The organism is Leptospira sp. B5-022, from assembly GCF_000347035.1.
GTDB lineage: Bacteria > Spirochaetota > Leptospiria > Leptospirales > Leptospiraceae > Leptospira_B > Leptospira_B cinconiae.
On sequence record NZ_ANIJ01000038.1, the window covers coordinates 1 to 57,671 of the forward strand.

Genomic DNA, 57,671 nt, shown 5'->3' on the forward strand with positions numbered 1-57,671 from the left:
CGAACGAAATATCTGCTGGTCTTGCTGTAAGACTCGTCTTCACCGAATCTGTCTCGTGAAAACGATACCGCTCTAGCTGTTTTACCCGCTACATCCTGCTCGTTCGCTGTGGAACTCCAATAGAAAGACTCTATCGTATCTGGGAATTTTAATAGCATGAAGTTACGGCTATTCGAACTTAAATATTTTAATTCCAAGAAACTAGCTACTCGCCAGTCCGTATGACCTCCCGTGGTATCAGTCGCGCACGAATCATACGCTTCCGAACTACCTGATATTCCGATCGGTGATACGTTCGTTAGCGTTTGAGGGATTCCAAGCGTATTACAAGAATGTAGATCTACGCTACAATACTGTAATTCCGTTGCTCCAAAAGAACTAGGATTGGCTAACGTTCCGCTACCTCCTCTACAACCGAAGTTCGTTGCATCTCCGCTGAATACCTGACCTTGGCTACAAGTCTTCCACATCAAACCGCTTGTGCTGTCCGTCGTCGTACCATCACCATTGTTCGTAAAACTTTGGAAAAAAATCGCCCCGGCTATCAGATCGTTATCTTCCTCTTCACTAAATCCGTAAGGACTACGATCCAAGTTTTCCTCACAACCAATCGCGAATATACAAAACGCGAATAAGGTAAATAATGATCTTATTATATAAAATACTCTTCTCATCTCTTCTTTCCTTAAAACGCGTGGTTAAAATTCACGAATAACTGTTTGTCTTCTTTTGAAACCGCATAATCGAACATGATAATCGTTGTCTGATTCCAAGCGATCCTAAGTCCAAGACCTCGGGAATATTTATAATCCTTGAGACCTGCCTTATGCTCGTCGTCCCAAACCCGTCCGAAGTCCACGAATGGAACTAAATTGAAGGCAAAATGTTGGCCGGCCACTGAGACCTGATAGAATTTCCATCTCACCTCGAGATTACCCCAACCCATTGCACGTCCCACAAAGCGGTCTTGTTTATAACCTCTTAATGTAGTACGTCCGCCCAATCCGGCGATCACACCTTCCGTTCCCCACATATTCCTATATTCGAAAAACGGAGCGTCGCCTTCAGTAATCGAAAATCCGGCCCGACCTGCAAGAACTAACTTATCGAAAACTTTAGGAAAGGGACTCCAGAAAAATTTCGCCTGAGTAAAATACTTAGAGTAATCGTAATTAGACCCGATCGTTTTTGCGGATTTTTCATACGTTGCCTCTAAGAATACACCTTGGTTCGGATCCGGTTCCAAATCCCGTGTATCATAGACGACTCCCAAACGAAGAGAGTTTACTACCCCTCCATTATATCCTAATATTTTTCCGGCAGTATTGTCCTCTGTGAGCTTAGTGGTGCCGTTGAATGCTTTTCCGGTGGAACTCATAGGAAAACCGTCGAGGATCGGGTCGTTCCCGTTTGTCAAAGTTCCGTCGAAAGTTTTCACAATATTTTGCGAAAATCTCATACCGGCTACTAAACGAACCGTTCCTCCGACGTATGATCTCTCTCCACTTAAGTTGGCAGTCGGAGAAATTATATTGTAACGGTTATATAATGAATCGGTAACTCTAAATCCATTTTGAGATGGAAATCCGTTATACACGGTTCCGTTAATATCCACCGGATCACCCGGCCCACCCGGTCTTGTATAAGCCAAATTCTTTTGTTGATCCGCAAAAGTTGCGTTGGTGTGAACCTGACCGCCGTCTTGATTTCGTTCTTGGTAACTCAAGGTTTGGAGAGAAGATTCTCCCATTCCGAAGTATAAAGTATTCGGGTTGGAATCATAAAACAAACCGCCTCTCAATCTCCATTGTGTTTCAAACACGTAAGGAGCATCGAAAGCGATTTCATGAAATTGCCTTTGTTTGGTAGTATCAAAATATTGAGCGTAAATCCTGAACTTATAAGGGGTGTATTCGAAAAAAGGATCCTCTTTTTTTCCATTATTAAAAAGGAATACGCGGATCCCATATCCTATTCCGGTATTCGGATCCGAATTTAAAAGAGGAAGTCCGGTGGGAAACCAACCCTCCTTCTTCTTTTCCAAATCTTTTATACAGAGCTGTCTTTTAGGACTGATATAGAATGGTAGATCCTTTCTCTCAGGAGGTTTTTCACAACCATCCAAGAGCCCTGGATCCGCGGAAATACTTTGTGTATAGACAAAGGCCAATATAGCGATCAAGCCAATGCGAACGAGGAAATGTTTCATCAGTAACCTGGATTTTTTATAGAATTCGCAAGTTATAATAGTGTCTAAGGCGATGTCAAATTTATTCCGGGAACCCTTTCTTTAGAACAAGGGTCGCGAACTCATAAACGAACCGGATTCTAAAATTATTATAGCAATTGTTCGAAATAAGAATTACTTTTTTAACAATGTTGAAATGTTTCCGTATCGGAAAAATTTTCAGCAGTAGATTTGGAATGAATTTTTTTATTCACCCAATCGGATCAACAACTGGTCTTGGGAAACAATATCTCCCGGCGCTGCGAGGACTTCTTGGACCTTAGCGTCTGTTCCTGCTTTCAAGGCATGCTCCATCTTCATTGCTTCCACTACCGCAAGAGTTTGTCCTTTTTGAACGGAATCTCCTGATTTCACTTCTACCTTGATGATCTTGCCCGGCATAGGACTTTTGATCTCTAAAGACGCCGCCTGAGCATCCGAAGTTTCTCTTCCTTTGATCACAAACTGGAATGTTTTTCCTTTTGTATGGATAAAAAGTTTTCCGCTTCTAAGTAATGCGACACTCCCATCCGGTAAAGAATAAGAACCGTCCTCTTCCCTAGTCCAAGAGTAATGAGTGAGAAGAGACTCCCATTTTTTTTCAGGACCGAAAAGTCTGGACGAAGAATCTCCCAGGTCCAAAACGTATTCTTTTTCTTTCCATTGGAGTCGGAACAAACGGTTCAAGATATTTCTCCCCAAACTCCGTTCGGCCCGACGGCCTCCCATACGGAGGAAGTTTTCACTGTACGGTTCGCCAAAAAGGAAGCTGTTCTCATAAGAGCTTCTTTTTCTTCCCCGGATTCTTCCCAATCTATTTTATGTTTTTCTAAAAAATGAGTATCTGTATTTCCCTTTACAAATTCCGAATGTTCCAAAATCGCTTTTAGATAATTCAGATTTGTGATCGGCCCGAATATAATCGTTTCCTCGAGTCCCGCGATCAGATTTTTTCGAGCTTCTTCTCTTGTTTTTCCGATCCCGATCACCTTAGAGAGCATCGGATCGTAATAGAGAGATACTTCGGAGCCGGTGACTACTCCAGAATCGACTCGGACATTCTGGATTTCGGGGAATTTGGCGAGTTCTATTTTTCCGATAGAAGGTAGGAACTCATTCTCCGGATCTTCCGCATATAATCTGACTTCGATCGCATGTCCACTTTGAGAAGGAGATTTTCCTCCGGTAAACTTTTCGATACTTATACCTTCTGCAATTCGGATCTGCCATTCTACCAGATCGAAACCGGTTACGGATTCGGTAACCGGATGTTCGACCTGGAGTCTTGTATTCATTTCCAAAAAGTAGAATGCGCCGTCTTCTCCCAAAATGAATTCCACAGTTCCTGCACCCAAATAACCGATGGAAGAAGCAGCCTTAACTGCTACTTCGCATATTTTTTGTTTCAGCTCGGAAGACAAGTTCGGTGCGGGAGATTCCTCCACTACTTTCTGATGCCTTCTCTGAATGGAACACTCTCTCTCGAAAAGATGGATCACTTTTCCGGAAGAATCCCCGAAAACCTGGACCTCGATATGTCTAGGATTTATAATATACTTTTCTAAAAACACTCTAGGATCGCCGAAGGCGTTCCCGGCTTCCCGTTGGGCGGATTCTAAGGAAGGCAAAAATTCCTCTTTGGAAAAGACACGTTTCATCCCTTTTCCGCCGCCGCCTGCGCTGGCTTTGATCATGATCGGAAATCCGATCCTCTCCGCTTCTTTTAATAATACGGAATGTTCTTGGGAATCTCCTTCGTATCCTGGAACGACAGGAACTCCCGCCTTTTCCATGGCTGCACGAGAACGGATCTTATCTCCCATTAGGTCCACCGTTTCAGGCTTAGGTCCTAAAAAGGAAATTCCAGCCTTGGAAAGCTCTCTTGCAAATTCGGCCTTCTCGGACAGGAACCCGTAACCGGGATGTACTGCGTCCGCTCCGGTTTCACGGACTGCCTTTAGAATATTAGGAATTACTAAATAAGATTTGGAAGGTTCGGACTCTCCTAAATAATAGGAGAAGTCCGCTGCTTTTACGAAAGGCGCATCCTTGTCCGCATCCGAATACACGGCTACAGTCTCGATACCCAATTTTTTGCAGGTCTTCTGGATACGGAGTGAGATCTCTCCCCTGTTTGCGATGAGTAGTCTTTTGATCACTTGGATTTGGAAGAGACAGGTTCACGCAGGGTTCCGATCTCGGAATCCAATGCGATCTTTTCCTTGCTCATGGTTTCATATAGGAAATCCCTAAAACTCTCCCAAGTATCGTGGGTCCATGGTTCGTATCTTCCAATAAATTTGTAGCCGACTTTAGCATACATAGGTTCCGTTTGGTAGGCGGTGATCCCGGATTTTAGCACTAACACTACAGGGATCTTATTCTCATAAGCGAGTTTAATCATCCCTTTTTGCATAGGCTGGATGACCTCTGAATAAGAATTATGACCTTCCGGATACACTATATAAGAAGTAGTGGAAAGTCCTTTTAATAAATTACGAACGGAAACTGCGATCGTAGCGGCCTTGGATGTCTCAAAAACTTGAGATCCCATTGCCTTCATCCACCAATAAGCTACCAAAGTTTTTTTGATCACCTGGTTTGCAAGATACGGTTTGTTTACCACTAAACAATCATAAGGAAAATCTATTTCGTTTACGTGATTTAAGAAGATCATATGACCCTTGTCCGGGATCTCCATTTCATTCTTTATCATCAGATCCGTTTTGGTCATGCGGATCACGACCGGTCCCCAAGTTTTGGAACCTTTTAGAAAAGCCGCATATTGTTTTTCTCTCTTTCCGATAAGTGCATAAAAAATCCCGGCGATCATAGTGGGAAACGCTACCGTAAGTACCAATCTTAATGTAACGACATAGGTTCGTAATACCAGTTTGCGATACTTAGGGGAAAACCTGCCCAAACGGCTTTCCATAAACTTAAGTGGATTCATGCGAACTATGCTTTAGAACCTCTCCGAACATGGAAAGCAAATTCTTGAGAGACCTTTAGATGGAATATTAAGTTTTAGAAACCGTTGCCACCCAGAGCAGCAAAGACGCAAAGAGCTTTTTATAAGGAAAACAACTTCATCAAATCTCTCCCCTTTGCGACTCTAAGTCTAGAGCGAAAAAAACTTAGCCTCTCTTATAACTTACGATGTTCGCCTTAACTAGATAGCGTTTTCAGAAATAAAAAAGGCCTGTCCTCGTTTGGAAGCAGGCCTTTTTTCCGCTCAGAAGAATCGAAAAATCTTATTTATTAGGCTCGGTTGCAGCTTGTTTTCTTTTCTGAGTTCCCGGAGGTAGTTTGTCTCCCAGAAGTTTTTTACGAGTCTCAGCATCCCAACGAAGATACAACTTATTGTCGACCTCGTCGTCGTAAATTCTGCCCAAAATATCAACAGCGTCTCTGCGATAATCATCAGGAATTCTTTTGTCGAATACAGGGCTCATTTTATTATCTGCACGAACCAGAGGGTTTGTAGAAAAATCGTAAGTGACTCCTTCTACCGAAACAACTTGTCCAGGTGTAACCTCTCCGATCTCGTTGCGAGTCTCTTCGGACTTGGCATCGGATCTTTGCAGATAATAGTTATCGTAAGGATACTTAAGTTTGAAAATATTCATCGCATTCGCTCTTGCGTCCCTGCAAAGATTGATCGCTCCCAAATACATTTCGATACGATGTTTTCTATGCTCAGGCTGAAGTTTCTGGTGTTTCTCCAGATGTTTTTCTATCTTAAGTGCGTTATTCCTAGCTTCCTTGGCTTCTCCCAAGAACTGATAACCTAACTCCATATTTTTTTCGATGGTGTATTTATTCACCACATAATGGAATTCTCTCGGATTGTACATTCTGCGGGTAAAAGGAGCTTCTCTATTCTCCTTAATATCCGCACGGATATAACTGTTTTTTCCGTATTCCACGGAAATATCTACAAGTGCTCTATCCGTAGGATTGTTCGGATTTTTCTTTTCGATCGCGGTTTTTAGGATCTCTTCCGTTCTTTCCACATAACTTTGCGAAAGTTCTTCCAAGAGAAGTTCCATTCCAAGTTGGGACTCCAAAAATCTACGATACGAATTTACGAAATTCCCTTCGAAAAAATACAGAAGACCTTCTTGGTATAATCTTTTTAGTTCTTTATACTTCGCGAGTCTTTCCCCGTCTGCTTGGGTTTGACCGGTTCCGGAAGCTTTTACTTCTCCCGGATAATTTCTTACGACAGGCTCTATCTCTCTTAAATAAGTTAAGAGCTCTATCCGCTTCTTATACGATTTCATAGAAACGGCTTCGCCGTGTAATAGAACTGGGGCGACTAACATCGCGATCATGAAAACGAGAAGTTTTTTCATTGGCGGACCTTTTCCTTAGCTTCTCCCTGCGGAGATCGGGTTCAACCCGAAAATCGTGCTTTTCTTCTTAGTCTATCGGTTAGAATACGGTGAGAATTGATGCTTCCGGCTCGATTTTTCCGGAAATTCTTCGTATGACAGCAACTGCATTAGCCCAAGGCAAAAAAATCTCGTTTCGGAACAAGGAAGATACGGTCTGCCCTATTTGTAGCGAGGTACACCAAAGGGAAAGTATGTTCCAAGGGGGGGGAAGGCTGATCGCAGGCAAACTTACCCAGGAATTACGTCGCTTATACGAAAAAAACAAAAAATTCGGCAGGGTTTCCCCGAATGATTACGTCCTAAACGTTTGCCCCCGTTGTCTTTATACGGCATTTCCCAAGGACTGGTCCGGCCTAGATGCGGACGAACTCGCTAAACTGCGAGAATCCGCAGAGGTTCGACGCAAAAACATAGAGTCCATTATGGGACCTACGGATTTCTACCAAGAAAGAAATCTGATCCTGGGCGCTGCTTCTTATCTTTTAGCGATAGAATGTTATCAATCCAGAAAAGTGACGGTAGCTCCTACACCAAAAAAAGCAGTCTGCGCTGTTCGCGGGGCCTGGTACTTCGATGATGTGAATACGGAATTTCCCGGTATGGGTTACGACAAGATCCGGGACCTTCTCTACCAAAAAGCGGCAGGCTGGTACACGGAAACGATGGAGATCATGCAGTCCGGTTCCGAACCTGTGGATGCCGCTTCTTATCTACTCGGACCGGATACCGACAAAAACTGGGGATTTGACGGAGTCATTTATCTCTCCGCCTATCTTACTATGAAGTTCAAGGACGAACTCGCATCGGATGCTGCTTCCAAACTGAACCTTCTCATTCGAGCCAAAAGAACTCTTTCTAGATTGTACGGTTCAGGTAAGGCGTCCAAGTCCAAACCATCCGTCATCATCGATATGGCCAAAGAACTCTATGATGAGTACAATAAGATCATAGATGAAATGGGCGGAGAAAAATAAGAGACGTTCCTCTTTTCTTCCTCCTATTTGTTTCATTCTGCTTCCTCTCCTAACTATGACTGAAGATCCTAGAAACTATGCTTTGCTGATCGAATTCGACGGTGGATGTTTTTTTGGATACCAAAGCCAGAAACAATCTCCCACAGTTCAGGAAGAAATAGAAAAAGCGTTGGAAGTTCTGTTGAAAAAACAAACCCGGATCTGGGGAGCAGGAAGAACGGATACAGGTGTTCATGCAAGGGGCATGGTCGTAAATTTTAAGACGGATTCCCCCATTCCCAATCTGTCGAAGTTCCTACTCGGAATGAATGCACTCACCGACCGGGGTCTGGCAATCCATGAAATAGCGGAAGTTCCCCTGAATTTCAACTCTCAGTTTTCCTGCACGGCGAGAGAATACGAATATCTTTTGGTGAATGCAAGGTTTCCTAGACCTATTTGGAAAAACAGGGCATTTTGGTATCAACATCGGATTGACGTTTCGCGCTTAAGAGAAGAACTGGAACTACTAAAGGGAGAGCATGACTTCAGAAGTTTGGCAAAAGCCACTTCCATGCGGAACCGTAGGACCACAACTCGGGTCATTTATGATGCGAGCCTTTTGGAAAGTGAAGAAGAGCCCGGACTTCTTCGTTTACGAATCAAGGCAAACGGTTTCCTCCATAATATGGTCCGGATCCTGACCGGAACACTTTTTGAAATAGCGATAGAGAAGCGCAAAGAGACGAATATATTGAAAATACTTTCTTCCAAAGATCGAACCATCGCAGGGATCACCCTACCTCCTTACGGATTGTATTTTCTAAAAGCGTACTACGATTCTTTTACTCAAATTGATCGTATGTACCAAAACAGGAAAGAATACGGCGGAGTTCCCAGATGAAAAAACTCCTTCCGATTGCATTTTTCCTTTTTCCCTGGGTACAAACATTTTCTTATCCGGACCAATTAGATAACAAAGCTGTAAAATATCTGGGCGGAAATCCCGTTTCTCCTCCTATGGATTTTAATAAGATCGGGAACAGTTTTAAAAATGGTGAATTGATCCTAGCCCAAGCAGGAGGGAATCTTCCATCTTCAGGACTTACACGCTCGGACAAAAAAGACAACACGGACGACGAGGAATTAGAAGAAGAACTTCCTACATTCTATGATAATAGAAAACCGGAGATCGGCGCTTGGGTAGGAGCTTCTAACCCGTTCCCCGGTTCCGAAGCTCAGAGATATTTGGATACAACTTTAGGTGGTGGATTTTTTTACAGAGTTCCTTGGCCTTGGATCTTTTATGTGGAAGTAGGAGCTTCTTATTCCAACTATTTGTCCAGATCCGAAAGAGCTCTTACGACGATCCCGGTATATAGCGCCCTTTGTTATAAACTTCCGTTCGAACTTCCGATTACTTTTATGGTCAAGGCGGGATTCGGAGAAACCTACGTGGTTGCCAGACCGGCTAATACTTCCCGCTGGAATGATACATTATTCGCCGGATTTGAGGCAAGTTTCGTAGCAGGAAAAAAAATCCGGATCGGGATCCGACTGGATTATAATAAAATTTTCGAATCGGATTTGAATTCTCCGGCGGAAACTAAATATCCTTACGTAGGTCCAACTGTAGATCCTAGGTTGAATAACCCGTATTATTACAATAAAGTGGATACAGAATTTTTCCATTTCGGTTTAATGGTGAGCGTATTCTTATGATTTCCAAAACGAATCGTTTTCTATTTCTATCTTCCTTTTTGTTCGCACTCGTTTCGGATTGTAAGGTAGGAGATTGGGAAGGAAACGCCACAGATAATCCCGTAATCAGCACTCTTTTTAATAGTAGAATGTTACTTCTACTCAAAGGTACGTATGCAACCGACAGTCCTTTGGATTTTACCGAGTATAATAACGGTACTGGTGATGTATACATGGATCCGTCCGGTGATCCTACCTTCAATTTAAGCGCTCTTCCTAAAATGGCAAATCTACCTATTTATATCGATATAGGTGAGATCCGAATTTCTTCCAAATACCAGGACGGTCTAAATAATCTTTCTCAGATCAGAACAGCTGTCGCTGCAAAAGCTTTCTGGGACAATGTCGCCCCAAACAGAGAAGTATATTGTACACAACCATATACCTTAAACGCAAACACTTGTCGATCGTTGAACGGTGAATTTAAAATGATCCAATTCTTAAACGGAGAAGGAGCGGAATATCCGTCGAACGATCCAACTTCAGGAACGTCTCTCGGATTCCCAAGCCAGTATTATTACACCGGAACGTATATTCGTTCTTTAGTGACAGGTTGGGGAAATTCTCCGGGTGTAGACCTGACCAAAGTTACCTTTTTTGACAACTACGGTGTTTATGGATTTAATATAGTTCCAAGGCTTGCGTATGCGGCAGGAACTACCGACAAATCAGGATATCCTTTAGTGTTTCCGCTTCTTTATTCCGTTCAAGCGGGAGAGGCGGATATGGATTTTAAACCCGGATTCGAGCCTTACATCTTTGAAGTTAGAATGAACCTGAAAGAAAACTTAATGGTACATTCCATTAAGGCGGCGGATGGAAGTACTGCTGCAACATTGATCTCTATTAGCGATTGGAAAACGAGACATTCAGGTCAATCGGATATAGGCGGGGGGATACTTTCCAGATCCAGAACGATCTATCCAAGCGGCGCTTCTTCACTTGCAATCACCGGCGGATCCGGAAATCTGACACATTATTTTGCCGTTTTTAGGGAAAATGAAACGGATATTCTCACAAAACTTCCGTTAGCTGCAACACCTGCAAGAAGCGGAACGTCAAGGATCAAATACATCAACCCTGGAACTCATAAATTATATTGTCTTTCGGATACTTCCTACGTGGACGGGTTTCCCGATACCATCGTAGGAACTCCGCTTACGTTTTCCGTTCCTGAGAACGGAAACATGAGCACGATCTCTTTATCCTATTCTTGTCCGTGAGTTCGCACGGAGATCACAAAGGACACAAAGTTTAGAAGTTACGGATGTAGGAACTCCAACACCAGTAAACTCTTTGTGTTCTCCGTGTGCTCTGTGCGAAATGAATTAAGTTCTCCCGAGTATTTCTTCCTGTCTTCCCATAAGTCTGACAGAAAGTCTAGGCCCGATCTCCTGGACGATCCTGGAGGCAACATAGTTTCCCCATCTTGCCGCATTCTCGAGAGAAAATCCGTGAGTGAGTCCGTATAACACACCTGCCGCAAAACAATCCCCTGCCCCTGTGGTATCTAATAAGTTTTGAGCAGGAAATCCGCCTACGTGACTGATCGTTCCATTTACGGAAACGAACGCACCGTTAGCGCTGTCGGTCATCATAACATTCTTACAAAGTGAAGAGATAAATTTTAAGGCGTCTTCCTTGGATTCGGTGGCAGCTAATGCTTTTGCCTCCTCTGCATTACAAAAAATTAAATCACAATATTCTTTTGTAAGTTTTAAGAAGTCCTCTCTGGAGCGGTTCACACAAAACGGGTCGCTGAACGTAAATGCCACTTTTACTCCCGCTTTTTTGGATTCTTCCATAGCAAGAAGACAGGCTTCCTTGGTGGAAGGTCTGTCCCAAAGATACCCCTCCACATAACTATAAGAAGAAGCTTTCAGCCGTTCCAGGTCCAGGTCCTCTTTGGTCAATGTGGAAGAAATTCCCAAGTGAGTAAGCATTGTCCTTTCGGCATCGGGTGTGGTTAATATCACACAGGTTCCGGTATGCCCTTCTTTGGAAGGAGGAACTTCAAATAAGATCCCCGCTTTCTCCATATCTTGTTTATAAAATTCTCCGTAAGTGTCCTCGGTAACTTTTCCGGTGTAAGTTCCCGTACCGCCTGAATTGGCGAGTGCAATCATAGTATTTGCGGCACTTCCACCCGATCTTAATTCTTTTTTATGTCCGTCTAAAGCGGTAAGTACACCACCCTGGACTTCCGCATCCACTAGGGTCATAATCCCTTTGTTCCAGCCCATTTTCTGCAAAAAAGAATCTTCGGTTGGGATCAGAATATCCACAAGTGCGTTCCCTATCCCGAATACGTCGTAATGTTTCATTTTTTCTCCGATATAAAATATTAATAAAACGTCATATAGATTGGCGGGTCCACTCTATCAGCTCCCATCCATTCCAGGAGGTCTCGTAAACGGATTTACCTCCCACTTGGGAAAGAAGAAGCTCCAGGAACTCTTCCTTTCTTTCCGTGATCACACCGCTGAATAAAAAATGATCCGTATGAAGATTTGCGATTTTCTCCATGTTTGCCTTCAAGACTGCAAATGTGATATTTGCCATACATAGATCGAATTTTTCGGAAAGGATCTTAGGATGATCGAATCCACCTTCTTCGACTACTAAAACTTGATCCGATATGCCGTTTTCGTCCCGATTGAATGTGGAAGAACGTACTGCATTTGGATCTATATCCACGGCTATAATTTTGGAAACTTCCAATTTTGCCGCCGCCACGGATAAGATCCCGGAACCGGTGCCTATGTCTGCAACCCTCTTTCCTTTCAGATCGATGGAGCCTAACCTGGATAAAACCAAACGAGTGGTTTCATGATGCCCGGTTCCGAAAGCAAGTCCAGGGTTGATATACACCGGGACGGAATCTTTTTGCCCCAATATTTTGTTTTTTTCCCAGTCGTCTTTTTCCCAGGTGGGCACTACCCAGAAAACTCCGACAGAAAACGGTTTATAAAATTCCTTATAAGCTTCTTCGTATTCTTTCGTTTCTATCCATCTGGATTCGGCAAAAGAATTCTCCGGGGCAACCGTCTGCAAATAGATCCAGATCTTAGCTTCGGACTCGGCATCGTCTTCCGCTAAATACACTCTGATCGGAGTATTGTCGGAGATGATCTCTTCTCCGGGTTTTCTAGCCTCTTCCCTATCGAATAGGATCTCGTAATATCCCGCCACCTTCCATTCGTCCAAGTACGCGGAAAATTCTTCCGCAAAATCTTTCGGAATGGAAACTCTGATTTCTTTGTATTTCAACGGATTATCTCAGGAACCGATCGGGAGACGAGGTCTTGTCTTGGCTGTTCTTCATTCAATATTTTATGGATCTTTTCTTCTTTCATATACACTCTTCTGTCTTTTACGATCCAGACCCAGATTCCTACGAAGAGCGCTGTCGCCGCCCAATGTCCGAACCTTCCCACAGGGATCACAAAAAAGTCGAATAACCCATGTTGTACGACCGCAAGCAAAAATCCGGAGAGGATGTACCAATATTTTTCGGAAAATAATCTTTTGTTACTTTTGATCAAGCAGAGGGCAAAACAAAGATTTATAAGCAAATGTGCATTCGAAGATTTTAATGTTCTAATAATGAAAGTATGGATCCGATCGTCTTCTTTTGCGGTGAGAATATAATGGTAATTTTCTATTCCGGCAAAACCTAATGCAACAAACCCGCCCACTAAAAATGTTTCCGGAAGGAATTCCTTCCTTTTCCAATCATATGCCAACGAGAGAGATAAGGTTACGATCAGAATGGATTTACATAATTCTTCCATCATTCCCGCTTTTACGAACGCTAAAAATGCGGTTTGAGAAAGTATGGATTTTGCCGTTTTTGCGTTTATCTCGGTTTCAGGCCAGATCCAAGCGCTGGCACGAAGCACCAACTCTGTGGAGATCCAACCCAAAAGTAATGCGAAGAATATTATAAAAAAGACACGTTTATTTCTACCGGTATCCGGCTGGGTATAAATGAGATAAAATCCCCAGGGGAAAATACTTCCGATCGCGTAAAGAATTACTTCTAAACTCATAATTCCTCCATATAACGACCGTCGAACATATTCACCAATTCCTGCTGTAAGGGAGTTGGCATAGCCTTCGCATCCAAAGGTCCGTTCCAAAAAAGTTCCGTGACCCTTATATAACCTTTTGTTCCGGGAGGAGGCATCATTGGAGATAAGTTTTCTATCAGTTCTAAAGTCCTTTGATCTTGTTCCGGATAAGGAGAACTTTGAACAAGTTCCACATCCACAACTTCCCCATCGGGAGTGATCGTATAAGCAACAACGCAGGAATAATTCCTAGGAGCACTTCTCCAGTAATCCATAAAGGATTCGAAAGTCCTCATCTTTGCGGAAATATAATTGGAGTAAGTAGGGGGAAGTTTTTTTCCTTTGATCCTCTTAACTTCTCCTTTTACCCTTCCCTCATCAGAAGGTTTTTCCTCCGGAATTTTTTCGCCTTGAGTGCTGTTCGGTGTTTCCGTTCCGGTGATGACCCCGCCATTTAACCCTTTTACCTCGTCCGGAAGATTCGGATCTATAAAATAGAATTCCGCATGATTCTCCGGCGTATAATGATCGGTAGGGCGAGACTTACTTTCTTTTTGGAAAGCGATCGTAGTCGGCATAAGTAGGATCAAACAGATCACGATTAAGTGAACTAAAACGCTTAATCCAAGATTGTTCTCAAAGCCGGGGCTGAGACCCAAGAGAGGGGTTTTAGAATAGAAAGACCTACGAAGTAACCAGCCGGAAAACACGTTAATCGAAATCAAAGCGACTAAGATCGCAGACCAGATCCAAATGGAAGATGCCACTTCAAAAAACTTTTTATCGGAAATCCCCGGTTTTAATCCTAAACTTGCTAAAAAGCGGATCCCCAATGCGGGTTCCCACCAAGAAAAGAAGAAAGTGGCAAATAACAATAACCCGAGCAAATATACGAATAGGATCGGAAATCCTTTCCACAAACGTCCCGTATAGATATGGCCCCATCCGGCTAAGATCATATCTCTTACTTTTGCGTTCGTACGTTTTCTAGCGGAAGCGGGCAGATCTCCTTCTTCTTTCGCGAATGAATCCTTTGTCTGCCTTACAAACCAGGCCCAAGGTCTACGAAATAAGAAAAAAGGCCTTTTGCCGGATAGAAGTTCCGCAAGTCCGATCGACGTAAAAAAGAAGATCCAAACGCTTTCGGAAAAAACGGCAAAGGTGGCCATCTTTGCCCGGAAAATATCGGAGTACGTTAGATAATGTGTAAATAGAATTAAACAGAATACGGTTAAAAATACTAGGACCGGATTTAAGATCAGAGGCCTTGGATCTTCCGGTTTTAATCTTTCTCTTAAATACTTTGCCTGTAAAAAGAATACTGCCAGACCGAAGAAGAACATTAGAGTCAGAACAGGGAAACCGAATGCGCTTGGATCTTCCGAATTGAGTAGAACGAATGCCGAAAAAATCTCTTCCGCTTTCGGAAAAATTAAGAACAAAAGTTCCAGAGAAAATAAAAACAGTCCCAAAACAACTTGTAGAAGAACGGAATGGAAAGCCGGCCGACGGACCCTATCCTCTTTCGGAAATAAGAAGATAACTCCCAAGGGAAAAAAGATCCCGAATCCTATCATGGAGATAGGAGAGGTCCAAGAGAGAAAATTGATCCCCCAAAAGACTAGTTTTTCCTTCTGCGAAATTTCCTTTTTCATTCCGAATGTCCTTGTCCATTGGACCCTAGCTTGTTCCGGAAGCAAACAAGAATTGAAGGAATTCCTACGAATTTAATACTTTATCACGAATCCTATTCGAGAATCCTTGGACCTATGGAGAAAAAAGAAACCCTAGATTCCTCTCTCAAGGATATCGTATCCGTTTGTAAAAGAAGAGGATTTGTTTATCCCGGATCCGAAATTTACGGAGGACTTTCCAATACCTTCGACTATGGCCCTTACGGTGCCGAACTTCTCCATAACTTAAAAAGACTCTGGTGGAAATATTTTGTCCACTTAAGAGAAGACGTTGTAGGATTGGATTCTTCCATCCTTCTGAACCCGAAAGTTTGGGAAGCGTCCGGACACGTTTCCAATTTTAACGATCCGCTCATCGATTGTAAAAATTGTAAGACCAGGATCAGAGCCGACAAATTTTTGGAAGACCAAAAAGGAGAAGGCGCCGCCACAGGATTGACCTTAGAAAAAATGAACGAGGTTATCAAGGCGGGAAATTTTGCCTGTCCAAACTGCGGCAACAGAGGAACTTTCACGGAAGCCAGGGATTTCAACCTGATGTTCAAAACTTCTCATGGAGCTTCCGCAGAAGATTCACAGGATATTTATCTTCGCCCGGAAACCGCTCAAGGTATATTTATCAATTTCAAAAACGTTATCGCCACGACCAGGAACAAGATCCCATTCGGTATCGCGCAGATCGGTAAATCTTTCCGTAACGAGATCATGGCAAGACAGTTCGTATTTCGAACCAGGGAGTTCGAACAAATGGAGATGGAATTCTTCTGCGAACCGGGAACACAAAAAGAATGGTTCTCTCACTGGGTTGACTATTGCCTTAAATTTTTAACCGATCATGTGGGCCTTAAAAAGGAAAACTTGAAAGTCAGAGAACATGAAAAGGAAGAACTTTCCTTTTACAGCGAAGCCACTTCCGATATAGAATACAAATACGGATTCGGATGGGGTGAACTTTGGGGGATCGCATCCAGAACGGACTATGACCTTTCCCAACATGAAAAATTTTCCGGAGAAGATCTGAAATACCAGGACCAGGCCGCCAACAAAAAGTATGTGCCTTATGTAGTAGAGCCTGCACTCGGCTTAAACCGTTTATTCTTGGCGGTCGTTTCTGACGCGTATGCGGAAGAAAAACTGCCGGACGGCGAAACAAGAACAGTTCTTCGTTTTGCTCCTCAGGTAGCCCCGGTGAAGATCGGGATTTTTCCCCTCATGAAAAAAGACGGACTTCCCGAACTTGCGAAATCGATCTATACAAACCTATCTTCTTTAGGGAACTTAGAATACGATGAAGGCGGCGCTATCGGAAAAAGATACCGTAGACAAGACGAGATCGGAACCCCTTATTGTATCACGGTAGATTACGATTCTCTAAAGGACAAAACTGTCACCGTAAGGGAAAGAGACAGTATGTCTCAAGAAAGGATCTCGATCGATTCTTTGAAGTCTTACTTTGCGGATAAGATCCTTTAATCAGGGATTGTAGTTTCGGATATCGTCCCTACATTCTTGTCCTAATAACAAAGGAGTAGCAGGGCTGAAAGTTTCCACCTTGGTGTCGTCTAAAGCCCAGAACATTCCGCAAGTTTCGTTGATACAATGATTTCCATGCTCTTTATCTTGGTGGGAAGAATATAAAGGAATCCCTGCGTTCACAAGTCCAAGAGCATGTCCAAGCTCATGTGTCACCGTAATTTGCTCCGCCTTCTCAGCTTTGTCTGGCGAAACAATAGAATCAAATTGATCTATCATATCCTTAAATACAAAGATCACAGGAGGTCCAATCCCCAAAACTCCGGAAATCGTAACTGCGATCACACCGGGTGCATCCGCCAATTGCCCTCTTATATACATGATAAAAAAACTAGTGGATTGGAAATCGGAAGATCTTTTTCTGTATCTAGGAACGAGATCCAAAAGTTGGTTCACACTCCAGGTGGTTCTATTTTGGTTCGGTATCTCGCTCATTTCGGAAAGATCGGTAGGCACAGTGACTGCCACCGAATAACCTCTGTCCGCAAAAACATCCTGCATATTAGTATCAGTCACATTCCAAATATTAGAACCGCCGATCGTAAAATTCCCGGTAAAAGGTTGTGCATCCGTTTCATACGCAACTTCAAGATCAACGGATCTTACAGTGGAAAAATAAACGGAAGAACGATCGGGATCGCTGAGAATGAGATAATCCAAAGCGATATATCCCAAAACTGCCGGCGGTAATTCCGATTTGCCGTTTTCGCAATTGATGAATGAGAAGAAGGATAAAATTATAAGTGCTCGAGAGATCATTTTGCCTTCGTATTAATAACAACCGGAATCGTTTCTTTTTTTACTTATTTGAAAAAAGAAGAGAAAGTTCCCTTCGATTACAATAAAAAATACTCCACAAACTTCGGTCATTTGCAAAGTTTTATTTTAATGTCTGAAAAAGTTTTGGAGATAAGGTCCATTCTCCCCCAAAATAGGGAGGCTGCCATTGAATTGCTAAATCAATTTTTTAGAATGGTCAATAAACTCCCTTTAGACGGATTATTCAAGATCCGCCCTAGAGCGGCCGCTAAAATGGTGGATATTTATCTAAAACTCAGGGCTACAGACAAAGTATTATTCATCGGCGGGTTTTTAGGAGAAGAGCTAGTCTCCCTTCTCATTGCGAGAGTAGAAGAAAAACCGTATCTCATTGAGGAGAAAAATTTATTCATAGACTTGGCAGTTACCAAACAAGGCAAAAGAAAGTCCGGTTATATGAAACCTCTCGTCGAAGAAACGTTTCGTTACGCAAAAGAAAAAGGGATCTTAGCGGTAGAATTGAGAGCGATCTCAGAGAACAAGGGAGCTGTGGAATTCTGGAAGAAGATGGGATTCGATCCGTTTTATGTGAGATTTAGGAAATCAGTGAAGTGAAGACGCAGAGTTAAAAGAGACACAGCGTTATTCTCACGCAGAGCCACGATGCTGCGGAGATAAGATACGTAGCATGCGGCCTTGAATGTAGGAACTCCAACATAGAAAGCAAAGATCGCCCCCGCCCTGCATTGGGATTTGGGGGGAGTGGCTCGTGGGAGAGCCCATTCTCTTAATCACAAAATCCTAGTTCTGTCAATCAAATCGTCCTCTTTAAATCCATGTAGGAACTCCAACATCGCAAATAGCTCTCTCCCTCTGACTTCTCCGTGAACTCTCCGTGCGAACTTAAAATAAAAAAGGCGCTAGGCCCAGAGGATCCTCTGCAACTTAGCGCCTTTGCGTGAAAACGAAATTTCTTATTGGAACAAGCGAAGAAGTAATCCACCGTGTTGCACGAAAAATTCCGCAAACACTAAGCTTGTGATCGCCATCAACTTGATCAAAATATTGATAGAAGGACCGGAAGTATCCTTTAAAGGATCGCCTACGGTATCTCCCACAACAGCAGCCTTATGTTGGTCGGAACCTTTTCCACCCGCAGCTTTTTCGATGTATTTTTTAGCATTGTCCCAGCCACCACCGGAGTTTGCGGAAGATATTGCAAGAACCACACCTGCCACTAATGCACCGGCTAATACACCTGCTAAAGATTTAATTCCGAACAAGTAACCTACAACGATAGGAGTTAAAAGAACGAGAAGTCCGGGAAGGATCATTTCTCGAAGGGCCGCAGTCGTGGAAATATCCACGCATCTTTTGTAATCAGGCTTAGCTTTTCCTTCCATGATCCCAGGGATCTCGCGGAATTGTTTTCTAACTTCTTCCACCATGTCTACGGCAGCTTTACCAACCGATTTCATGGTCATAGCGGTGAAAACAAACGGAAGCATAGCTCCGAAAAGTAATCCGCCGAAAACTTCCGCGTTTAAGATATCCAAGCCGGAAGTTTTAGTTCTGGTAATGAACGCAGCAAATAGCGCAAGAGAAGTCAAAGCCGCAGAACCGATCGCAAAACCTTTACCGATAGCTGCAGTGGTATTACCGGCCGCATCTAATGTATCCGTACGATTACGAACTTCTTTTCCGAGTTCAGCCATCTCAGCGATCCCGCCAGCATTATCCGAAACCGGACCGTAAGCGTCGATAGTCAAACCGATTGCGATCGTAGAGATCATCCCGAGGGCGGCGATTGCAATCCCATACATTCCTGCCAAAATATTCGCAGTAACGATAGTAATAACGAGCAATACGACCGGAACAACGGAGCTTTGGTACCCTAAAGCTAGACCGTAAATAATATTTGTAGCAGCTCCAGTTTTGGAAGCCTCAACTACTTCTCTCACAGGCTTATAAGAATGAGAAGTGTAATACTCAGTGATAAGACCGATGAACATTCCGGAGAATAAACCTACAACCAATGAAATGAATACGTTCCATTTACCGATCGTTTTGCCGGCGATCTCGAAAGAATCCACCATGTATTTATCGGTTACAAAATACATGATCGCACCTACGAGTAATGTAGAGACCCAAAGTTGGATCTTTAGGACCTTCTCCACATTTCCCCCCTCTTTCACGGAAGCGATGAAGGAAGTCAAAAGAGAAGCCGGGATCCCGAACGCGGAGATCAAAAGCGGATATAAAAGAGCATCCGTATTGCCGGAAAGAGCGGTTGCAGTTGCACCGATTACAAGAGCGGCACAAGTAGCTTCAGCACAAGAACCGAAAAGATCTGCCCCCATACCGGCAACGTCACCCACATTATCCCCTACGTTATCGGCGATAGTCGCAGGGTTTCTAGGATCATCTTCAGGGATTCCCTTCTCCACCTTTCCTACCAAATCCGCTCCAACGTCTGCAGCCTTGGTATAAATTCCCCCACCCACTCTTCCGAAAAGAGCCACTGCGGAACCCCCAAGACCGAAACCGGCCAGAGCTTCCATAAGGTAAAGAGTTCCTACATTTTGGAATAAATGAGTATATAGCAGGAAAAGTCCGATCATGCCGGAAACGGCAAGACCAACCAGTCCGAATCCCATCACCGCACCGGAATCGAAAGCGACTCGGAAAGCCTTGGTCATGGAAGTTTTCGCCGCTTGTGCGGTACGAACGTTCCCGATGGTTGCAATCTTCATACCGATAAAGCCGGAAAGACAGGAGATTAGGGCCCCTGCAACGAAGGCGATCGCAGTAAACAACCCGTCGTTAAAATCCGGAGTTTCCGGATTGTCCAAAAGGAAGAAGATCAGAACTGCCATAAAGGCAATAAAGAGAGAAATGGTCTTGTATTCTCTCACGAGAAAGGCCATAGCGCCTTCGGAGATTGCGGAAGAAATTTCGATCAATTTCTTGGATTCGTTATCCTTTCCGCCCTCAGTTCCGATTTGGATCCTGGTGACCTTCAATGCGTATACTACGGCGGTCAAAATAGCCAGGAAGGCAAAAGCCAGAATAATGGTTACCGAATTCATTCAGGGAAACCTCTTGTTTTTTTTTAAAATTTCCGATGGTTTAAAAAGATGGGACCTGTGTTTGCCAAAGTTAATATGAGACGTACACTTTCCATTTGGTTCTTTCTAGTTATTTGCACTATAAAATCGGTCCTGGCCTTGAGTTCAACCTTTTCTTGGGAAGAGCTGATCCAGCAGGCAGGCGAAGAAGCGGCAAGAGGCAGATACCAACAAGCATTAGAAAAATTACAGATCGCCGACGAGACTGGAGAGCCTAGAGACTTCCGTTACTATTGGATTTTAGGAAAATCCCAAAAAGGAAAAGGAGAAGAATTAGAAGCGCTCAAAAGTTACGAAACAAGCCTAAGATTAAATCCGGACCAAACCAAATTATTGGAAGAAATGACCGAACTGTATGATTCGCTCAGATTCCCGGACAAAGCGCTAAACACCGCCAGGGTATTATTGTCCCGCGATCCGGAAAATAGGGAACTCAGATACAAAACATTACTCTGGTCTTCGAGAATCGGAGATATCGAATATTATAAAGCCGCTTTAAAAGAATTAGAATCAACCAACCCTTACCAAGCGGAAGAACAAGCTCTATTAGATGAGATCTCCGGTTTCCAGAAAGCGGGAAAGATAGACGACTCTATCGCAAGATGCAAAAGATTCCTACCCTACTTCCCCAGAAACAAAAGCCTACATAGACTTTGTATTTTATCTTATAAATCCAAAGATTCCAATCTATATGAAGAAGGACTACTGCAAAGAGCAAATATCTTCAGAGACGAGCCGATCTTTCATCATATTTTAAGTATGGAATATCTGGACCAGAGAAGATTCCTCGAATCCGCCGCGTTCGCAAGAAGAGCGCTCTTACTTTCTCTCAGAAAAAATATTTTCCCGGATAAGGACTATCTTCTTCCTTTACGAAGATATTATATACAAATAGGATCGGACTCGGGGATTTTAGGAACGGAATTATTAGAAGAGATCATCCGCACAAAAAAAAGTCCAAGCCTTGAAGAATGGAACGTACTTCTCAAACATTCTTCTTTCAGTTGGGAAGTATTGGCATTCGCCCTCCGATCCGTAGCGGAAACGGAACCTGAAGAATCGGCTCTCATCGTTTCCAAAGAATGGAAGGACATGTATAAAAATCTAAAGGCCCAAGAACTGGAGAAGGATCTTTCCAGATATGCGGGCCCTTATAGCCTGGACAAAACTTTCCAGTTTTATTTGGAAACGGGATATTCTTTAGCGGAAACGGAATAAGTTTGCAATAAATTCCTTGCTTCTCTGATCGGCATCTTTCCAATCGTTAACGTGTCGGGAAATCCGTATCAATTAGTATGAAAAATTTCCCCTTCATTGTACTTGTCTTTTTTTCTTTTTACGGGTGCATTATTAACTATACGGATATTCCCAAAAAAGAAAAGCCTTCCGACTCGATAATCTACTTTAGCGTAAAAGATCCGAAAGATTGGAATCCTCACGAAAGGAGAAAAGAATTCCTGAAAAGAGGGTGGAAGGAATTGGAGTCGGATCATTCTCCCAACAAAAATAAGGACCGTATCTATTTTTTAATCAGTAGATTTCCAGGTTTAAGCAGGGCCGAACCCGAGGTAAGAAAGGCGTTTATTGCAAAGGGTTGGAAAGAAATAGAGAATTATCCTCCTGAAAAAGGATATTATATAGATATGAAGTCCTACCAAAAAGATCCGTCTTTATCCGCAATGATCTTTTTGTATTTATCTTACGCAACTTTCACCATTTTTCCTTCTTATAGCGGAAAGGATGGGGCAAACATTACGTTTACCGTATATAAGGACAATGCGGTGTGGAAAACCTTTGAATATGAGATAACCAGAAAAGCATTCGTTTGGATACTTACCCTTCCGGTTCTCTGGTTAAATTATATCTACCCTAGCGAATCCGATGCCTACCAGGCCGTAATAGACAAATTCGAATCCGATCTGTATTCCTCTAAACTTTAAGCTAAAGTGCGGGAGCGTTGGGATCCAAAAGAAATTCTATCATCGCAAGTATTCTTTCCGTAGGCATAGGTCGAGTAAAATAATGATCGTTCCGAAAAGAAGGATATACTAAGCCCCCTGGATGGATAGAATCGGACAAAAGAATGATCCCGTCATTGGGGCCGTAATTCATTAAAAAATTATAATATGGACGGGCCCTTTCCGTAACATGACGGAACAGCGGAACTCCCACCAAATTGATCATCTTGACCCCGGGAGGAAGTTTCCAATCTCTATCCAAGGGAGCATCTTGCCCTTTTCGGATGGATAAAAATCCGTCCCAATCATAACCTTTAAAGAAAAAATAACTTCTTACTTCCAGCTTAACCCAAAAATCATTCAAGATCCCTTCTATCATTCTGGAACCTTTTAAGATCCCGCCTATACTATACCAACCCTTCACTTTTTTAAAATAGGGCTCATTCCCACATCTTTCTATGGCCATTCTAAAATCAGAGGAACCCTTACTAGGAGAGGCAATGATCACGGTTTCTTCCGGATTTGAAACTTCTAAGTATTCGCAGATGATCCTAGCGTTTTCACGCACATCGGAAACCTGTCCAATAGGGATCAGATCGGAACGTATTCCGACAGTTGCCACCATCTTACGAATCGAAGCGCCATCCGCTCCTACGCTGGGATTGTCCGCATAGAACATACCAGGAACCATTACTAGTACGATCTTTCTGGAAGAAAAGTCCGGACGTTTCCCTGAGAACTCTTTTTCCTTTTTGTCCAAATATTCCAAAAACCTTTTATTCCTGGAGTCGTTGATAATCCTATGATAAAAGATCGCGGCCCCCTTATCTATATCCTCAGTCTCTTCCGATACTTTTAAAAGGTTTTCCTCGGTCAATGTATCCAAGGAGTTTAGCTCGGGATATGCTTTCGAAGCCCAATCTAAGTACGCCTTTTCATCCTCGCAAAGATTTTTAACTCGATACGCAGGAGTATCACAGGAAACTTTTTTCATATCGGGAGGGACATCGGAAACCTTCAGATCCCCGTCCGCTCTTCCGCTACAAAAATTAGAAAAAACAAATATAAAGGCTAATAAGAATATTTTAGAATCGAATCGGAGCAAATATGTGTGTTTCATCTAAGAAAGAAATACGAAAGGAGAAAATTTAGGAAATAGAAAAAAGGCCGCGTAAAATGAAATTTTACACGACCTTTAGAAACCGTTTTTCCAAGACGATCCAATGGATCAAATCGGAAACAATTCGATAGTTTCGTTCATTTTAAATGAACTAAGAGATAATTAATCTCCGTAAGCTATCGTACAGTTGGAAACATAAAGTGATCCAAGAACGTTCGATCTGTTGAAATCGATGGATTTAACCACTTTGATCCCGCCTTTTTTGGCAGCAGCTTTAATACCTGCGTCCCCGGTTGCAATCAGCAATAAAACAGAAGATGCACATGCTTCTCCCGATTTTTCACCGATTCCGTCTTTTTGAGAGTTGTCTCTGTTGAAGATGGTCGCGTTGTCCGTTACGTTGGTGTAAAGGGATCCATAAACGATTGGAAGACAATTGCTTACAGACACTAATACTAACGCGGCAGCTAATAACATGATTTTTCTCATTGAATCTATCTCCGTTATACTATATTACTTTTTTGTTTATTTTCGCTTAGTTTTGCGTGTTGTTGGATCCGAAAATTTTTCGGCAAGAGACAAAAACATAGAAAAGAACGTCATACCTTCTTTCGAAAGGAAAAACTTTAGAGAGGATCATCTTTTTGAGAAGATTCGAGTCAAGATTTAAAAAAGGAAAAATTATAAAAAAACCACAGAGGTAGTATTCCGAACGAAAGGTAAGGATCAACCGAACAATTGTATCCAACGTTTCCAAGAATACGGACAGAAATTTCGAAAAATTTTTCCGTTTATCCGCGATTTTACGAGTAAAGAATCCGCGAAATAAAAAATTCTTTCCAAAGAGAAAACTTTTCCGTTATCGCGAAGGTGAATGTTTTGTTATGTTTAATTCTGGTTGACATCTCCTTTCGAAGGAATTTTATATTTTCCAACTAAAAAGGAAGGAGAGGTTCACTTATGAAAAAAGAACTTCTATCGATAGGATTAGTCGGTTTACTCTGCTTGTCCTCGGGAATTTCGGTCTCCGCCGCAGACTACGGTGTTGCAGGTTGCGGCCTTGGGTCTCTGGTTTTTAAAGAAAACAAAGGTGGTCACCAAATTTTAGCAGCCACTACAAATGGTACTTCAGGTAACCAAACTTTCGGAATTTCAACCGGAACTTTGGGTTGTGCAACAGACGGACTGGTTCAAAAGGAAAAAGTTCAAGAAGTATTCGTTTCCCTCAATTTTAATTCTTTGGAAGCTGAAATGGCACAAGGAAAAGGGGAAAAATTAGAAGCTCTTTCGGGACTTCTAGGTTGTTCCACAAACGGAACCGCACAATTGGGAGAATACACAAAATCCAATTTCGATGTATTGTATACTCAGGAAACCACACCTTCCTCTTTACTCAGCGCAGTAAAAGACGGGATCAGAAAAGACGCAGCACTCTCTAAAAGCTGCAAAATTTAAGGAGATAACTCATGAAAAGAATATTATCAGTATCTCTTTTTCTCGCTCTAGTAGCTTCCCCATTTTATGTGGCTTCCGCTAAACACGGTGCTGCAGGATGCGGCTTGGGATCCGTTGTTATTACGGAAAATAAAAAAGTTCACCAAGTAATCGCGGCAACCGTAAACGGAACCGTTTTAAACCAAAGTTTCGGGATTTCTACTGGAACTTTGAATTGCGAAACGAGCGGTTTCACTCAAAAACAAGTCGAACAACAGATCTTCGTTCACATGAACTTCCAATCTTTGGAGCAGGAATTTGCGAAAGGTTCCGGTGAAAAAATGGAAGCCTTCGCTTCTTTGATGGGTTGCTCCGATACGGGAACATTCGGAAAAGTAGGAAAAGAGAAATTCTCCGCACTTTTCGACCAAAATACTCCGGATTCCTTTTTGGAAAAAATGAGATTCGAAGTAGCAAACAACTCCGCTTTAGTCGGTAGTTGCAAAATCTGATCATACGCACCTTATATTCTAAGGTTCAATTCCCTTCTCCCCAAAGGAGAAGGGAATATTCTGAAAATCTAAAACTCTAAGTGCGAACTAGGCTCCGTTCTTTTTTTATACTACTCTTTTTATTCTCCCTCTTCGGAACTTTCAGCTCTGCTTATGCGACGGACACGAAAAAGATCCTAGAATACCAAAAATTAGCAGAGGTCAAAAAACTTTGGGAAGAAAGATATTGGATCCTTCTATTACATTATTCTAAGACAACTTTCGGCAACTGGGTAAGCGAAGCGGATTCTTCTTCTTTTTTTCTTTCCAAGGAGGGAAGAAACAATCCGAAAAGTGAGCTACTCTCCGCCATTGAAGCGTTTATGACGCCAGCCTCACCTCCGTCCGGAGAGGAAAATTGGATGCATCCATCGTGTAAATTTCCGGAAAGAAAAAGATGGATCCAAGAGAAACTTTCCATTCCGGATCAGGATTTTACAGAAGTAGATTGTTCCAGATTCGAAAAATGGTTCGCTACCTTGAACCCGAAAGGAGCAAAAATCATATTCGCTTCTTATTATATGAATGCCCCCGCTTCCATCTTCGGTCATACCCTTTTAAAATTGGATTCAGGAGATCCGAATCGGAAAGAAATTTTAGAATATTCCGTGAACTATGCCGCAAACGCGGACCCTGAGTCTACAAATGCGATCGTGTATTCTATTTTGGGTTTGTTCGGCGGATATCCCGGAACATTCTCCTTATTTCCTTACTATGTTAAAATTGCGGAATATAATGATATCGAAAGCAGGGATCTTTGGGAATACGAACTGGACCTAAAAGAGGAAGAAGTCAAAAGAATGACAAGGCATCTCTGGGAACTGGGAGCGGCCACATTCGATTATTATTTTCTGGATGAGAACTGTTCCTATCATCTATTTTCTTTGATAGAAGTAGCGAGACCAAGTCTTTACCTTCGGGACAAAGCACCTTTTGTGATCCCGGGAGATACCGTTAAAAAATACATTGAGCAGGCCGGTCTTGTTAAAGAGATCAAATATCGGCCTTCTCTACATAGTAAAATTATCCAAAAACTCAGGAAAATGAACGAAGAAGAAAGGGATCTTTATGAAAATGTAATGAAGAATGCCAATATTTCCCTTTTGACGAATAAGGAACCCGATCCTAAGATTAGGACTTCTTTTCTTTCGGATACGATCCTGGATTCTTTCCGTTATAAAAAAGCGGAAGGAAATTCTCCGAAAGAATGGGACCAAACTTACAAACAATTACTTTTGTTCAGGAGCAAACTCCCGACCGACTACGATGATTCCGGATATTCTCCCATTACCCAGAGCCCCCATATAGGTCACGGAAGTTCGGCATTGTATAATGAAGTTGGGACTTCCAATCTGGGAAATTTTTTAGGTTTCGGTTATAGGGCGGCAGTCCACGATCTATTGAATACGGACCAAGGTTATATCCCGAATTCTTCCGTGGATTATTTTTCTCTCAAGGCAAGGTATTATCAGGATTCAAAAAAACTACATCTGGAAGAATTTCATATCATCCGCATGTTATCCTTAACTCCTTATAATTCATTAGGTCGTTCCGTTTCTTATTTTGTGGATTCGGGTGCGGACTCTTCCGTTTATGAAAAAAACAGGAACAAAGAAGATAGAAAACTTCTGGAATGGCAGGCACTCCTCCGACCGGAAGATCTGTCGTATACGCTCTATCGGTTGGACGAGATCTCCCGATCCGAAAAATATGAAAGAGTCACAAACGCAAATTTAGAGACTACTTTCGGTTATAGTTTCCAGGACGAATTTTCGGAGGGGCCAAAACGGTTTTTATTCTCCGCACAAGCAGGTGCAAAAGTAAGGTATAATGGTAAGTACGATACGAATGCAATTGTGGCTCCTCAGATCGCGACTTATTGGATCGCCAATTTTGATATTTTTAAGGCGGTCTTGTCTTTGCATTATTATACTTTTTCCGTTTACGGGATCCCGGACGATTATAAGGCACAATTAGGGTTTCGTTATGCGATCCATGCCAATCATGAATTGAGATTAGAGGCAAAAGCCCAAAGGAATTATAATGAAGCTAGCTTCTCCTATGTGTATCAATTTTAATTATTTCTACTATTCCATTCTTATTCTATTTTTATCGGGCAGTTGTTCTTCTATGTTATTCTACCCTACCAGGGAAATGTATATCTCTCCAGAAAAAATGGGATTTCGGCCCGAAAAAATTTCTCTTCAGATGAAAGACGGCACAAATATCAAAGTTTGGATTTTCAAACCTTCTAGGGTAAAAGCGAAAGCGAGCATTCTCCAGTTCCATGGCAATGGAGACAATATGTCCAGCCACTATATCAGTCTTGTATGGCTTGTGGAAAAAGGTTACGAATTAGTGATCTGGGACTATAGAGGTTACGGAGATTCGGAAGGAGAAGCGGAAAAGGAATCTATATTAGAAGATTCTAAAGAAATTCTGAAATTCCAACAAAACAGGGCAAAAGAACTGGGCATTCCTTGGATTGTTTACGGACAAAGTATGGGTGGAGCGCTTGCAATACGAGCCGTCGGAGAAATACAAAACAAAGAGGGATTATTACTCGTAGTCGGCGACGGGACTTTCGCGTATTATTCTCATGTGGCTAAAACGGTGGCAGAGAGAGCGTTTTTCTTTCCGATAGGGCAATTGGTCGGGTTCTTCTTCTCGGATCATTTAAGTCCGGGAGAAGTAGCGGATCAAATTTCTCCGGTAAAACTATTGGTCGTGCATGGAACAGAGGACCAGATCGTTTCCTATCCGAACGGGATGGAACTTTTCCAAAAAGCGAAGGATCCAAAAATTTTCTGGGAGATCAAAGGAGGAGGACATCTAGATTGGATGGGAATGGGCAGATCCGACGGAGCAAAAAAATTCTTAAAATTCCTGGAAGAACTGGTCTCTCATTGGACTCCTTAGTTTTCGGAAGGGAACCAGTACATTCTTTTACCTTCCAATAAAGATCTAAGTGCCTCTTCCGGTTTGGGTTCTTGGATAAACAATTCCGGTAAAGAGAAGTTACCTGTATTATAAAGTTCTATAGATAAGAAGATTACTTTACCTTCCTTTGCGAAAAATACTTTTTCGAAGTCCCTACATTTTAACGTATAAAATCCGGGAGCAAGCTCCAAGACCTTATATTCGCCGGAATCCAATCCGAATTTTTGGAATAATACTCTATTCCCTTCTTTAAAAGATCCGGAATATCGATACAATTCGATACGAAAGGTGAATAAGGACTGAGCTTCTCTCTGCGGCCTAAGCACATATACCAAGGCTTGATCCTCTTTCGCTTTTTTCAGTTGATCGAATCTCTGAGAGCTTGTGCAAGACCCGAATCCTAAGACCAGGCAAATACAAAGTACGAAGGACCTAAAGTTGGCAACCCTCTGAAAAAATCTGGTAGCTCCTTGGGCTCTACGGTTAAAATTGACCCTAATTCGAGGATTTTTCATGAAAATTGAGTTCACACCCGAGCAGTACGAAACCTTACTAAAATCCATCGCGATCTCCAGTTGGATGATCAATGCTTTTAACGAAGGGGACGAGGAGTTAAATTCCTACGCCGAACTCGAGCAATACATACTTTCCTTTGCAAAAGATTTTGGGAAGCAGGAATTCGTGGACTACGATGCCGCTGACGATGTGTATTTCCCTACTCGCAAATTCGAAGACCAAACGGATATATTCGATATCATCTCCGATTACGATAACGAATTATTCTGGGACGAGCTTATTCACAGAATGGCCAGAAGGGATTTTCTTCAAGAGTATGGAGAAACAGGAGTCGCTTCTATGGCAATCGAAGAAAGGATCGAAAAAGAAGCTCCTTATATCAGCAAATACGAAGAGATATTTACCAACCAAGGCCTGGAGAATATAGACATTCGTCCTTAATCCATGTTTGATCAGGAACCTTTCGGAGTTTTAGAGATTGAAAACCTTCTTCCCAACCTAAGAGGTGAAGGTACATTAGGAAAAAGAAAAATAGAAATCCCTTATTCGCTTCCTGGAGACGTATATAACGTATACAAATTCGGAAAAAGAAAAGTATTCTATAAATGGGATCCTATTCATCTAGAGCCGAGGATCTCTGCTCCTCAATGTGCAAGTTTTGGAGAATGCGGAGGATGTTCCGGCCAACACCTGCCCTATTCGGAACAATTCAAATTAACAACCGAGCCGATCTTAAACGGATTAGAAAATTTTGATCCGAGCCGACTATCTGTTTCTCCTGCGGATTCTTCTTATTCTTACCGGAATCGTATGGATTTTGCAGTTTTTCCCGGTCGAATCGTCGGATTAAGAATGTCCGGAAATTTCAGAAAGATCGTGCCGATAAGGAACTGTTCCATCCAAACGGACTGGGCAAATTCGGAAATGCCACTTTTTCAAAAACTTTTAGAATGTTTTCCTGATTTGGAATATGACCGCAAAAAAGAATCAGGTTACCTGAAATATTTTACTCTTCGCAAATCGGTTTTCCATGACGACTCCATGAGTATTCTTACTTTCACGGAAGATTTCAAAAACGAAGATCTGATGCGGAAAGTTGCGGAAAAGGCGTTAGAAGTCCTAAGCGCGAAAAATATAGTATTTTGTTTCAACCGCAAAAAAGGAGAAATTTCCGCATCGGGAGAAGCGATCGCAATCCGGGGAAATATTTATCTTATCGAAGAGATCTGGGGTAAAAAATTCAAAATTCCTTTTGACGGTTTTTTTCAACCGAACCCGAAAGAGTTCATTAAAATTTTAGAATTTATTAAATCTAAAATTGTCCGTGCGGAAAATCTTGCCGACCTTTTCTGCGGGAGTGGATTTTTTTCGATTCTATTCGGAGAAAAATTTTCTCGGATCTTAGGGATCGATATCGTATCTTCTTCGGTTTCCGCGGGTGAGGAGTTCCTACAGGAGGTTTTCCCGGACAAAAAGATTGAATTTCTGGCATTCGACCTGTTTCACAAAAAGGGATTGGAGAAAATGTCCTCTGCCAATCTACCTTGGAAGGATTCCGTTGTGATCGCAGATCCTCCACGAAGCGGCCTTTCCCCCGAATTGTGTACCTTCTTAAATTCCAACCCCGTTTCCCAACTTATCTATATTTCCTGTAACCCGGAAAATCTTCTGAGGGATGCAAAACTCCTGGAAGAATCCTACCGAATGGAAGAGTTCCTACTTTGCGACCCCTTCCCTCAGACTCCTCATTTAGAAGCAGTATCCATCTTCTCCCCTAAAAATCGCTGAAGGGAATCCGATTTTTTTTCGATAGTAAGTACCAAAGGTATACGAAACCGAAGGTGCCCATGAAACGACTTTCTTTCATCATTCTATCATTCTTAATTTTGGCGGTTTGGGGCTGTAATACCGTCATCATCCGTCCTTGGAATTCTCCGAACGCTCTCAAAACGTCCGAAAAGATCCGTGTCTTTTTAGGTAAGGCTGAATCCGATCTGATGATCAAAGCGGACGGTGTAATTTTCGTATATGATGTGAACGATCTTCTGATCAAACGTGCTTACGATGCGGTGTCTCTTGATGCTAAAAAATTGAAGGCGCCCATCCGTTTCGTTGCGGACAATCCTGGTCTGGAATATAAAGGAAGAAAGTTCAGAGGAGAAATTTTACTCCAACCTGATAAAAGCGGCAATATTCTGGTGATCAACAGAGTTCCTTTGGAAGAATATTTGTATTCCGTTGTTCCTTCCGAAGTTCCTGCAGGCTGGCCGACAGAGGCTTTAAAAGCGCAAGCGATCTGTTCCAGGACTTATGCAGTTAGAGAGATCTTGAACAAAAAAGATACGGCGTACGATGTGGAATCCACTGTGAATTCACAAGCGTATGCAGGTATGACGAAAGAAAATCCAAGAACCACTCAAGCTGTTCGTGATACGGAAGGTGTTCTTGCCGTTTATGAAGACGATCCGATCCATATGTTCTTTCATTCCAATAGCGGTGGAAGAACAGAAACTCCGGACCAAGTTTGGGGAGGAAAAAGGCTTCCGTATTTGGAATCCGTCGCCTCCAGATTCGATGAAGCCGGGGATAATTTCGTTTGGAAAGAAATTGTAAACCAAGATAAAATGGATCAAACTCTTTCTTCCCTAGGCGTGGGCTCCATTCAATCCATCCAAGTACTTTCTAGAACTCCTTCCGGTAGAGTGGATCTTTTGGAAGTGATCGGCAAACAAGGCACATCTAAAATGAAAGGAAAAGAATTCCGTAATTTGCTCGGAACTTCAGTGAAGTCTCTTCGTTTCGGTATCAAAAGAGAGAGTGAAGGATTTTTGATCAAGGGAATGGGCGCCGGTCATGGTGTGGGACTAAGCCAATGGGGAAGTTTCGGCATGGCAAAACAGAATTTTACCTATGCGGAGATCATCCGTCACTATTACCAAGGAATCGAATTCGCTAGAATTACTAGGTAATTTTTTCGCACAGAGATCACGGAGAACACAGAGAGTTTTTAATTTAGAAACGTTGAGCACCGAGAGGAGTCGGGTGTTGGAGTTCCCAGATCCTGATATTCCTTCGTGGTCTCTGTGAGCTTCGTGCGAAACCTTCGTTTGTCCTCAAACTTATTTTAAATATATAAAACTATTATATTCTCTCACTACTGCTCCGTCTCCTCTGTGAGCTCCGTGCGAAACCGCCCTTCTTTTCCTTGCCTCCTCTCCTAGAGGATGCAAAATAGGACCATGTCGAATCCGACAAACAAGATCCTGATCCGAAATTTAACCAAGTCCTATATTAATGGAAAACAACACGTCCCGGTCCTGAAAGGGATCAACTTAGAAGTTGCGGATACTTTTTTAACGTTGATGGGCCCATCCGGTTCCGGTAAATCCACATTTTTGAATATTCTATCCGGCATTGACCAAGCAGATTCCGGAGAAGTTTGGATCGGCGGAAAAAACCTTAGCAATTTTACGGAACAAGAACTTACCGAATATCGCAGGAACGAGACCGGGATCATCTTCCAGTTCTTTCACCTTCTTCCTTACTTAAGCGCTTTAGAAAACGTAGCCTTACCTCTATATATCTCCGGTTTCGGAAAATCCAAGGCGAGAGAGATCGCCAAAGAAGCTTTAGAAAAGGTGGATCTGGCTCATAGGTTTAAACATAAACCGGACGAACTTTCGGGTGGAGAACAACAAAGAGTCGCAATCGCCAGAGCGCTTGCAAAACGTCCGAGTATCGTTTTAGCGGATGAACCTACCGGGAATTTAGATACGTATCACGCGCATAAAATTTTGGAACTTCTATTAGAGCTACAAGAGAAGGAAAAGTTTTCCTTATTCATAGTAACTCACGATAGGGAGATCGGAGAAAAAGGAAAAGTCCGACTCAAAATGAAGGATGGACTCATCTTGCCGGAACAAAATCCTGCCCTGGGTCTTGTATGAATTTATACTTCTTATTCCTATACGAATATTTTAAGACACATCTTCCTAGATTCATATTCGCACTTTTAGGGATTTCCTTGGGTGTGGGACTTTTTTTATCCACTACAAGTAATGCAAATAAGGCGGAAAAATCTCTCATCGATTTTTCCATGGGTTACCTGAAAGGAGATTTTAATTTAAAAATTTCTCCAAGTAACTCCGAGCAAAGCCTTAATTGGCGGATCCTTTCCAAAATACAGTCCCATCCGGATCTAAGAAATATTTCCGCGATTAGACCCAGGATACAGAAAGAAGGAATTTCCTCGGACAATCTAAGGGTTTTGTACATAGGAATGGACCTAACCAAAGAATATTTAGGAATTCCCTTAAAGATAGACAATGGATCGGATACTTCCGGTCCATTAGAAAAAACGTATGTATCCAAGTCTCTATCGGAAAAATTCAAAGGTCAACCTTTCACTCTTTTACTAAATGGAAAAACTTGGGAGTTTAAGGATTATACTCCGGTTGATATGGAAGGTGGATTTCTGGTCATCGAAGACATTTCTTTGATCCAAGAAAAAATCCCGGATATAGACGGAGCGGACTATTTACTTTTAAAGTCCTCTTCAGTTGATCTTTCCCAAACGAAAGAAAGTTTACAAAAGTTCTTAGGCTCAAATGTCAAAATAGAAACTTCGGAAGAGATCCAAGAAAAATCGGCAAATGCACTTCGTTCTTTTCAATTAAATCTTCTTATCATTTCTTTTATCTCGCTTTTGATCGCGTTCTTCATGGTTTCCAATACAATGACCGGTCTGTATTTGAGTAGAGAAAGAGAACTGGGAATATTAAGAACCTTAGGATTGGATGTAAGATCTTCTATTTTTCTTTTTTTAAGTCAGTCCGTTTTGTTAGGAAGTATAGGTACCGTCTTAGGGATCCTATTCGGAATATTCTTCTCCGGTTTGGATTTTTTCCGTCCAGAGTCGGGACTCGTGGATAAAAACCTATTATCCACTTATAGTTCTATTTCCCTCATCGATTTGGGCCTCGCTGCCGGACTTGGGATCTTGGGCTCGATCCTTTCTTCCGTGTATCCTGCAATCCGAGCAGGTAAGGTCCCTCCCCTTTCCATACTTAGAGATTCCCAAAAAGAAAAAAGACAGATCCCGAACTCAAAACTTGCGATCTACGGTGGAATTATTTTTTTTGCTTCTTTAGGGATTTCTAATCTTCCATCTCCATGGAAGCTTCCTCTGCCCGGTTTACTGGGTGTAGGAGGTGTGACCATCGGGATCACATTCGCTTTTCCTTATCTACTTTCCTTATTCAGTTCGGGCGTGTCCAAGATCCTGGATAAAAGTGATAAAAGTTTTCCTTTTTTCAGAATCGGTTTGGAGGAATTAAAAGAAAATCCTGGAAGGAACACTTTGACTGCGGCAACTGTGATGCTCGCGGTTTCTTTGGTTTTATGTCTGACCATTCTTACGGACAGTTATAAAAAATCTTTGAATGATTGGGTGGATTCCGAATATCCTTCCGACTTTACGATCATAAACGATCGATTTTTCCATTCCGGGATCCACGGCGGAGTTCCGAAAGACCTTCCGGAAAAGATCAGGGATTTAGGTGTAAGCTCTTACCTGGACGGTTTTTTGGTGAATACTTCTTTCGATACCGATAAAGGAAATTTTATCATTCATGCATACGATTTTTCCGTTTATAGGGACAAGCCGGAAAGAATAGAGAATGAGGTAAAGGAAGAAACCGATATTTTAATTTCTTCGAATATGGCACATTTAAAAAAACTGAAAGTGGGTGATATTCTCGTTTCCCAAACTCCTTTCGGTATTAAGAATTTTCATATTAAAGGGATCAAAGAACATTTTTTTTCGGAAAAGGGAACGGTAATGATGGATATCCGTTCCTACGAAAAAAATTTCGAAGTTAAGACCATAAACTCCATTAAACTTTTCTTAAAAAGAGAATACTCGGACGTTTCCGGGATAGAATATTCCAAAAATAAAATTTTGGACTTTCTAAAGTCGGATCCCGAATACAAGGACTTAATTCTCCTGGATTCCGCACAACTTAGGGAAATTTATCTATACGAGATCAATAAAGTATTCAGAGTTTTGGATTCTCTCAAGGCAACCGCCATTCTGATCTCGGTCATTTCACTACTTTCCTCCTTGGTCCATACTTTATACGATAAGCGAAGGATCTTAGGCCTTCTGAAATATTTGGGAGCGTCTCAGGAGCAACTTGGTATCATTCTAAAAACGGAGTCGGTTTATCTTACAGGATTCGGTGCATTCTTCGGGATCCTCTCTTCTCTTATCATGTCTCCTATCATTTTGTACGTGGTAAACAAGAACGCATTTGGTTGGACTCTTACCTTCTCCTTTTTACCCGAAACCCCGGTCTTCATCCTAATTTTTGCGCCGATCCTGGGTTGGATTTCCGCAATCTATCCTCTACGTATATTGAGAAAAATGAGCTTCCAGCTCAGCCCGGAATAAGGAAAACTATCTTGATTCCCAGCTAGCCCGAAGTAAGTTATTCCTTCGATGGCTACTCAGCTGGAAATTGCCCTGGAACTTGCCGAAGAGATCAAAAAGATCAATCAGCAGGAGGACAATCGGATCCCTACTTCCGATTCTTTTTTGAAGGATATGATCGCATTCTTTTCCAGAGATATGCACGAAATCCGCCAAATCCTGGAAATGCTCCGAGAAGCTCGTTATATTTTTATCATTAAGATCGTTCTTCCCGAACAATCCAAAAATTCCAGGGACCAAGACCAGGGAGTGGACGCATATATCTACGCCGACCTAAACATTGTCACGGAGCTGAAAGGATTTGCGGAGAAAAAACTGGAGAAGGCATACGAGGCCACTTATTATAAAAGAAAATCTCCCTTCCAGATCACCAGAGAATTATTTCCTAAGATCAAAGAACATAATAATACTCCCTTGGGAAGGTTCATCAATATCGCAGTAATGTTGGAAGAATACCAAAGGGTTCTCACCGCTGCCCCCAACGATTATGACGATAATAGGCGCAGAAATTTATTATCGGAGTTATTGGAAAGGAACGGGGCCCCTGTCACCGTAGCGAGAGATATTCCTGATTACGAAATAACTTCTTTGGGCGGGGGTGGCGGAAATTCCCCTTTGGGATTTAAAAGAGCGGCTGATGCAGTCGCATCTAACGAAGTCGCTTTTAATCCGAAAAGCCCTTGGTCCAGGCTTACTGCTAAATTTTCCGTTGAGTTTTTAGTTCGTATCCATTTGAGAAAGTACGAATTCGATACGGTGCGCAAACTAATCTTAGGAGGAAAGTTAGTCAACTTCGACGATCTAAAATACGTTAGGGATAGTATCCAAACTATGGAAAACCATATACATCTGGATCCAATCTTACAAAATTTTACGGAAGAGATGACCGAGCTGAGAAGGCTTGCTCAAAAAAAAATGAATATTCTGAAAGGGATCACCAATTCGGGTTCTATCCAAAATTAATCCACTCGAAATATCGAGCTAGTAAAACGATCAGCAATACCACTAAGATAAAGATATATCTCCTTCTTACGGAATATCCCGTGTCCATTCGATCTTTTGGAAAATAGATCAGGAACAAAAGTGCATTCGTTATGAACACGATAAATAACGCGTCCTGTTTTTCCTTCCAGTATCCGCTTCCGAAAGCGATTGCCGCACCGATCGAAGGCACAAAAGCAATGAGGGTTTTCCAGGTTAACACCTTCGAATCTTCTTCGAAAACTTTCGCCTTTTTGCCGGATTTTTTTTCTAACTCGCTTAAGAACTGATCCATATTCTCCAAATTTAAGATCGGGATATATGTTCCTTGTTTGGAGATGAGAAGGATCCTTTCATAACCTCGAAATCTATCTTTTTCGATACTATCCAGATCGCGAAATTCGAATTCCATACATTGGCCTTTCGCGTTCCATTGTTTTAAGGAAGAAGAATCCAATTCCACCTTGGCGCCTTCCAATACTTTTAACTGTCTTCGATAATTTTTTAGAAGAAGCAGTATTAGTACACCGCTCAGGAGCAAATACATGGAAAGAAATGCGGATCTTTTATCCAATTCCACCTGAACGAAACTGACTCCGATAAATATTACGAAAACAGAAAGTACTAGTCCTGTTCGGATCAGTAATTTTTTCTTAAAAACGGGAGAATCGTATTGAAATACGGACATTATTCTAAACTTCCAAATTCCGATTTTTTAAACAAAGGGAAAACCTGGATCCCTTCTTCTTCGATCGCTTTTCTACCGCCTTCTTCCCTGTCTAAAATGCAAATACATGCTTTCACTTCCAATCCTGCATCTCTTAAACTTTTGATCGCCTGCAAGGTGGAACCTCCCGTTGTGATCACGTCGTCCACGACCACACAGGATTTGACAGCGTTTACGCCGCCTTCTACCAAATTTTTGGTGCCGTGATCCTTGGCTTGTTTTCTCACGATCAACGGGAACACGTTCTTGGAATGTTTACGGTATTCCAAAGCGATCCCGAAACAAATAGGATCCGCTCCCATAGTGAGACCTCCAAAGGCCTCTTCCCCGTCCAGACCGGATTCCGGGAGATGTTTTTCCACAATATACTTACAAAGTAATTCCAATCTTTGCGGATGAAGAGTGATTTCCTTACAATTAAAGTAATGCCTGGATTTTTTACCACTGGCCAGTGTGAAAGGTTCCTCTCGGAAACGATAGGCGTGGGTTTGAATGAGTTGAAACAATTCTTCCCTCAAAGCGGATCTCCCTCGGGCAATGCCCGGAATCCCATGATAGTAGAAACTCCTCAGGAAAAAACAGATTTTTGAGCCGCATTGGAGCCGAAGGGAAAAATTCTAAATTTCCGAATTTTTTCGCAACCTGGACCACCGATTCCGCTCTTATCAGAAAAACCAAGACGGGAAAAACCGACATGGAACAAACGAAAAAGAAATACGCGTTGAAGACCACAATCTTCTTATTTGCGACTCCGATCATCGGAGTTATCGGGACGGGTGCCTTATTATTTACCAGAGGCATTCCTTTAAACACATGGCTTGTGTATCTATTTATGACGGCAGCAACCGGGCTTGCAATCACCGGGGGATACCACCGTCTGTTTTCGCATAGAGCTTATAAAGCTTCTCTGCCGGTAAAACTTTTTTATATTCTTTTCGGAGCGGCTGCGTTCCAACAATCCGTGATCGAATGGAGTTCCGATCACAGGATACACCACAGATACGTAGACAAGGAAGAAGATCCTTATGCGATCACAAAAGGTTTCTGGTATGCTCATATTCTTTGGTTATTCGAGAATCGAGATCACAGAACCCCAGTTAACGTAAACGATCTTTACGAAGACAAATGGGTGAAATTCCAAGACGATCATTATTATCCGATCGCAATCTTTATGGGATTTCTTTTCCCCACTCTTCTTTGTGCTCTTTGGGGAGATGCATTAGGCGGACTGTTATTGGCGGGATCTTTAAGAATTGCGATCAACCACCACATGACATTCTTCATCAACTCCTTGGCTCACTACAAAGGTGCTCAACCTTTCTCCGACAAACATACTGCCAAGGACAATTGGATTATCGCTTTATTCACTTTTGGAGAAGGATATCATAACTTCCACCATGAGTTCCAAGCCGATTACCGAAACGGTATTCGTTGGTACGATTACGATCCTACCAAATGGCTCATCGATACGTTCGCATTTTTCGGTTTGGCTAGCGATAGAAAGACCATCTCCGACGAACAGATCCTTCGCAAAAAGATGGTGATGGAAGAGAAGGCTTTACGTGAAAAACTGGAATCCAAGTCCGAAACCTTAAGCCAAGGATTCGAAGAAAGATTAGAGGCTCTGCGTAATTCCGTTCAGGAAACGCAAGCCAAACTTATCAATTTGAGATCCGTGAAAGAAGAAGTCGGCAAAAAGGCCGTAAAGGAAGCTAAGTCCGATTTCAAAGTGGCATTGAACACTTGGAAAAGATTCGTTTCCGGAGACCTAGCGCCGGTTTGATATTATTCCCAGTACCTGATCCATTGCCCTCCTTCGGGAGGGCTTTTTTCGTATTACACTCCACCGCCATCCGGCTTTTTTGGAACTCCTACATTATATTCTTTTCGACTCCGGGGGGCGACTCCTGACTTCGTCAGGACCGAGCTCTACGCTCCAATCAGCGAAGCACCATTACCCTTTTTTAATTTAGTAACTTGTGTTATTCGCCATGGTGCATCGCCGGATTTACGCTACGATCTCTGTCGCTTTACTAATTCATGTTCATTATCTTTCTTATCATTTTTTTTCTTTAGCAGCTTTGCGTGTAATACTTTGTGTGCTCCGTGAACTCTGTGCGAAACTTGTTTGTACATTTTCGGTTCGCGCAGAGATCACAGAGGTTTTACATCCGCGGCAAGGATGCGAAGGGCGTAAGTCCGGTTTACCGGATGAGCGCGAATGCGCGAACCCGTAGCAGCCTGGTCCGAAGGAGCCGCCCAACGGAAAGAACGTTACGGAAGTGATCCAACCATTTGTAACTGATCTATTTTGTTAACCTTGTCTCGGGTTTGTAGAGTGTAGTGAAGAGAAAAAACTCTATTTGTGACATTCTATTTCTGCAGGTCAGAAATGATTTCCGCCCCCGTTAGGATCTCCTAATTGAGACACATCCACTTCTACTTTCAATTTATGTTTCCCACCTCCGAATAAGATCCCTTTCAAAGGAGAAACATCGGAAAAATCCCGACCCACAGAAGTGTGAATATACTCGCCTGTGATCGCCTTTCCGTTTGTAGGATCAAAATCGAACCAACCTTCGCCAGGGCAATACACGGAGATCCAAGCATGGGTTGCATCACTTCCCCTCAACTTAGGTTTTCCCGGAGGAGGATACGTTTCTATGTAACCGGATACATATTTGCAAGGCAGACCCATAGAACGAAAAGCAGCTACGGAAAGATGAGTGAAGTCTTGGCAAACTCCTTCTTTTTTTTCTAAAACTTCGTCCAAAGGTGTATAAATATTCGTGCTGCCTGCCTTAAAATTAAAATCTTCTCTGAATCGTTTTACATATTCCAAAACGGCTTCCTGATAGGGACGGTCCATTGGCAGATATTTTTCCAAAAAATTCTTATAAGAAACATTACGACTCACAAAGGAAGAATCTCCTACGAATTCCATTGCTTCCAGATCTTCCTTTTCGGTAACGGTTTTCAATTTTTGTAATATTTCAAAGGCCGAGATCCCGATACGATCTTTTTTCTTTTCCGGCTCGGAAGTAAAAACTTTCGCCTCAGCAGTTACGGATAAAATATTATGTGGAGTTTCCACAGCGAAAGAATATACGGTATTCCCGAAGTAATCCGTTCTGAATTCCGTATATTTAGGTTTAGGAAATATTTCTATCCGAAACTCTCTGCAAATCTGTCTCTCATTGGATGTAGGACAAAGATGCGCCAGATTTAAACAGTGAGAAACTTCCTTCTCATAAGTATAATGGGTAAGGTGTCGAACGGAATACTCAGCCATAAGGTCCCCCCAATCTGACTTGGTTTTCCACATATCGGAAGTATTTCGTAGCGACTGCGTCGGAGACCGATTTCAATTGCGTAAGGATATCTTCCAGCCATCTGCGAAGCCCTCCTGCAGGATCCGCATACTCGAAAATACGTTTTGCATCCTCTTCACCGAATCTGACGAGAACATCCCTGAGTCTTTGGATCTCTTCGGAAATTTCTTCGTCCTTTCCAGAAGAAGAGAATAATGTATTCTCTCTCAATCTTTCCAATTGGAACGCAAGCGAACGCGGGTTACTTTCGTCGAAGATCAGAATATCCACGACCGATTCCGCTTCTATTCTATACTTATAACGTCTTCTATAAGTGATCCGTATATCGTTCACATTCAAAAGACTTTCGAACATACTTTTATTATACAAGGAAGCTCTTTCCATCGTAGAAAGTATAAGTCTAACTAAGAACTGTGCTCTCTCCAATCTTTTTCCCATATCCAGGAAGAAGTATCCAGTTTCACGACTCATACTTTCATTCGCAAGTCCGGAAAGAGAAGCGAACAGATTCACAAGTTTTTGCAGGTATTCCAATACTTCATCGTAACTCGAATTTCCGGGAGCTTCGGATTCCAACCTGGAGATCAAATAACGTGTATCGTCTGAGATCCTATCCCGGACCGCCTTAGTGGTTCCGACAAAAAAGTTCAGATCGTGGCGGATACTTCCGGAAGCATAAGGAGAAGTCGCCAATTGGAATATTTTCTCCCGAATAGTATCCAAAGAATCCAATCCGTTTGTTTCGAAAAATCCAAGACTATATCCCGAAAGTTGGTCCAGAATACCGAGCAACATGGAGAACTGTTCCTTCTCATAGGATTCTTCCGCTTCCAGAATCTTGTGTACCGTTTCTCTTAGGAGCCTCGTCATATTTTCCGCACGTTCCGCATAACGTCCCATCCAGAACATATTGTCTGCGACCCTGCTCGGTATACCGGAACCTTTTCTTTTGATCGGTATTCTTCCGATCTGTCCGGGAAGAAGACTGAATTCCTTCTTCTCTTCGGATGCTAAGATCCAAAGATCTTTGGAAATGGCTCCTCTTTGGTTAGTAATGATCAGTTCGTCCGCTTTGGGAGAGACTCTCACAAGTCCTCCGGGCATAGAAGTGTATCCGTTCTCGGAAAGACAGGTAAAAGTCCTCAAAACAGACTTACCTATCAGAAGTTCCTCGGAATCTCCTGAAAAAATTGGGCAAGTGGAACCGGCGAGTATTTCCTGGGCCACATAACGTTCCGGCCTTGCTTCCACCCTGGCCCTCAATTCCGACATTTCTTTTTCCTTAAGTGTGGAAAGGAAAGCAGAAGAATCCAAAGGAGAACGGATCGCCGGTTTGATCGTATACTTATGAGGATTGGAGAATACTTCATTCCGGGAATTTTCATCCCCCATCCAAAGAGTAGAAACATTCGGAAGGATTAGATCTTCTCCCAAATAAAATTTACATAAGTTTGGAAGATATGCGTGGATGGCCCGATTCTCCAGAAACCCGGAACCGATAGGATTGGCAACCATGACATTCCCCGCTCGAACCGCACCCAAAATACCGGGAACTCCCAAAAGAGAATCTCCCTTTAATTCTAGGGGATCCATGTACCAGTCATCCACCCGACGAAAGATCACATCCACCTGCTGCAGACCCTCTATCGTTTTCAAAAATACCTTATTGTCCCTTACTGTCAGGTCCTCGGCTTGAGCCAAAATATAACCGAGATAACCGGCAAGATATGCATGTTCGAAATAGGTTTCGTTCCCGGGGCCTGGCGTTAGAAGAATGGTAAGCGGTTCTCGATCTCGATTCGGAGAAAATGAATTTAAAGTTTTTCTTAATGCTCTGAAATATAAAGCGACTCTATGGACTTGAGAATCGCGATATAAAGAAGGAAAAATACGGGAAAGAACGATCCTATTTTCCAAAGCGTATCCCGAACCGGAAGGAGCCTGGACCCGATCTCCTATCACATAAAAATTCCCTTGGTTGTCCCTACTGATATCCGTTGCCAAAAATGCCAAACGGAAATTGGTAAAATCATAAACCGGAGCGCATGCTCTTAAAAAACCTCCGGATTGGAACAAAACCTCATGAGGAATTTTTTTTTCGTATAAGGATCTTTTAGGACCGTAGACATCCTTTAGAATTTCATTAAGTAGTTCGGATCTTTGGGCAAGACCTCTTTCGATACCATCCCATTCTTTGCTATCCATGAGAAGAGGAAAAAGATCCAATCCCCAAACCCTTTCTCTCTCGTCCCCGTAAACATTATACGTTACTCCGCTTTCCTTCAGGATACGAAGGCTATCTTCTTTGCGTCTCCTTAATTCGGCTCCGCCCAAATGATTCAGACTGCGAATTAAGAATTCGTATTTTTCCCTGGACTTGCCGTCGGGGAGGCATAGCTCGTCATAGACTCCAGGAGCAGGTGTATATCCGGAAAGAAGATTTGCTGCTTGGGAAGTTCTCTGATTCATCTTCCGAGAGACATTTTCACCCCCCGTCGGATTTTAATCCAGCTTTAAAGTAGCTCCGATATTGATTTGTCTATATGGCCCTTGTTGGATCCCCACTGGAAGTCTTCCGGAAATATACACTCGATCTTCTAAATTTTTTCCGTTTACGAAAACGGACCATCTTCCTCCGGGAGCTTCGTATCCGAAATCAGCATTCCAAATCCCGTATGCCGGAACCACCCCTTGGCTCCCGTCCGTACTTTGGTTTTTCGTATTCTGGAGATCGGAATATTGTTTATCAAAATATTGGTATTCCACTCTTGCGTAAAATCCGGAAGGGTTTTTGACTCCGATTGCTCCTATAAAAACATTCATAGGAACGTATGGCAGATAATTCCCGTTCGTGTTCACCTTGATCAAATTTCCTGTCGAATTGATCTCATACAGCGGTTGGTTAGTGATACTCACAGTACCATCCGCATTCTGCACTGTTCCTACAGGAACGTAAGTGGTTGAGATTGCCTTCGTATAAGAATAAGTAAATTCAAGAGGAATTTCCCATCTCGACTCGGCGAATTTCCCGAAGTCAAAAACGAAGTTACTTTCCACACCCCTGTTTACGGATCTCCCCGCATTAACCGGGACGGCCCCGAGTCCGGAGCCCGCTTCATTCGTATTTACGATTTGATTCGAAAAATATAATGCATACGTGCTGATCTGAGTATAGAAGTAACGGGTGATGTTTCCCCTAAAACCTGTTTCGTAGTTATTGGATCTTTCGGCACTGAGTTTATAACCTAAACCTAATGCGGGGTTTTGTACCGTAGAGAATGTAGGCGGAGAAAACGCTGTGTGAGCTCCCGCAAACCAAATAAATCTCTCCGTAATATCGAATGTGAGACCGATTCCGGGAAGAACCACCTTTGTATAAGTCTCGTTTGCATCATTCACTAAAATGGATTGGCCCACAGTATTCGCATATCCCTTGGTCACATCATCCGCAGTTGCAAGTCTCCGATGAGTATATACACCTTGGAAGATATGTTCGTAACGAACTCCGGGGATCACCTTGAACTTGTCGGTGACCTTAATAGAATCTTGTACATACAAAGCATAAGCTCTTGCATTCCGATTTTGCCTTTGTGTGGTAACCCCTTTTGTAAGAGTGGGATAAGGAAATACGTTATTTGCAGCATTTACGGATTCGTAATGCATTCTCGCACCGAAAGCGATCTCATGGTCTAAACCGAACGTATTAAATTTACCTTCTATTTTAGTCTCCAGACCTCCCGTCTTAAAGAAAGAATGTCTATTCGGAGTGGAATTTAACATGTAAATCACGTCTCCGGGCTGGTTCCCAATAATATCGGGCGCATACACACCGAACGCATTCTCGGGTGGTCTTGCAGGAAAACCGAATTCGGTCATATTATTATAAGAATAGGATTGCTGACGAAACAAGAAACCCACATTGCTCCAATACGCTCTTGTGATCATTTTCCAATTTTCATTAAACGTATGATCGTGACCGATAACCGCAGCTTGCCTTTCGATCGACTTTTGGTCGTAACGAGCGGGATTGATCCTAGGGTTTTTCCAATACAAACCTTGGGTCAGTCCCAAATAAGTGGATTGCGCCTCTTGCTGATAGGATTGGTATTTTAGAAAAATGGAATCCTTCTCTCCTAACTTCTGGATCAACTTCAAGTTCAGATCGTTTACTTTAAAACCTTGGTAATCCCGAAAACCGTTCCCTTGGTTACGCATATACGAAATATCGTAACCTGTATTCGTAGTTTGGTTGGTCCCACCGTACTGCAAAAGACTAGACGCATAACCGTTTGTTCCACCGATCACTTTGGCACTAAACGTAGGTTTTTCCGGAGGTTTACGGGTCACATAATTGACGATACCGCCTAAAGTGGTCGGTCCAAAAAGAATAGAGCCGGAACCTTTCACAACTTCTACTCTTTCCATTCGATCAATATGAGGAACAAAATAACTTTCAGGTTGCCCATAAGGACTTAATGAAGTAAATACTCCGTCCTCTAAGATAAGAGTTTTTCTAGATTCCTCGTTACTCACTCCCCTGAACGCGATATTCGGAGTAAGACCCGCTGCATCTTGGTAGCGGATGGTAGCGCCCGGAACCCTGCGTAGGGCTTCCATTGAATCGACCGGATTTGTTTCTTTTAATATCTTTTTACCGATCACATTCGCAGAACCCGGGATTTTTTTGATATCATCGTCCTTCGAACCGATCACATTGATCTGACCGCTTTCCAAAAATCTCCTTTTTTTTTCCGCAAGAGTCTCCTCTTGTTTGGATGTTTCTTTTTTGGGACCTTCCTCTTTTTCGAGCTCCGAAGGGTAAGGTTCGTTCGTTCCGGCATTTCCGCTCGGCTGGGAGAAAAGGAGAGAATTAGAAAAAATGAAAATACATAAAATAAGAAAAGAACGGAATCGTTTTATTAACATTAATCTCCGTCCCCTCCTGGTCCACCGGAAACCGGACTCGAGCCTGTTAATGCGGCTAATTCAGTATTCAAAATTATTAATAGTTCATCTAATTCTTTGATACAGGCTTTGATCGCGATAAAATTCGCGGTATTAGAACTTCCCCAAGCGCCGGATGGATCGGAAGGAGAGAGGGAAGGAGTTATATCCCCCAGATGTTCTTCTAATTCCGCGATCTCTTCCTTAATTTCCTCATCCAATTTAGGACTATAGAACTTTACATAATCTCCAAGTCCCGCACCCGTTCCGTTCCCAGTATAGATCGCTTTAAAAATGCTTAAATTATCTATCAAATTCTGGAAAGATTGCCCCGAAAATCTGGACTCTGCCCGATCCGGCTTGGAAGAAGAACCGTTTCCTCCGCCGGAAAGTCCGGCAGGAATTTCCAGTTTTCCATCTTTCATAGTTGTAAGAAGTTGGACTGCTCCTGCAAAAACAGCGTCTAACGCAGCTCCCGAACTGGGAAAGGCGCTGGAAGTTCCGCTACCTGCAGTCGCAAGCTGTGTTCCAAGGGGATTGGAACCGTTCTCGTCCCAGGCAGCCGTCACATTCTGTACATGCCCGCTATATTCTAAAACTAAGGCTCTTAAGAGTGCAGCTCTTCCATTCGGAGCGGAAGGAAAATCGGAACAATTTGGCTCCGTCCCCCTGTTCACTCCGGCTCTGCTAAAAAGAATATATTCGATCGCACTGATACCTTTGGCCTTATTTTTCATCTGACCAATGGCTTGCTGTGCATCAGAAAGATCTCCGACAGTAAACGTATCCAAATCATCCAACTCAGTCGTGTTAGGCGAAGATTCCATTAGATAATTGATCAGAAAAGGATCCATCCTAGAAAAGTAAGCAAGAGTAGTCCCGAAACGGAACGGTTCCACTTTTTTCAGATCGGATTTATGTGCGATCCAAGCGGCCTGCGCGGAATCTAAAGAATCGGAAGCGCAAAGATCATTCGTTGCATTTACAAGCGCCAATCTACTCGCTTCTAAATTTACAAAAAGTGGAGGAATGATATTATTTCCTAAATTCTGCAAAAGAGATCTAGGATCGAATGAATTGAACATCTGATAGAAATATCCATTCGTATTCGCTGCAGTGGATGCGGAGTTTTTATGAGAACAAGAAATAAGAATAGAAAGTACCGAGATACTTAGAAAGATCCATAGCCTAAGGATCAGGTTTTTCGTCCGGAAAAACCTGCCGAATTGTTCGCTTTTACTAGAATTTTGTCGCATAGTCCCCTCGAAACTGGGCTCTTTGTCTTGAGAATCAGAATTAATTCCCCAGGACTGGCGGCAACTGTTTTTTGAGATTTGTTCTCACAAACCGGAATTGATATATCTTATCTTATTCGATCCAGCGAAGATCCATTGTATACCCGTTCGTATTCTTCAGTCGTTTCGGTGCAGAACCATCTAAAGCAGAATGACCATCCGCTAAAAATCTGGAGATCCTACGCGACTCCGCTTCATACGAATTCACCGGGAACGTATCGTAAGCTCTTCCGCCCGGATGAGAAACATAATAACGACAACCGCCTAAAGGTCGAGAAGACCAGGTATCCCAAACGTCAAACACCAAGGGAGTATGAACGGGAAGATTCGGATGCAAAGTGAATATGGGATTCCATGCTTTGAAACGAATTCCGGAAACTCCTTCTCCCTTTCTGCCTGTTCCTTTTAGGGGGACCTCGTAACCGTTACAACTGAGAAGATAACGATCACTCCAACCTTCCACCTTTACTTGTAATCTTTCTAATGCCGAGTCCACGGAACGAGAAGTCCCAAAAGAAGAAGATTCTTCTCCTAAAACATTCCAAGGTTCCAATGCCATCCTAAGTTCCAAAAATACTTCTTCTCTTTGGGTTTTACCATACACGGGAAAACGGAATTCGAAAAAAGGAAGGAACTCCTCTTCTTGGAATCTAAATCCATGCTCTTTTAAATCTCTCAAAACGTCCTTAAAATCGTTCCAAACAAAATGAGGAAGGAGAAAACGATCATGCAGTTCCGTTCCCCAGTGAATAGGGGATTGCACATAAGGTTTTTCCCAAAATCTACAGAGTAAGGATAAAACCAGGAGTTGTTGCACAACGCTCATCTTGTAATGAGGAGGCATCTCGAATCCCCGTAACTCCACAAGGCCCAATCGCGGCCCCGAAGGTGGATACAATTTATCGATTGAGATCTCTGCTCTATGAGTATTCCCGGTTAGATCCACCAGCAAATTCCGGAAAAGCCGGTCCACCAGCCAAGGCTTCGGTTCTTTAAATTTATCTAATTGAGAAGAAGCTAATTCATATTCGTATAATATTTCGTCCCTACCCTCGTCCAATCGTGGAGCCTGGGATGTAGGACCGATAAACAATCCTGAAAAAAGATAAGAAAGAGAAGGATGATGCTGCCAATAGCTCACCAAACTGCGAAGAAGGTCCGGTCTTCGGAGAAAAGGGCTGTCTTCCGGGGACATAGCGCCCACTGTGATATGATTGCCTCCCCCCGTTCCGGTATGTCTTCCATCGACCAGGAATTTTTCCGCGCTTAAACCTACTTCCTTCGCTTCTTCATATAAGATGCGAGTCTTTTCTTCCAGCTCCTGGAAATTAGAAGAAGGATGTAAATTCACTTCCAAAACACCCGGATCCGGCGTTATCCGAAATAGGCATAACCTTGCATCCGAAGGAGGTTCATAACCTTCCAAGACGATCTGAACCCCGGCCTTTTCGGAAGCGAATTCCAAGGAAGAGATCAGATCCAACCAAGGTTCTAAACCTTCCACTGGAGGTAGAAATACATGAATAGAACCAAGTCTCGGTTCTATCACTAATGTCGTTCTGATAGGAAGATCTTTACCTTTCGGAAAAAATTTAGGTTCTTTAGAAGATCTTTTTGGTCCAATGGAATCCAGATCCTTGCGGGAGCGTAATTTTTTACCCTTGGATAGATCCGTAAGAACGGCACTCGGCCTGAAATTTTCCGAGATGGAAGAAAACGGCAGTCTAAAACCCGCAGGGCTGTCTCCCGGGATCAGATACAATCTTTCTCTTTTGTATTCCCATTCGGAACTTTCCCATTCCGATTTTGCATAATTAAATTGTAATGGAATAGCGATCGCTTTTTTCAGCTTGAAGTCTCTATCCACCAAGGAAAGGACCTTTTTTCTTTCCAAAGCCTCGAAAGAAAAATCCTCCGAATTAAAATCCTCTCCTTTCGGGTCCTTCCATTCGGGAAGTTGGCCTTCCTTCCATAAATAATAAAAACCATCCTCGAATAAAGGAACTATATGTTTAGGAGAAACTCCCAAAGTTTTACAGATTTCTTCCCCTAGTTTTTCGGAAGATCTTAAGTCCTTGTCTAAATCCTGTTCTTCTTTCTCGGAGGAAGAAGATAGTAATCCTTGATTTTTCCATAAAGTCTCCCCGTCCTTTCTCCAAAAAACGTTCAATGACCAACGAGGAAGAGGCTCTCCAGGATACCATTTCCCTTGGGTAACCTGGACCAAAGAACCGGGCGAAAATTTTTTACGAAGCCTGGAAAGAAGTGTTTCACCTAACTCTAGTTTTTCTTTTCCGATAGCAAGAGTATTCCATTGAGGATCCTGCCTGGAAGTGTCGGAAATAAAAGTGGGTTCCCCACCGATAGAAATACGAATATCATTTTTTTTGCATCTAGCATCCAGATCCTTCCCTAATTTTAACATTCTCTCCCAAGTAGGATCCGTATACGGTTTAGTAACCCTAGGAGATTCCTGGAACCGTTTAACTTCCATCCTGAATCCGAACTTGGACTCCGCAGGATCGGAATATCCGAATACGGGAGATGCGCTTCCCGGTTCCGGAACAGCGGCCAAAGGAATATGACCTTCTCCCGCAAATAGACCGGAAGTTGGGTCCAGCCCCACCCAGCCGGCCCCCGGTAGGAACACCTCTGCCCATGCATGAAGGTCGGTAAAATCTTCCTTAGCACCAGAAGGTCCATGGATCGAAACTTCATCCGGTTTCAGCTGGATCAGATAACCGGAAACGAATCTAGACGCCAGACCGATATGTCTTAGAATCTGGACCAATAAAAATGCGGAGTCCCTACAAGAACCGGATCTTCTCTCCAAGGTTTCCGTGCAAGTCTGCACACCGGGTTCCATTCTGATCACATAAGAAACATCCTGATATACTCTTTGGTTGAGACCCACCAAAAAGTCCACGGTGCGCTTTGGTCTTAGAATTCCGTCTTTTCTTAAACTTGAAATATAATTGGCGAGTGCATTACTTCCATCCGTAGCGCTCAAGTAAGGAAGAAGTTCCTTTCTCAATGCATCCGAATAAATAAACGGAGTCTCTTCTGCGTCAGGTTCCAGGAAAAAATCAAACGGATTGATGACTTGGATCTCCGCAACTAGATCCACGAGTATTTTTAATTTTTCAGTCTTTTTCGGAAATACCAACCTTGCTTGGTAATTTCCGAAAGGATCCTGCTGCCAGTTCAAAAATTGTTCGGAAGGTTCTACCGAAAGAGAATAAGAAACGATCCTGGTCCTAGAGTGAGGAGCCGGCCTCAATCGAATGATATGAGGAGATAACGCGACAGGCCTATCGTATTCGTAAGAAGTTTCATGGGTGAGAGAGACTAATAAGGACATGATCAATTCCTAAAATAGGTCTCGTCCAATTGTGCCGCAATACCGTTCAATCTCACTTGCAATTGGTCTAAATATTCATGCATCCCGGACGAAAAAATTTCGTCGATGGAGGCGTAGTTCATCTCGGAAAGAAGAACTCCTACCCTTTTCTCCGCCTCGTCGGCGTAACTGTCCCTTTCGGTGCCGCTTAAAATTTTAAGACTGTCGAACGTTTTGGAAAGACAGAACCGGATCGCTCTCGGGAAAATTTTATCCAAGATCAAAAACTCCGCTATATTTTTGGGTGTGATCCTAGTGTAAATACGATTGAACATTTCATGAGCGCTCGCTGATTTCAAAAGAGAAAGCCACTGGATCAGATCCAAGGTGGATCCGACTTCTTCCCTAGACGGAAGAAGAATAAAATATTTCATATCCAGGATACGAGTAGTTTTATCCGCCCTTTCCAACAATCTTCCGAGTAAAGCGAAATGCCAAACCTCGTCGTGAGAGATTGTAGCTTCTTGGCAACCATAGAATAATAAACATTGGTTTCGGATCGCCTTAAAAAATTCCGCAATTCCGGGCATATCGGATTCTTCAAATTTTCTTTTGGATTTGATGGTAAGATAAAATTCGTTGATCACTTCCCACATCGGAGTGGAAATATTTTCCCGGACGGTCCTTGCGTTCTCTCTGGCACGGATCAAACAATTCATGATCGAGTTCGGATTTTCTATATCCAAACTCATGAAGTGGATCACATTTTCTTTACTTGGAATATTATACTTTCTAGAAAATAATTCATTGTCTCCGGTGGTATACACCAAAGGCATCCATTGCCTATTGGAGTCCTCGTTTAGATCCAAGGAAAGTTGAAAATTCACATCCAAAAAACGTGAATAATTCTCGGCCCTCTCCATATAACGATTCATCCAGTATACGGATTCAGCGACTCGGCTTAGCATTAGGAAACCTCTCTAGTTTTGTGATGTTTTTTCGGTTCCGCTTGGGTTATCCCCTGATTGCCAGTTCTTGATCTTTTTTTGATATTAACCCATCACCCAAGTATCTTTCGAGCCGCCACCTTGGGAAGAATTCACAACCAAGGAACCTCTTCGCAATGCAACCCTTGTCAATCCGCCCGGCATCACATAGATCTCTTCTCCATATAAGATAAAAGGTCTTAGATCCACATGTCTTCCTTCCAACTTATCTTCGATCAATGTCGGGATCCTGGACAAACTCAAAACCGGCTGAGCGATATAATTTCGAGGGTCGGCTTTAACTTTTGCCACAAATTCCTCTTTTTCCGATTCGCTGGCTACCGGGCCGATGATCATTCCGTATCCGCCTGCTCCGTTAGCCGCCTTTACGACAAGATTTCCGATATTCTCGCAAACATATTTCAGGTCCTTCTCTCTAGAACATAAATACGTAGGAACGTTAGGAATAATAGGTTCTTCTCCAAGATAATACTTAATAAAATCAGGAACATAGGAATAGATCACCTTATCGTCGGCGACTCCCGTGCCGGGAGCGTTGGCAAGCGCCACATTTCCTTTTTTAAACACTTCGAATATACCGGGAACGCCCAAGAGAGAATCCTTACGGAAAGTTTTAGGATCCATAAATGTATCGTCTATTCTTCTGTATAGAACATCCACTTGTCTTAAACCTTTAGTGGTCCTCATATACAATTTATCATCTCTTACCGTGAGATCCGTACCTTCCACCAAAGGAACTCCCATACGAGACGCAAGAAAACTATGTTCGTAATAGGCGGAATTATATATTCCCGGAGTGAGGACCCCAATATTCGGATTCGATTTGTCGGAAAGATTTTCCAACATCCCGCGAAGTCGGATGGGATAATCGTAGATCGGCCTTACCGAAAGACTCGCAAAAAGTTCCGGGAAGGTCTTTTTCATTACTTCACGATTTTCTAATACATAAGAAACACCGGAGGGACAACGTAAATTATCCTCAAGGACTAACATCTGCCCATCCCCGTCTCTCACAAGATCGGTTCCGGTAATATGGATCCAAATTCCTTTCGGAGGTTTGATTCCTTTACATTCTTTTAAATAACCGGAACTGCTATAAACGATCTCGGCAGGGATCACTCCATCCTTTATGATCTTCTCGTCTCCATATATATCTTGGATGAAAAGATTTAAGGCGCGGATCCTTTGTTTGAGACCTTCTTCCATTTTTTTCCATTCGAAAGAAGTTACGATCCGAGGAATGATGTCGAAAGGCATAATCCTTTCTTCCTCTTCCTCGTCTCCATAAACATTAAAGGTGATGCCTAAGGAAAGAAGCGCCTTCTCTGCGGAAGCTTTTCGCTTCAATAATTCCTTATCATCCATGCCTTCGATCCTGGATTTTAAGATATGATAACTCTGTCGGATCCCTCCCTCTTCAGAGAACATTTCGTCGTAAAAGGAATCCGTTTGGTAATTAGTCAGGAGCATAGAATTCTCCCCCCATCTTTCTGAAGGAGACTAATTTTGCCCCTAATAAACAAGCAGAAATTAAATTAATCGCTTATTTTTTATACTGATTATTTATCAATGCCTAATTACTAAACATTTTAATAAAATTATACTCCAAGTGTTCTGAAAGAAATCCAATTTTGATCCGAAAATCCAATAAATCAGCCATAGCAAATGTGGAGTGGTTTTCGGGATTATCCCGACACGCGAGTATTGCCTAGTCACCTAACCCCGGACACCTTTTAAGCTCCAAAAGAGGTAAAGATATACATGAGCAGAAAAGGAAAATTGCAAAAAAAGTAGAATGATTTTTCGATTTATTATCACTTGACGAAAGTAGTCATAGTAGTCACAATTTATTCATGATATCAGTTGGAATCCGAGAACTAAAGTCCCACCTTAGCCAATATATTGAACTAGTTAAAAATGGAGAAAATGTTCTGATTACTGAACACAACAAAGTTGTAGCTGAACTAAAATTCCCTGAAAAAGAAAATTCCAACAATAAGATACAAGAAGTATTAAATAAACTTACTTCTGAAGGAAAATTAATTCCAGCAAAACGTAAATCTACGCTAATCAATAAATTAACTAAACTGAAATCGAATGGAAAAAAACAAGTAGATTGGTGGGCTATCTACCAAGAATCAAAGGAAGATAAATTTTAATTTAGTATGGTCTACTATATTGAAACTAGTATTATTCTTTCTATAATCTTAGGTGACCATTTTCATGATAAAGCCGTAAAAATATGGAATGCTCCTAGTGAAAAAGTAAGTTCAATTTTAACTCTAATTGAAGCTACTATCGTACTCAGACGATTTTTTAAAAATCAAAAGAAATTTCTTTCATCACAATGGCTCTCTAAACATGAAAAACAACTCAAAGGACTACTTTCCGAATGCTATTTAATGAAAATTGATGAGAGTATTCAATCCATTCTAGAATTAAAGAAAGAAATTGCCGATTGTAGATCTTTAGATGGTATTCATGTCGCTACTGCAATCTTTCTAAGAGATGCTATGCATTCTTCAAATTTTGTATTTCATAGTTTTGATAATAGAGTAAACGAAGTTGCTGGAAAATTCGGTTTAAAACCGCACCTCGTCTAACTAGAGTTAGGTGACTACCGTATATACTCACTATGGCCCATCGTAAGTGATGGCGGAGCCTAAATGCGGTCTGGGTCGAGGGCAAGCTGACCTCCAGTGTAATGTGCATAGATAATACAATGGCAAAATTTTACAGGGTTTGTTGAGACATTCACGCATCGACCAGAATCAAGGTCAACGGGGCAGCAACTAAGCACTCCGAAATGACTAGCAAGACGGAAACCTTACGCGCGTTCTCAGCCCCCCTACTTCTTCTTCTCCAACTCTGCTGCAATCATACACTCTTTCGGGATCCATTCCTTCTCGACTTGTTTTTCACGAACATAACCGACGACATGCCCGGTGCTGGCCGCTACTGCGAGAATGGAATACGTATATAAAAGTGCATAAGGAGAACTTGGAATTAGATCGGATACACCGCCCCCCACGTAAGATCCGTAAGCCGGATACAATGTGCGATATGCGGTCATTTCTTCGGTTTTATCACAACGATATCTGAAATATCGGATTGCATCATCCGACGCTCTCGCTTCCGGGTAGAAGGCTCCCAGGATCGGGACGGCATAACCTAATGCGTATAAAGAACGATATTCTCTTTGGGCAAAATCTTTTGAGTGACCGCCTTCGTGTATCACTACGGCAGGAATATCCGAATAGATATGAATCGTATTAGAGTACGGATTATAATGGTCGCCGCCAAAAATACGACCGACCAAAAGTACGTCATTCACTAAGTAAGCGAACACACCTATGGTCCATTTTAAAAGTGGATTTACAGATTTAGAATGCCAAAGCCTCCTTAAATCGTCCCAAGGAGCGTATTGATTAAAACGTATCTTAACATCTTTCAGGTTATTATCGCGGATATAATCCATCAGATATTTTTTCGTTTCAAAGGATATCTTGTGATTCTGGATCCTTCGATCCCAGATCATAAGTTTTCCGAGTAAACTTTCGATCCAGATCCAACTTCCTATAAAATCTAATACTGAATAAGGTTCTCCTTCTTCAAATTGCGGATCCTTTTCATCAAAATACAGTTGGTCATTCGGATCGTACGGTTGAGCGACGGTGTATCTTTTTTCGGTGGAATAATAGCAGGATTGAAAAACCGAACAGAGAAGTAAGAATATTAGAATTTTCCGTTTCATCTTACTTAATCCCTTTTTTATTCGGAGAATGTTTTTTGATCTCATCCAGAAAATCCAGAAGGGCCACTCTTCCCATTTGGTTGAGTTGATCCTCTCTGCTCCCTCGATGCCCTATGTATGGAAGGTGGATGATCCATCCAAGGAGGATCGGAATGGTTGCAAGTGTGGCCATACAATCCGTAACTCTGGATTCTATCCCATCCTTATATTGGTAATGCCATGTTTTTCCGGAAGAAACGATATCCGCTTCCATCTCGACATTCACTTGGTTGTAACTGCAATGATCTACCGATTCTAATCTGAACTTTTGAATGACAATCTTATGTTTTCCCGGATATTCTTCCTTATGGTCGTTCAACTCTTTTCGGATCAGTTTCGAGATCGGTCCGTACACATTGGCGTAATCTTTTCCCCGACCGGTCCAAGAAGTGAACCCATCTTCGAAATATACGAAACGATCGGCATCCTCGCTCGGGAATTCCACCTCGAAATCCGGATCTTTGGAATCGTAATCAGGTGCGCCGGATTTCACCTCCATCCAATGTTCTTGGATCTCATGAGCTCCGGAAAGCGTTTTAGGAATATGCACCTTGATGGAAACACAAGTGCAAAGAAATATTAGAAAAAAAGATAATACAAACCTAAGAAAATAAGACATGGTTTATAGCTTTGTAATCTAAAAGTATGGAGAAGAATGTAAAGAATAAATTCCAAACCGAAAGAAAGGGACCTCCGTTCAATTAGAAATATCTTTCCATTTTGACCCGGGAATTTCCAAAACGAATTCGGAACCGAATGCAAGACTCGGGGTCTTAAATCCTTTTCCCCCTTTTCCGGAAAGAACCTTGGAAACCGCTGATAGAGATGATTCCACTGTGAATTCGTAACCTTCTTTACATTCCAAAACTTTGGTGGATTTTTTTCCATCTTCGGATCGAACTTCTCCCCAGACAGTCGTTTTGACCAGGGTCCTTGTCCTTTCTCCAGGGCCTTTGATCGTTTTTCCTACCAAGGCCTGGACTCCCCTTAATACGAAAGGAATTTTTAATAAAGAAATAATCGGTTTAAAATAGCGTAACACATTCACTTGACCGGAAGGAATATCCGTGTACACATCAATATTCGGGATACCTGTAGAAATATACGCCGTAAATACATCTCCCCAAGGGATCCCGTACACTTTATAGGTTTTCCCGCCTGCGGTTACTTCTCTAGTTCTACTCAGATGAGGAACTCCAACCATTTTTCCGTCCTTTCTGATCTTGGAACCGTAAGGCAATTGTGCGAGTGCACTTTTCATTGTGCCCGGAGAAACCTCGCTTAAGCCCACAAATGCAAGTTCCAAATACTTAGGTTTTGAAAGTGATTTTTTTAGAGAAGCAGCCAGACAATCGGTAGGAACAATATCAAAACCTACACCGGGTAAAAGAAGAACTCCTGCTTTCTCCGCTTCTTCCCCTAAGGTTTGCAGAGATTCGTAAACGGGAATTTCTCCGGTAATATCCAAATAATGGACTTTTTTCGAAATACATGCCTTTGCCATCGGAACGGAAGTTTGGATGAAGGGCCCCGCACAATGTAGAACCAGTTGGAATCCTTGGATATTGGAGCCGATCTCGTTCGGATCATTTAAATCGAAAATTCTATATTCTAAACGCAGTTCGTTTGCCAGCTCTTCTATTTTGTTTCGGTTTCTTCCAGCAAGTACAGGTTTTAAACCTCGGGACACCGCTCTTCTTGCGATCAGTTCTCCTGTGTAACCGTTCGCTCCATAAATCATCCACTTTGATTTTACCATACGGTAGGAACTAAGACATCGTTCCAAATTACGTCAACCTGCATACCTTGAACGAGTTAGTTTTTTTCACACAATTGATAGGTAAAAAATTTCCGTTTTGGAGTCCGTTTTAGTTTTGGATTGACCTTGTTACGGAACGAAGAATGATAGAGGCTACCGGCTTGTATTATGGAAAAAATAAATCTTATCACAATCGCAATTCCGTTTTTCTTTTTGCTGATCGGGTTAGAGCTCGCATTCTCCTGGTATCATAAAAGAAAACTGTATCGTCTGAACGATTCTATCAACGATCTTAGCGCTGGGATCGCTAGCCAAATTTTCGGGATCATTTTTAAGACGTTCACATTTTTCGCATATCTTTGGGTTTATGAAAATTGGAGAATATTCAATCTTCCTTCTTGGCCAAGCGAACCAGTTTCTTGGATGCCTTCTTCCGAAGTGCTGGGTCTTTCCGCTTCTACTTGGGCTTGGACAATCGTTATAGCAGTTTGGATTAGCTGCTTCGTTCTTTACGATATGGCATATTATTGGCTGCACCGATTGAGTCATGAGGTCAATTTCCTTTGGGCCGGACATGTGGTTCACCACCAAAGCGAAGAATACAATCTGACGGTGGCATTACGTCAGGCAAGCTTTCACGGATTATTTACCTGGATCTTCTATATTCCTCTAGCGATCATAGGATTTTCTCCGATTGTGATGGTCCTGAACGGACAATTAAATTTGATCTATCAATTCTGGATCCACACAAAGGCGATCGATAAATTCCCGAAATGGTTCGAAGCGGTATTCAATACACCTTCCCATCATAGGGTCCATCATGGTATCAATCCTAAGTATATCGACAGGAACCATGGCGGGACATTGATCGTTTTTGATAAATGGTTCGGGACATTCCAAGCAGAAGAAGAAACTCCCGTTTACGGAACCGTCAAACCTCTTCGCAGTTTCAATCC

49 protein-coding genes (1 of these 49 running past the window's edge) are annotated in these 57,671 nt (G+C 42.4%); 22 read left to right on the top strand and 27 right to left on the bottom strand.

Annotation, left to right across the window (positions count from 1 at the left end; translation table 11 throughout):
* From LEP1GSC192_RS15340 to LEP1GSC192_RS15365, 6 genes are all read right to left on the bottom strand, one after another.
* Positions 1-674: DUF1566 domain-containing protein (locus LEP1GSC192_RS15340; RefSeq protein ID WP_020770932.1), on the bottom strand; the 674-nt coding region annotated here is incomplete at its 3' end.
* 11 nt (positions 675-685) lie between these two features.
* Positions 686-2,209: a DUF5982 domain-containing protein gene (locus LEP1GSC192_RS15345; RefSeq protein WP_020770959.1), complete on the bottom strand. Its 1,524-nt coding sequence runs from the start codon at positions 2,207-2,209 to the stop codon at positions 686-688.
* Positions 2,210-2,434: 225 nt separating this feature from the next.
* The gene (locus LEP1GSC192_RS15350; protein ID WP_020770954.1) at positions 2,435-2,914 is read right to left on the bottom strand and encodes an acetyl-CoA carboxylase biotin carboxyl carrier protein subunit; all 480 of its coding nucleotides are present in this window, start codon (positions 2,912-2,914) and stop codon (positions 2,435-2,437) included.
* Entirely contained in the window at positions 2,911-4,386 is a 1,476-nt protein-coding gene (locus tag LEP1GSC192_RS15355; RefSeq protein ID WP_020770923.1) for an acetyl/propionyl/methylcrotonyl-CoA carboxylase subunit alpha, read from the bottom strand. Before LEP1GSC192_RS15355 ends, LEP1GSC192_RS15350 begins: the two co-directional genes overlap by 4 nt.
* Entirely contained in the window at positions 4,383-5,180 is a 798-nt protein-coding gene (locus tag LEP1GSC192_RS15360; protein WP_036090526.1) for a 1-acyl-sn-glycerol-3-phosphate acyltransferase, read from the bottom strand. Before LEP1GSC192_RS15360 ends, LEP1GSC192_RS15355 begins: the two co-directional genes overlap by 4 nt.
* Before the next feature lie 301 nt (positions 5,181-5,481).
* On the bottom strand, positions 5,482-6,585 hold the full coding sequence (locus tag LEP1GSC192_RS15365; RefSeq protein ID WP_020770965.1) for a hypothetical protein: 1,104 nt from the start codon (positions 6,583-6,585) through the stop codon (positions 5,482-5,484).
* Positions 6,586-6,719: 134 nt separating this feature from the next.
* Between LEP1GSC192_RS15365 and LEP1GSC192_RS15370 the strand changes: the two genes are divergently transcribed.
* Genes LEP1GSC192_RS15370 through LEP1GSC192_RS15385 form a run of 4 tightly spaced genes read left to right on the top strand, consistent with a single transcriptional unit; the run spans position 6,720 to position 10,564 of the window.
* Positions 6,720-7,601 (top strand): DUF2225 domain-containing protein, encoded by an 882-nt coding sequence (locus LEP1GSC192_RS15370; RefSeq protein WP_036090529.1) that lies wholly within the window; start codon positions 6,720-6,722, stop codon positions 7,599-7,601.
* A 55-nt stretch (positions 7,602-7,656) separates the two neighbouring features.
* Positions 7,657-8,484, top strand: coding sequence for a tRNA pseudouridine(38-40) synthase TruA (truA, locus tag LEP1GSC192_RS15375; protein WP_081603613.1), 828 nt, complete (start codon positions 7,657-7,659; stop codon positions 8,482-8,484).
* Entirely contained in the window at positions 8,481-9,302 is an 822-nt protein-coding gene (locus LEP1GSC192_RS15380) for a hypothetical protein (protein ID WP_020770903.1), read from the top strand. Before truA ends, LEP1GSC192_RS15380 begins: the two co-directional genes overlap by 4 nt.
* Positions 9,299-10,564 carry a hypothetical protein gene (locus LEP1GSC192_RS15385; RefSeq protein ID WP_020770958.1) on the top strand — a complete coding sequence of 422 codons (1,266 nt, stop codon included), beginning with the start codon at positions 9,299-9,301 and terminating at the stop codon, positions 10,562-10,564. Before LEP1GSC192_RS15380 ends, LEP1GSC192_RS15385 begins: the two co-directional genes overlap by 4 nt.
* A 105-nt stretch (positions 10,565-10,669) precedes the next feature.
* Here the strand turns inward: LEP1GSC192_RS15385 and LEP1GSC192_RS15390 are convergent, their stop codons facing one another.
* From LEP1GSC192_RS15390 to LEP1GSC192_RS15405, 4 genes are read right to left on the bottom strand one after another with little or no spacing between them, the layout of a single operon-like run.
* Positions 10,670-11,665, bottom strand: coding sequence for an adenosine kinase (locus LEP1GSC192_RS15390; protein WP_020770930.1), 996 nt, complete (start codon positions 11,663-11,665; stop codon positions 10,670-10,672).
* 31 nt (positions 11,666-11,696) lie between these two features.
* Positions 11,697-12,611 carry a 50S ribosomal protein L11 methyltransferase gene (locus LEP1GSC192_RS15395; protein WP_020770940.1) on the bottom strand — a complete coding sequence of 305 codons (915 nt, stop codon included), beginning with the start codon at positions 12,609-12,611 and terminating at the stop codon, positions 11,697-11,699.
* Positions 12,608-13,393: a PrsW family glutamic-type intramembrane protease gene (locus tag LEP1GSC192_RS15400; protein WP_020770931.1), complete on the bottom strand. Its 786-nt coding sequence runs from the start codon at positions 13,391-13,393 to the stop codon at positions 12,608-12,610. The genes LEP1GSC192_RS15395 and LEP1GSC192_RS15400 overlap by 4 nt, the downstream gene beginning before the upstream one ends.
* The gene (locus LEP1GSC192_RS15405; protein WP_020770964.1) at positions 13,390-15,069 is read right to left on the bottom strand and encodes an energy transducer TonB; all 1,680 of its coding nucleotides are present in this window, start codon (positions 15,067-15,069) and stop codon (positions 13,390-13,392) included. The genes LEP1GSC192_RS15400 and LEP1GSC192_RS15405 overlap by 4 nt, the downstream gene beginning before the upstream one ends.
* A 114-nt stretch (positions 15,070-15,183) precedes the next feature.
* On the opposite strand from LEP1GSC192_RS15405, the gene LEP1GSC192_RS15410 reads away from it, so the two are divergent.
* Complete coding sequence (locus LEP1GSC192_RS15410) at positions 15,184-16,581, top strand: glycine--tRNA ligase (protein ID WP_020770943.1); 1,398 nt, start codon at positions 15,184-15,186, stop codon at positions 16,579-16,581.
* Here the strand turns inward: LEP1GSC192_RS15410 and LEP1GSC192_RS15415 are convergent, their stop codons facing one another.
* Positions 16,582-17,400, bottom strand: coding sequence for a hypothetical protein (locus LEP1GSC192_RS15415; RefSeq protein WP_020770970.1), 819 nt, complete (start codon positions 17,398-17,400; stop codon positions 16,582-16,584).
* 129 nt (positions 17,401-17,529) lie between these two features.
* Between LEP1GSC192_RS15415 and LEP1GSC192_RS15420 the strand changes: the two genes are divergently transcribed.
* Positions 17,530-18,015, top strand: coding sequence for a GNAT family N-acetyltransferase (locus LEP1GSC192_RS15420; protein WP_036090554.1), 486 nt, complete (start codon positions 17,530-17,532; stop codon positions 18,013-18,015).
* 359 nt (positions 18,016-18,374) lie between these two features.
* Here the strand turns inward: LEP1GSC192_RS15420 and LEP1GSC192_RS15425 are convergent, their stop codons facing one another.
* Positions 18,375-20,489 carry a sodium-translocating pyrophosphatase gene (locus tag LEP1GSC192_RS15425; RefSeq protein WP_020770960.1) on the bottom strand — a complete coding sequence of 705 codons (2,115 nt, stop codon included), beginning with the start codon at positions 20,487-20,489 and terminating at the stop codon, positions 18,375-18,377.
* Between the two features lie 75 nt (positions 20,490-20,564).
* On the opposite strand from LEP1GSC192_RS15425, the gene LEP1GSC192_RS15430 reads away from it, so the two are divergent.
* Together LEP1GSC192_RS15430 and LEP1GSC192_RS15435 are read left to right on the top strand one after the other, a co-directional pair.
* The gene (locus LEP1GSC192_RS15430) at positions 20,565-21,746 is read left to right on the top strand and encodes a hypothetical protein (RefSeq protein WP_036090556.1); all 1,182 of its coding nucleotides are present in this window, start codon (positions 20,565-20,567) and stop codon (positions 21,744-21,746) included.
* A gap of 77 nt (positions 21,747-21,823) precedes the next feature.
* On the top strand, positions 21,824-22,468 hold the full coding sequence (locus LEP1GSC192_RS15435) for a hypothetical protein (RefSeq protein ID WP_020770944.1): 645 nt from the start codon (positions 21,824-21,826) through the stop codon (positions 22,466-22,468).
* A 1-nt stretch (position 22,469) separates the two neighbouring features.
* On the opposite strand, the gene LEP1GSC192_RS15440 is transcribed toward LEP1GSC192_RS15435, so the two are convergent.
* Together LEP1GSC192_RS15440 and LEP1GSC192_RS15445 are read right to left on the bottom strand one after the other, a co-directional pair.
* Positions 22,470-23,606, bottom strand: coding sequence for a hypothetical protein (locus LEP1GSC192_RS15440; RefSeq protein ID WP_020770972.1), 1,137 nt, complete (start codon positions 23,604-23,606; stop codon positions 22,470-22,472).
* A 162-nt stretch (positions 23,607-23,768) separates the two neighbouring features.
* A complete protein-coding gene (locus tag LEP1GSC192_RS15445) occupies positions 23,769-24,095 on the bottom strand; it encodes a TRL domain-containing protein (RefSeq protein WP_020770955.1) in 327 nt (108 codons plus the stop codon).
* Positions 24,096-24,566: 471 nt separating this feature from the next.
* Between LEP1GSC192_RS15445 and LEP1GSC192_RS15455 the strand changes: the two genes are divergently transcribed.
* The 4 genes from LEP1GSC192_RS15455 to LEP1GSC192_RS15470 all read left to right on the top strand — a co-directional run bounded on the left by LEP1GSC192_RS15455 (position 24,567) and on the right by LEP1GSC192_RS15470 (position 28,510).
* On the top strand, positions 24,567-25,061 hold the full coding sequence (locus LEP1GSC192_RS15455; RefSeq protein ID WP_020770915.1) for a DUF3015 domain-containing protein: 495 nt from the start codon (positions 24,567-24,569) through the stop codon (positions 25,059-25,061).
* An 11-nt stretch (positions 25,062-25,072) separates the two neighbouring features.
* Positions 25,073-25,552, top strand: a complete 480-nt coding sequence (locus LEP1GSC192_RS15460) for a DUF3015 family protein (RefSeq protein ID WP_020770949.1) — start codon at positions 25,073-25,075, stop codon at positions 25,550-25,552.
* Between the two features lie 80 nt (positions 25,553-25,632).
* Positions 25,633-27,669 carry a DUF4105 domain-containing protein gene (locus LEP1GSC192_RS15465; protein ID WP_020770945.1) on the top strand — a complete coding sequence of 679 codons (2,037 nt, stop codon included), beginning with the start codon at positions 25,633-25,635 and terminating at the stop codon, positions 27,667-27,669.
* Positions 27,635-28,510: an alpha/beta hydrolase gene (locus LEP1GSC192_RS15470; RefSeq protein ID WP_020770933.1), complete on the top strand. Its 876-nt coding sequence runs from the start codon at positions 27,635-27,637 to the stop codon at positions 28,508-28,510. The genes LEP1GSC192_RS15465 and LEP1GSC192_RS15470 overlap by 35 nt, the downstream gene beginning before the upstream one ends.
* Here LEP1GSC192_RS15470 and LEP1GSC192_RS15475 read toward each other — a convergent pair.
* A complete protein-coding gene (locus LEP1GSC192_RS15475) occupies positions 28,507-29,046 on the bottom strand; it encodes a lipoprotein (RefSeq protein ID WP_036090538.1) in 540 nt (179 codons plus the stop codon). The genes LEP1GSC192_RS15470 and LEP1GSC192_RS15475 overlap by 4 nt on opposite strands.
* On the opposite strand from LEP1GSC192_RS15475, the gene LEP1GSC192_RS15480 reads away from it, so the two are divergent.
* The 6 genes from LEP1GSC192_RS15480 (at position 29,045) to LEP1GSC192_RS15505 (ending at position 36,500) form a co-directional block, all read left to right on the top strand.
* Positions 29,045-29,488, top strand: a complete 444-nt coding sequence (locus tag LEP1GSC192_RS15480; RefSeq protein WP_008589780.1) for a hypothetical protein — start codon at positions 29,045-29,047, stop codon at positions 29,486-29,488. The genes LEP1GSC192_RS15475 and LEP1GSC192_RS15480 overlap by 2 nt on opposite strands.
* Before the next feature lie 3 nt (positions 29,489-29,491).
* The gene (locus LEP1GSC192_RS15485; protein ID WP_020770908.1) at positions 29,492-30,835 is read left to right on the top strand and encodes a class I SAM-dependent RNA methyltransferase; all 1,344 of its coding nucleotides are present in this window, start codon (positions 29,492-29,494) and stop codon (positions 30,833-30,835) included.
* Between the two features lie 59 nt (positions 30,836-30,894).
* Positions 30,895-32,016 carry a SpoIID/LytB domain-containing protein gene (locus tag LEP1GSC192_RS15490; protein ID WP_020770934.1) on the top strand — a complete coding sequence of 374 codons (1,122 nt, stop codon included), beginning with the start codon at positions 30,895-30,897 and terminating at the stop codon, positions 32,014-32,016.
* Between the two features lie 270 nt (positions 32,017-32,286).
* Positions 32,287-32,994 carry an ABC transporter ATP-binding protein gene (locus LEP1GSC192_RS15495; RefSeq protein WP_020770910.1) on the top strand — a complete coding sequence of 236 codons (708 nt, stop codon included), beginning with the start codon at positions 32,287-32,289 and terminating at the stop codon, positions 32,992-32,994.
* On the top strand, positions 32,991-35,498 hold the full coding sequence (locus LEP1GSC192_RS15500) for an ABC transporter permease (protein WP_020770953.1): 2,508 nt from the start codon (positions 32,991-32,993) through the stop codon (positions 35,496-35,498). Before LEP1GSC192_RS15495 ends, LEP1GSC192_RS15500 begins: the two co-directional genes overlap by 4 nt.
* A 48-nt stretch (positions 35,499-35,546) precedes the next feature.
* A complete protein-coding gene (locus tag LEP1GSC192_RS15505; protein WP_020770921.1) occupies positions 35,547-36,500 on the top strand; it encodes a hypothetical protein in 954 nt (317 codons plus the stop codon).
* Here the strand turns inward: LEP1GSC192_RS15505 and LEP1GSC192_RS15510 are convergent.
* A complete protein-coding gene (locus LEP1GSC192_RS15510; RefSeq protein ID WP_020770976.1) occupies positions 36,487-37,206 on the bottom strand; it encodes a hypothetical protein in 720 nt (239 codons plus the stop codon). The genes LEP1GSC192_RS15505 and LEP1GSC192_RS15510 overlap by 14 nt on opposite strands.
* Positions 37,206-37,763, bottom strand: a complete 558-nt coding sequence (gene pyrE / locus LEP1GSC192_RS15515; RefSeq protein WP_020770947.1) for an orotate phosphoribosyltransferase — start codon at positions 37,761-37,763, stop codon at positions 37,206-37,208. Before pyrE ends, LEP1GSC192_RS15510 begins: the two co-directional genes overlap by 1 nt.
* Before the next feature lie 176 nt (positions 37,764-37,939).
* Between pyrE and LEP1GSC192_RS15520 the strand changes: the two genes are divergently transcribed.
* Positions 37,940-39,028: a fatty acid desaturase gene (locus tag LEP1GSC192_RS15520; protein ID WP_036090559.1), complete on the top strand. Its 1,089-nt coding sequence runs from the start codon at positions 37,940-37,942 to the stop codon at positions 39,026-39,028.
* Positions 39,029-39,631: 603 nt separating this feature from the next.
* On the opposite strand, the gene LEP1GSC192_RS15525 is transcribed toward LEP1GSC192_RS15520, so the two are convergent.
* From LEP1GSC192_RS15525 to LEP1GSC192_RS15555, 7 genes are all read right to left on the bottom strand, one after another.
* Positions 39,632-40,537, bottom strand: coding sequence for a transglutaminase family protein (locus LEP1GSC192_RS15525; protein ID WP_020770914.1), 906 nt, complete (start codon positions 40,535-40,537; stop codon positions 39,632-39,634).
* Positions 40,530-43,046 carry a circularly permuted type 2 ATP-grasp protein gene (locus LEP1GSC192_RS15530; protein ID WP_020770925.1) on the bottom strand — a complete coding sequence of 839 codons (2,517 nt, stop codon included), beginning with the start codon at positions 43,044-43,046 and terminating at the stop codon, positions 40,530-40,532. Before LEP1GSC192_RS15530 ends, LEP1GSC192_RS15525 begins: the two co-directional genes overlap by 8 nt.
* 33 nt (positions 43,047-43,079) lie before the next feature.
* Positions 43,080-45,503 carry a TonB-dependent receptor domain-containing protein gene (locus LEP1GSC192_RS15535; protein ID WP_020770905.1) on the bottom strand — a complete coding sequence of 808 codons (2,424 nt, stop codon included), beginning with the start codon at positions 45,501-45,503 and terminating at the stop codon, positions 43,080-43,082.
* Positions 45,503-46,777, bottom strand: a complete 1,275-nt coding sequence (locus tag LEP1GSC192_RS15540; RefSeq protein ID WP_020770902.1) for an imelysin family protein — start codon at positions 46,775-46,777, stop codon at positions 45,503-45,505. Before LEP1GSC192_RS15540 ends, LEP1GSC192_RS15535 begins: the two co-directional genes overlap by 1 nt.
* A 112-nt stretch (positions 46,778-46,889) precedes the next feature.
* Positions 46,890-50,177, bottom strand: coding sequence for a DUF2126 domain-containing protein (locus LEP1GSC192_RS15545; RefSeq protein WP_020770971.1), 3,288 nt, complete (start codon positions 50,175-50,177; stop codon positions 46,890-46,892).
* A gap of 2 nt (positions 50,178-50,179) precedes the next feature.
* Positions 50,180-51,124, bottom strand: coding sequence for an alpha-E domain-containing protein (locus LEP1GSC192_RS15550; protein ID WP_020770913.1), 945 nt, complete (start codon positions 51,122-51,124; stop codon positions 50,180-50,182).
* 84 nt (positions 51,125-51,208) lie between these two features.
* The gene (locus LEP1GSC192_RS15555) at positions 51,209-52,633 is read right to left on the bottom strand and encodes a circularly permuted type 2 ATP-grasp protein (protein WP_020770929.1); all 1,425 of its coding nucleotides are present in this window, start codon (positions 52,631-52,633) and stop codon (positions 51,209-51,211) included.
* Positions 52,634-53,016: 383 nt separating this feature from the next.
* Here LEP1GSC192_RS15555 and LEP1GSC192_RS15560 point away from each other — a divergent pair, with 383 nt between their 5' ends.
* Entirely contained in the window at positions 53,017-53,322 is a 306-nt protein-coding gene (locus tag LEP1GSC192_RS15560) for a type II toxin-antitoxin system Phd/YefM family antitoxin (RefSeq protein ID WP_020770918.1), read from the top strand.
* A 6-nt stretch (positions 53,323-53,328) separates the two neighbouring features.
* Positions 53,329-53,766, top strand: coding sequence for a PIN domain-containing protein (locus tag LEP1GSC192_RS15565; protein ID WP_036090543.1), 438 nt, complete (start codon positions 53,329-53,331; stop codon positions 53,764-53,766).
* Positions 53,767-54,011: 245 nt separating this feature from the next.
* Here the strand turns inward: LEP1GSC192_RS15565 and LEP1GSC192_RS15570 are convergent, their stop codons facing one another.
* From LEP1GSC192_RS15570 to LEP1GSC192_RS15580, 3 genes are all read right to left on the bottom strand, one after another.
* On the bottom strand, positions 54,012-54,917 hold the full coding sequence (locus tag LEP1GSC192_RS15570; protein ID WP_020770900.1) for a hypothetical protein: 906 nt from the start codon (positions 54,915-54,917) through the stop codon (positions 54,012-54,014).
* Between the two features lies 1 nt (position 54,918).
* On the bottom strand, positions 54,919-55,575 hold the full coding sequence (locus LEP1GSC192_RS15575) for a hypothetical protein (RefSeq protein ID WP_020770948.1): 657 nt from the start codon (positions 55,573-55,575) through the stop codon (positions 54,919-54,921).
* A 78-nt stretch (positions 55,576-55,653) separates the two neighbouring features.
* Positions 55,654-56,715: a trans-acting enoyl reductase family protein gene (locus tag LEP1GSC192_RS15580; protein WP_036090545.1), complete on the bottom strand. Its 1,062-nt coding sequence runs from the start codon at positions 56,713-56,715 to the stop codon at positions 55,654-55,656.
* Positions 56,716-56,883: 168 nt separating this feature from the next.
* Between LEP1GSC192_RS15580 and LEP1GSC192_RS15585 the strand changes: the two genes are divergently transcribed.
* Positions 56,884-57,671, top strand: the 5' portion of a protein-coding gene (locus LEP1GSC192_RS15585; RefSeq protein WP_020770917.1) for a sterol desaturase family protein. 547 nt of this gene lie beyond the right edge of the window; the window shows 788 of its 1,335 coding nt (coding positions 1-788); it begins with the start codon at positions 56,884-56,886; its stop codon lies off the right edge, out of view.

What these genes read in the sequence shown, in the direction of transcription:
- LEP1GSC192_RS15405 (WP_020770964.1), bottom strand. Translation starts at nt 15,069, where the DNA reads ATGAAAAAGGAAATTTCGCAGAAGGAAAAACTAGTCTTTTGGGGGATC.
- truA (WP_081603613.1), top strand. Translation starts at nt 7,657, where the DNA reads ATGACTGAAGATCCTAGAAACTATGCTTTGCTGATCGAATTCGACGGT.
- LEP1GSC192_RS15545 (WP_020770971.1), bottom strand. Translation starts at nt 50,177, where the DNA reads ATGTCCTTATTAGTCTCTCTCACCCATGAAACTTCTTACGAATACGAT.
- LEP1GSC192_RS15570 (WP_020770900.1), bottom strand. Translation starts at nt 54,917, where the DNA reads ATGAAACGGAAAATTCTAATATTCTTACTTCTCTGTTCGGTTTTTCAA.
- LEP1GSC192_RS15530 (WP_020770925.1), bottom strand. Translation starts at nt 43,046, where the DNA reads ATGAATCAGAGAACTTCCCAAGCAGCAAATCTTCTTTCCGGATATACA.
- LEP1GSC192_RS15510 (WP_020770976.1), bottom strand. Translation starts at nt 37,206, where the DNA reads ATGTCCGTATTTCAATACGATTCTCCCGTTTTTAAGAAAAAATTACTG.
- LEP1GSC192_RS15535 (WP_020770905.1), bottom strand. Translation starts at nt 45,503, where the DNA reads ATGTTAATAAAACGATTCCGTTCTTTTCTTATTTTATGTATTTTCATT.
- LEP1GSC192_RS15420 (WP_036090554.1), top strand. Translation starts at nt 17,530, where the DNA reads ATGTCTGAAAAAGTTTTGGAGATAAGGTCCATTCTCCCCCAAAATAGG.
- LEP1GSC192_RS15415 (WP_020770970.1), bottom strand. Translation starts at nt 17,400, where the DNA reads ATGATCTCTCGAGCACTTATAATTTTATCCTTCTTCTCATTCATCAAT.
- LEP1GSC192_RS15500 (WP_020770953.1), top strand. Translation starts at nt 32,991, where the DNA reads ATGAATTTATACTTCTTATTCCTATACGAATATTTTAAGACACATCTT.
- LEP1GSC192_RS15400 (WP_020770931.1), bottom strand. Translation starts at nt 13,393, where the DNA reads ATGAGTTTAGAAGTAATTCTTTACGCGATCGGAAGTATTTTCCCCTGG.
- LEP1GSC192_RS15560 (WP_020770918.1), top strand. Translation starts at nt 53,017, where the DNA reads ATGATATCAGTTGGAATCCGAGAACTAAAGTCCCACCTTAGCCAATAT.
- LEP1GSC192_RS15390 (WP_020770930.1), bottom strand. Translation starts at nt 11,665, where the DNA reads ATGAAACATTACGACGTATTCGGGATAGGGAACGCACTTGTGGATATT.
- LEP1GSC192_RS15410 (WP_020770943.1), top strand. Translation starts at nt 15,184, where the DNA reads ATGGAGAAAAAAGAAACCCTAGATTCCTCTCTCAAGGATATCGTATCC.
- LEP1GSC192_RS15455 (WP_020770915.1), top strand. Translation starts at nt 24,567, where the DNA reads ATGAAAAAAGAACTTCTATCGATAGGATTAGTCGGTTTACTCTGCTTG.
- LEP1GSC192_RS15370 (WP_036090529.1), top strand. Translation starts at nt 6,720, where the DNA reads ATGACAGCAACTGCATTAGCCCAAGGCAAAAAAATCTCGTTTCGGAAC.
- LEP1GSC192_RS15460 (WP_020770949.1), top strand. Translation starts at nt 25,073, where the DNA reads ATGAAAAGAATATTATCAGTATCTCTTTTTCTCGCTCTAGTAGCTTCC.
- LEP1GSC192_RS15565 (WP_036090543.1), top strand. Translation starts at nt 53,329, where the DNA reads ATGGTCTACTATATTGAAACTAGTATTATTCTTTCTATAATCTTAGGT.
- LEP1GSC192_RS15555 (WP_020770929.1), bottom strand. Translation starts at nt 52,633, where the DNA reads ATGCTCCTGACTAATTACCAAACGGATTCCTTTTACGACGAAATGTTC.
- LEP1GSC192_RS15550 (WP_020770913.1), bottom strand. Translation starts at nt 51,124, where the DNA reads ATGCTAAGCCGAGTCGCTGAATCCGTATACTGGATGAATCGTTATATG.
- LEP1GSC192_RS15440 (WP_020770972.1), bottom strand. Translation starts at nt 23,606, where the DNA reads ATGAAACACACATATTTGCTCCGATTCGATTCTAAAATATTCTTATTA.
- LEP1GSC192_RS15525 (WP_020770914.1), bottom strand. Translation starts at nt 40,537, where the DNA reads ATGGCTGAGTATTCCGTTCGACACCTTACCCATTATACTTATGAGAAG.
- LEP1GSC192_RS15520 (WP_036090559.1), top strand. Translation starts at nt 37,940, where the DNA reads ATGGAACAAACGAAAAAGAAATACGCGTTGAAGACCACAATCTTCTTA.
- LEP1GSC192_RS15380 (WP_020770903.1), top strand. Translation starts at nt 8,481, where the DNA reads ATGAAAAAACTCCTTCCGATTGCATTTTTCCTTTTTCCCTGGGTACAA.
- LEP1GSC192_RS15575 (WP_020770948.1), bottom strand. Translation starts at nt 55,575, where the DNA reads ATGTCTTATTTTCTTAGGTTTGTATTATCTTTTTTTCTAATATTTCTT.
- LEP1GSC192_RS15445 (WP_020770955.1), bottom strand. Translation starts at nt 24,095, where the DNA reads ATGAGAAAAATCATGTTATTAGCTGCCGCGTTAGTATTAGTGTCTGTA.
- LEP1GSC192_RS15580 (WP_036090545.1), bottom strand. Translation starts at nt 56,715, where the DNA reads ATGGTAAAATCAAAGTGGATGATTTATGGAGCGAACGGTTACACAGGA.
- LEP1GSC192_RS15435 (WP_020770944.1), top strand. Translation starts at nt 21,824, where the DNA reads ATGAAAAATTTCCCCTTCATTGTACTTGTCTTTTTTTCTTTTTACGGG.
- LEP1GSC192_RS15505 (WP_020770921.1), top strand. Translation starts at nt 35,547, where the DNA reads ATGGCTACTCAGCTGGAAATTGCCCTGGAACTTGCCGAAGAGATCAAA.
- LEP1GSC192_RS15385 (WP_020770958.1), top strand. Translation starts at nt 9,299, where the DNA reads ATGATTTCCAAAACGAATCGTTTTCTATTTCTATCTTCCTTTTTGTTC.
- LEP1GSC192_RS15345 (WP_020770959.1), bottom strand. Translation starts at nt 2,209, where the DNA reads ATGAAACATTTCCTCGTTCGCATTGGCTTGATCGCTATATTGGCCTTT.
- LEP1GSC192_RS15485 (WP_020770908.1), top strand. Translation starts at nt 29,492, where the DNA reads ATGTTTGATCAGGAACCTTTCGGAGTTTTAGAGATTGAAAACCTTCTT.
- LEP1GSC192_RS15470 (WP_020770933.1), top strand. Translation starts at nt 27,635, where the DNA reads ATGAAGCTAGCTTCTCCTATGTGTATCAATTTTAATTATTTCTACTAT.
- LEP1GSC192_RS15490 (WP_020770934.1), top strand. Translation starts at nt 30,895, where the DNA reads ATGAAACGACTTTCTTTCATCATTCTATCATTCTTAATTTTGGCGGTT.
- LEP1GSC192_RS15360 (WP_036090526.1), bottom strand. Translation starts at nt 5,180, where the DNA reads ATGAATCCACTTAAGTTTATGGAAAGCCGTTTGGGCAGGTTTTCCCCT.
- LEP1GSC192_RS15495 (WP_020770910.1), top strand. Translation starts at nt 32,287, where the DNA reads ATGTCGAATCCGACAAACAAGATCCTGATCCGAAATTTAACCAAGTCC.
- LEP1GSC192_RS15475 (WP_036090538.1), bottom strand. Translation starts at nt 29,046, where the DNA reads ATGAAAAATCCTCGAATTAGGGTCAATTTTAACCGTAGAGCCCAAGGA.
- LEP1GSC192_RS15425 (WP_020770960.1), bottom strand. Translation starts at nt 20,489, where the DNA reads ATGAATTCGGTAACCATTATTCTGGCTTTTGCCTTCCTGGCTATTTTG.
- LEP1GSC192_RS15365 (WP_020770965.1), bottom strand. Translation starts at nt 6,585, where the DNA reads ATGAAAAAACTTCTCGTTTTCATGATCGCGATGTTAGTCGCCCCAGTT.
- LEP1GSC192_RS15430 (WP_036090556.1), top strand. Translation starts at nt 20,565, where the DNA reads ATGAGACGTACACTTTCCATTTGGTTCTTTCTAGTTATTTGCACTATA.
- LEP1GSC192_RS15480 (WP_008589780.1), top strand. Translation starts at nt 29,045, where the DNA reads ATGAAAATTGAGTTCACACCCGAGCAGTACGAAACCTTACTAAAATCC.
- LEP1GSC192_RS15540 (WP_020770902.1), bottom strand. Translation starts at nt 46,777, where the DNA reads ATGCGACAAAATTCTAGTAAAAGCGAACAATTCGGCAGGTTTTTCCGG.